The 55061-nt window shown below is 72.8% G+C and carries 58 protein-coding genes (2 of these 58 cut by a window edge); 32 read left to right on the forward strand and 26 right to left on the reverse strand.

All coding sequences use genetic code 11. From position 1 onward, the window contains the following. On the reverse strand, positions 1-420 hold the 5' portion of the coding sequence (locus AC061S_RS14960) for a TetR/AcrR family transcriptional regulator (protein ID WP_478686419.1). It extends 198 nt beyond the left edge of the window; only the first 420 of its 618 coding nucleotides appear in the window; the start codon lies at positions 418-420; the stop codon falls past the left edge of the window. Positions 421-615: 195 nt separating this feature from the next. Here AC061S_RS14960 and AC061S_RS14965 point away from each other — a divergent pair, with 195 nt between their 5' ends. Beyond that, entirely contained in the window at positions 616-2079 is a 1464-nt protein-coding gene (locus tag AC061S_RS14965) for an MFS transporter (RefSeq protein WP_478686420.1), read from the forward strand. 23 nt (positions 2080-2102) lie between these two features. On the opposite strand, the gene AC061S_RS14970 is transcribed toward AC061S_RS14965, so the two are convergent. Beyond that, positions 2103-3215 (reverse strand): SRPBCC domain-containing protein, encoded by a 1113-nt coding sequence (locus tag AC061S_RS14970; RefSeq protein WP_478686421.1) that lies wholly within the window; start codon positions 3213-3215, stop codon positions 2103-2105. Between the two features lie 85 nt (positions 3216-3300). Between AC061S_RS14970 and AC061S_RS14975 the strand changes: the two genes are divergently transcribed. The 4 genes from AC061S_RS14975 to AC061S_RS14990 all read left to right on the forward strand — a co-directional run bounded on the left by AC061S_RS14975 (position 3301) and on the right by AC061S_RS14990 (position 5191). Further along, the gene (locus AC061S_RS14975) at positions 3301-3807 is read left to right on the forward strand and encodes a GNAT family N-acetyltransferase (protein ID WP_478686422.1); all 507 of its coding nucleotides are present in this window, start codon (positions 3301-3303) and stop codon (positions 3805-3807) included. Between the two features lie 199 nt (positions 3808-4006). Further along, a complete protein-coding gene (locus tag AC061S_RS14980; RefSeq protein ID WP_385381719.1) occupies positions 4007-4162 on the forward strand; it encodes a DUF6131 family protein in 156 nt (51 codons plus the stop codon). Positions 4163-4429: 267 nt separating this feature from the next. Continuing rightward, positions 4430-4780, forward strand: a complete 351-nt coding sequence (locus tag AC061S_RS14985) for a hypothetical protein (RefSeq protein ID WP_478686423.1) — start codon at positions 4430-4432, stop codon at positions 4778-4780. A 114-nt stretch (positions 4781-4894) separates the two neighbouring features. After that, complete coding sequence (locus AC061S_RS14990; RefSeq protein ID WP_478686424.1) at positions 4895-5191, forward strand: WhiB family transcriptional regulator; 297 nt, start codon at positions 4895-4897, stop codon at positions 5189-5191. A gap of 76 nt (positions 5192-5267) precedes the next feature. Here the strand turns inward: AC061S_RS14990 and AC061S_RS14995 are convergent, their stop codons facing one another. From AC061S_RS14995 to AC061S_RS15010, 4 genes are all read right to left on the reverse strand, one after another. Beyond that, entirely contained in the window at positions 5268-5612 is a 345-nt protein-coding gene (locus AC061S_RS14995; RefSeq protein WP_478686425.1) for an SH3 domain-containing protein, read from the reverse strand. 215 nt (positions 5613-5827) lie between these two features. Next, the gene (locus AC061S_RS15000; RefSeq protein ID WP_478686426.1) at positions 5828-5971 is read right to left on the reverse strand and encodes a hypothetical protein; all 144 of its coding nucleotides are present in this window, start codon (positions 5969-5971) and stop codon (positions 5828-5830) included. A gap of 116 nt (positions 5972-6087) precedes the next feature. Then, positions 6088-6333 carry a hypothetical protein gene (locus AC061S_RS15005; protein ID WP_478686427.1) on the reverse strand — a complete coding sequence of 82 codons (246 nt, stop codon included), beginning with the start codon at positions 6331-6333 and terminating at the stop codon, positions 6088-6090. Further along, the gene (locus AC061S_RS15010) at positions 6309-6533 is read right to left on the reverse strand and encodes a hypothetical protein (protein ID WP_478686428.1); all 225 of its coding nucleotides are present in this window, start codon (positions 6531-6533) and stop codon (positions 6309-6311) included. Before AC061S_RS15010 ends, AC061S_RS15005 begins: the two co-directional genes overlap by 25 nt. A gap of 162 nt (positions 6534-6695) precedes the next feature. On the opposite strand from AC061S_RS15010, the gene AC061S_RS15015 reads away from it, so the two are divergent. Beyond that, positions 6696-7199 carry a hemerythrin domain-containing protein gene (locus tag AC061S_RS15015; protein ID WP_478686429.1) on the forward strand — a complete coding sequence of 168 codons (504 nt, stop codon included), beginning with the start codon at positions 6696-6698 and terminating at the stop codon, positions 7197-7199. 122 nt (positions 7200-7321) lie between these two features. Here the strand turns inward: AC061S_RS15015 and AC061S_RS15020 are convergent, their stop codons facing one another. Then, positions 7322-7687 (reverse strand): PRC-barrel domain-containing protein, encoded by a 366-nt coding sequence (locus AC061S_RS15020; RefSeq protein WP_478686430.1) that lies wholly within the window; start codon positions 7685-7687, stop codon positions 7322-7324. A 223-nt stretch (positions 7688-7910) separates the two neighbouring features. Between AC061S_RS15020 and AC061S_RS15025 the strand changes: the two genes are divergently transcribed. Beyond that, positions 7911-8627, forward strand: a complete 717-nt coding sequence (locus AC061S_RS15025; RefSeq protein ID WP_478686431.1) for a VanZ family protein — start codon at positions 7911-7913, stop codon at positions 8625-8627. Between the two features lie 9 nt (positions 8628-8636). On the opposite strand, the gene AC061S_RS15030 is transcribed toward AC061S_RS15025, so the two are convergent. Continuing rightward, the gene (locus tag AC061S_RS15030; RefSeq protein ID WP_478686432.1) at positions 8637-9086 is read right to left on the reverse strand and encodes an SRPBCC family protein; all 450 of its coding nucleotides are present in this window, start codon (positions 9084-9086) and stop codon (positions 8637-8639) included. A 220-nt stretch (positions 9087-9306) separates the two neighbouring features. Between AC061S_RS15030 and AC061S_RS15035 the strand changes: the two genes are divergently transcribed. After that, a complete protein-coding gene (locus AC061S_RS15035; RefSeq protein ID WP_478686433.1) occupies positions 9307-10371 on the forward strand; it encodes a mechanosensitive ion channel family protein in 1065 nt (354 codons plus the stop codon). Between the two features lie 60 nt (positions 10372-10431). Here the strand turns inward: AC061S_RS15035 and AC061S_RS15040 are convergent, their stop codons facing one another. The 5 genes from AC061S_RS15040 to AC061S_RS15060 form a co-directional block, all read right to left on the reverse strand. Continuing rightward, the gene (locus tag AC061S_RS15040) at positions 10432-10554 is read right to left on the reverse strand and encodes a hypothetical protein (RefSeq protein WP_478686434.1); all 123 of its coding nucleotides are present in this window, start codon (positions 10552-10554) and stop codon (positions 10432-10434) included. A gap of 220 nt (positions 10555-10774) precedes the next feature. Beyond that, positions 10775-11206 (reverse strand): ATP-binding protein, encoded by a 432-nt coding sequence (locus AC061S_RS15045; protein ID WP_478686435.1) that lies wholly within the window; start codon positions 11204-11206, stop codon positions 10775-10777. A 183-nt stretch (positions 11207-11389) separates the two neighbouring features. Next, positions 11390-12346: an anti-sigma factor RsbA family regulatory protein gene (locus tag AC061S_RS15050; protein ID WP_478686436.1), complete on the reverse strand. Its 957-nt coding sequence runs from the start codon at positions 12344-12346 to the stop codon at positions 11390-11392. Further along, entirely contained in the window at positions 12343-12693 is a 351-nt protein-coding gene (locus tag AC061S_RS15055; RefSeq protein WP_478686437.1) for an STAS domain-containing protein, read from the reverse strand. The genes AC061S_RS15050 and AC061S_RS15055 overlap by 4 nt, the downstream gene beginning before the upstream one ends. 9 nt (positions 12694-12702) lie before the next feature. Continuing rightward, positions 12703-13629 (reverse strand): SigB/SigF/SigG family RNA polymerase sigma factor, encoded by a 927-nt coding sequence (locus AC061S_RS15060; RefSeq protein ID WP_478686438.1) that lies wholly within the window; start codon positions 13627-13629, stop codon positions 12703-12705. Between the two features lie 388 nt (positions 13630-14017). Between AC061S_RS15060 and AC061S_RS15065 the strand changes: the two genes are divergently transcribed. After that, positions 14018-14362, forward strand: a complete 345-nt coding sequence (locus tag AC061S_RS15065; RefSeq protein WP_478686439.1) for an STAS domain-containing protein — start codon at positions 14018-14020, stop codon at positions 14360-14362. A 31-nt stretch (positions 14363-14393) separates the two neighbouring features. On the opposite strand, the gene AC061S_RS15070 is transcribed toward AC061S_RS15065, so the two are convergent. Further along, positions 14394-14945, reverse strand: coding sequence for an ATP-binding protein (locus tag AC061S_RS15070; protein WP_478686440.1), 552 nt, complete (start codon positions 14943-14945; stop codon positions 14394-14396). Positions 14946-15285: 340 nt separating this feature from the next. Between AC061S_RS15070 and AC061S_RS15075 the strand changes: the two genes are divergently transcribed. After that, positions 15286-19305, forward strand: a complete 4020-nt coding sequence (locus tag AC061S_RS15075; protein WP_478686441.1) for a HAMP domain-containing protein — start codon at positions 15286-15288, stop codon at positions 19303-19305. After that, a complete protein-coding gene (locus AC061S_RS15080) occupies positions 19302-21737 on the forward strand; it encodes a SpoIIE family protein phosphatase (protein WP_478686442.1) in 2436 nt (811 codons plus the stop codon). Before AC061S_RS15075 ends, AC061S_RS15080 begins: the two co-directional genes overlap by 4 nt. A gap of 16 nt (positions 21738-21753) precedes the next feature. Here the strand turns inward: AC061S_RS15080 and AC061S_RS15085 are convergent, their stop codons facing one another. Then, positions 21754-22392, reverse strand: a complete 639-nt coding sequence (locus AC061S_RS15085; RefSeq protein WP_478686443.1) for a peptidylprolyl isomerase — start codon at positions 22390-22392, stop codon at positions 21754-21756. A 221-nt stretch (positions 22393-22613) separates the two neighbouring features. Here AC061S_RS15085 and AC061S_RS15090 point away from each other — a divergent pair, with 221 nt between their 5' ends. The 6 genes from AC061S_RS15090 (at position 22614) to AC061S_RS15115 (ending at position 28390) form a co-directional block, all read left to right on the forward strand. Then, a complete protein-coding gene (locus AC061S_RS15090) occupies positions 22614-23411 on the forward strand; it encodes an N-formylglutamate amidohydrolase (protein ID WP_478686444.1) in 798 nt (265 codons plus the stop codon). 207 nt (positions 23412-23618) lie between these two features. Then, positions 23619-24323, forward strand: a complete 705-nt coding sequence (locus tag AC061S_RS15095; protein ID WP_478686445.1) for a dioxygenase family protein — start codon at positions 23619-23621, stop codon at positions 24321-24323. A 247-nt stretch (positions 24324-24570) separates the two neighbouring features. Then, a complete protein-coding gene (locus AC061S_RS15100) occupies positions 24571-25596 on the forward strand; it encodes an FAD-dependent monooxygenase (RefSeq protein WP_478686446.1) in 1026 nt (341 codons plus the stop codon). A 42-nt stretch (positions 25597-25638) separates the two neighbouring features. Further along, entirely contained in the window at positions 25639-26349 is a 711-nt protein-coding gene (locus tag AC061S_RS15105; RefSeq protein WP_478686447.1) for a glycoside hydrolase family 16 protein, read from the forward strand. Positions 26350-26466: 117 nt separating this feature from the next. Then, entirely contained in the window at positions 26467-27531 is a 1065-nt protein-coding gene (locus tag AC061S_RS15110) for a WD40/YVTN/BNR-like repeat-containing protein (RefSeq protein ID WP_478686448.1), read from the forward strand. A 136-nt stretch (positions 27532-27667) separates the two neighbouring features. Continuing rightward, positions 27668-28390, forward strand: a complete 723-nt coding sequence (locus AC061S_RS15115) for an SAM-dependent methyltransferase (RefSeq protein ID WP_478686515.1) — start codon at positions 27668-27670, stop codon at positions 28388-28390. 19 nt (positions 28391-28409) lie between these two features. Here AC061S_RS15115 and AC061S_RS15120 read toward each other — a convergent pair whose 3' ends face one another. From AC061S_RS15120 to bla, 4 genes are all read right to left on the reverse strand, one after another. Then, entirely contained in the window at positions 28410-29096 is a 687-nt protein-coding gene (locus tag AC061S_RS15120) for a DUF4230 domain-containing protein (RefSeq protein WP_478686449.1), read from the reverse strand. A gap of 93 nt (positions 29097-29189) precedes the next feature. Beyond that, positions 29190-30119, reverse strand: coding sequence for a DUF7916 family protein (locus AC061S_RS15125; RefSeq protein WP_478686450.1), 930 nt, complete (start codon positions 30117-30119; stop codon positions 29190-29192). Between the two features lie 189 nt (positions 30120-30308). Further along, a complete protein-coding gene (locus AC061S_RS15130) occupies positions 30309-30821 on the reverse strand; it encodes a hypothetical protein (RefSeq protein ID WP_478686451.1) in 513 nt (170 codons plus the stop codon). Between the two features lie 124 nt (positions 30822-30945). Next, positions 30946-31893 (reverse strand): class A beta-lactamase, encoded by a 948-nt coding sequence (bla, locus tag AC061S_RS15135; RefSeq protein WP_478686452.1) that lies wholly within the window; start codon positions 31891-31893, stop codon positions 30946-30948. A gap of 507 nt (positions 31894-32400) precedes the next feature. Here bla and AC061S_RS15140 point away from each other — a divergent pair. Next, positions 32401-32805: an aggregation-promoting factor C-terminal-like domain-containing protein gene (locus AC061S_RS15140; RefSeq protein ID WP_478686453.1), complete on the forward strand. Its 405-nt coding sequence runs from the start codon at positions 32401-32403 to the stop codon at positions 32803-32805. A 138-nt stretch (positions 32806-32943) separates the two neighbouring features. Here the strand turns inward: AC061S_RS15140 and AC061S_RS15145 are convergent, their stop codons facing one another. The 3 genes from AC061S_RS15145 to AC061S_RS15155 form a co-directional block, all read right to left on the reverse strand. Next, positions 32944-35859, reverse strand: coding sequence for a helix-turn-helix transcriptional regulator (locus tag AC061S_RS15145; protein WP_478686454.1), 2916 nt, complete (start codon positions 35857-35859; stop codon positions 32944-32946). Positions 35860-35954: 95 nt separating this feature from the next. Then, complete coding sequence (bdeA, locus tag AC061S_RS15150; protein WP_478686516.1) at positions 35955-36812, reverse strand: bis(hydroxyethyl) terephthalate hydrolase; 858 nt, start codon at positions 36810-36812, stop codon at positions 35955-35957. 329 nt (positions 36813-37141) lie between these two features. Further along, positions 37142-38329, reverse strand: a complete 1188-nt coding sequence (locus tag AC061S_RS15155; RefSeq protein WP_478686455.1) for a PucR family transcriptional regulator — start codon at positions 38327-38329, stop codon at positions 37142-37144. A gap of 145 nt (positions 38330-38474) precedes the next feature. On the opposite strand from AC061S_RS15155, the gene AC061S_RS15160 reads away from it, so the two are divergent. From AC061S_RS15160 to AC061S_RS15190, 7 genes are all read left to right on the forward strand, one after another. Then, positions 38475-39314, forward strand: coding sequence for an ABC transporter ATP-binding protein (locus AC061S_RS15160; RefSeq protein ID WP_478686517.1), 840 nt, complete (start codon positions 38475-38477; stop codon positions 39312-39314). Positions 39315-39442: 128 nt separating this feature from the next. Further along, positions 39443-40171 (forward strand): ABC transporter ATP-binding protein, encoded by a 729-nt coding sequence (locus tag AC061S_RS15165; protein ID WP_478686518.1) that lies wholly within the window; start codon positions 39443-39445, stop codon positions 40169-40171. Next, on the forward strand, positions 40168-41058 hold the full coding sequence (locus AC061S_RS15170; protein ID WP_478686456.1) for a branched-chain amino acid ABC transporter permease: 891 nt from the start codon (positions 40168-40170) through the stop codon (positions 41056-41058). The genes AC061S_RS15165 and AC061S_RS15170 overlap by 4 nt, the downstream gene beginning before the upstream one ends. After that, positions 41051-42187, forward strand: coding sequence for a branched-chain amino acid ABC transporter permease (locus AC061S_RS15175; protein WP_478686457.1), 1137 nt, complete (start codon positions 41051-41053; stop codon positions 42185-42187). Before AC061S_RS15170 ends, AC061S_RS15175 begins: the two co-directional genes overlap by 8 nt. Beyond that, positions 42184-43455, forward strand: a complete 1272-nt coding sequence (locus tag AC061S_RS15180) for an ABC transporter substrate-binding protein (protein ID WP_478686458.1) — start codon at positions 42184-42186, stop codon at positions 43453-43455. The genes AC061S_RS15175 and AC061S_RS15180 overlap by 4 nt, the downstream gene beginning before the upstream one ends. A 203-nt stretch (positions 43456-43658) precedes the next feature. Then, on the forward strand, positions 43659-44228 hold the full coding sequence (locus AC061S_RS15185; RefSeq protein WP_478686459.1) for an RNA polymerase sigma factor: 570 nt from the start codon (positions 43659-43661) through the stop codon (positions 44226-44228). After that, the gene (locus AC061S_RS15190) at positions 44225-44884 is read left to right on the forward strand and encodes a hypothetical protein (protein ID WP_478686460.1); all 660 of its coding nucleotides are present in this window, start codon (positions 44225-44227) and stop codon (positions 44882-44884) included. Before AC061S_RS15185 ends, AC061S_RS15190 begins: the two co-directional genes overlap by 4 nt. Before the next feature lie 57 nt (positions 44885-44941). Here AC061S_RS15190 and AC061S_RS15195 read toward each other — a convergent pair whose 3' ends face one another. Beyond that, positions 44942-45730, reverse strand: a complete 789-nt coding sequence (locus AC061S_RS15195; protein ID WP_478686461.1) for a GNAT family N-acetyltransferase — start codon at positions 45728-45730, stop codon at positions 44942-44944. Positions 45731-45845: 115 nt separating this feature from the next. Continuing rightward, positions 45846-46049 (reverse strand): cold-shock protein, encoded by a 204-nt coding sequence (locus tag AC061S_RS15200; protein ID WP_243336897.1) that lies wholly within the window; start codon positions 46047-46049, stop codon positions 45846-45848. A gap of 239 nt (positions 46050-46288) precedes the next feature. On the opposite strand from AC061S_RS15200, the gene AC061S_RS15205 reads away from it, so the two are divergent. Next, positions 46289-46681 (forward strand): TOBE domain-containing protein, encoded by a 393-nt coding sequence (locus tag AC061S_RS15205; protein WP_478686462.1) that lies wholly within the window; start codon positions 46289-46291, stop codon positions 46679-46681. Between the two features lie 18 nt (positions 46682-46699). Beyond that, positions 46700-47485, forward strand: coding sequence for a TSUP family transporter (locus tag AC061S_RS15210; protein WP_478686463.1), 786 nt, complete (start codon positions 46700-46702; stop codon positions 47483-47485). A 19-nt stretch (positions 47486-47504) separates the two neighbouring features. On the opposite strand, the gene AC061S_RS15215 is transcribed toward AC061S_RS15210, so the two are convergent. Beyond that, positions 47505-48104 (reverse strand): HAAS signaling domain-containing protein, encoded by a 600-nt coding sequence (locus AC061S_RS15215; protein ID WP_478686464.1) that lies wholly within the window; start codon positions 48102-48104, stop codon positions 47505-47507. Next, positions 48101-48475 (reverse strand): PadR family transcriptional regulator, encoded by a 375-nt coding sequence (locus AC061S_RS15220; protein WP_478686465.1) that lies wholly within the window; start codon positions 48473-48475, stop codon positions 48101-48103. Before AC061S_RS15220 ends, AC061S_RS15215 begins: the two co-directional genes overlap by 4 nt. Before the next feature lie 216 nt (positions 48476-48691). Between AC061S_RS15220 and AC061S_RS15225 the strand changes: the two genes are divergently transcribed. The 5 genes from AC061S_RS15225 to AC061S_RS15245 all read left to right on the forward strand — a co-directional run. Further along, positions 48692-49714 (forward strand): AraC-like ligand-binding domain-containing protein, encoded by a 1023-nt coding sequence (locus tag AC061S_RS15225; RefSeq protein WP_478686466.1) that lies wholly within the window; start codon positions 48692-48694, stop codon positions 49712-49714. Positions 49715-49801: 87 nt separating this feature from the next. Next, entirely contained in the window at positions 49802-50431 is a 630-nt protein-coding gene (locus tag AC061S_RS15230; protein ID WP_478686467.1) for a class I SAM-dependent methyltransferase, read from the forward strand. 275 nt (positions 50432-50706) lie between these two features. Continuing rightward, the gene (locus AC061S_RS15235; protein WP_478686468.1) at positions 50707-52191 is read left to right on the forward strand and encodes a hypothetical protein; all 1485 of its coding nucleotides are present in this window, start codon (positions 50707-50709) and stop codon (positions 52189-52191) included. Between the two features lie 313 nt (positions 52192-52504). Next, positions 52505-54634, forward strand: coding sequence for a glucose PTS transporter subunit IIA (locus AC061S_RS15240; protein ID WP_478686469.1), 2130 nt, complete (start codon positions 52505-52507; stop codon positions 54632-54634). Between the two features lie 150 nt (positions 54635-54784). Next, positions 54785-55061, forward strand: partial view of a PRD domain-containing protein gene (locus AC061S_RS15245; RefSeq protein WP_478686470.1) — the beginning only. Its footprint extends 575 nt past the window's final position; 277 of the gene's 852 nt are visible here — the first part of the coding sequence; it begins with the start codon at positions 54785-54787; its stop codon lies off the right edge, out of view.

Below are 55061 nucleotides of genomic sequence, written 5' to 3' on the forward strand. Positions count from 1 at the left end.
GGCCCGCTGACCCCGCGTCACCAGCGGGTCGAGCGCGTCGAAGAACCGGGCGCTGGTCTCCGCGGAGAGGACGCCGGCGTTCCGGGCGGCGGTCAGCACGTGGTGCTCGTCGGCCGCCGAGGTCAGAGCGGCCTCGAGTACGACGGCCAGGCCGCGGCGGGGGTCCTCGTCGGCCAGGCCGCGGTCGATGGCGGGGAGGACGTCCTGCGTGAACTGCTGGTCGAGCACGGCCCGGAGCAGGGCGGCCTTGTCGGGGAAGCGGCGGAAGAGCGTGGCGATCCCCACGCCTGCACGCCGCGCGATCTCGTCGAGCGGCGCCTCGGGTCCCAGCTCGGCGTACACCTCGCGTGCCGCTCTGACGATCTTCTCGATGTTGCGCACGGCGTCGGCGCGCAGGGGTTTGGGGCTTTCGGTCGGCACGCTGCCGAGAATACAACTGATAGTCGACGATCGGATCCGGTTGACACGTCGCGCACCGCAAACTGATAGTTGGCTACTGATTGTGGTGTGCGCAGACCCCGCACCCGCGCATCGCCGGGCAGACCTTCTCCGTAGCTCGTGCGTCCCGTGCCGCCCGGCCGGCCGGGCGGGCGGCCCATGCCTCTAGGACCCTTCATGCGACAGCCGCCCACGGCCACCCCCCGCACCGGCAAGGTGATCGCGACGCTCGCACTCGCGGGCATCGCCGCAGCCGTCATGCAGACGCTGGTCACGCCGCTGCTGGCCGACCTGCCGAACATCCTGCACACCTCCCACTCCAACTCCGCCTGGGTCGTCACCGCCACCCTCCTGGTCGCGGGCGTGTGCGTACCGATCAGCGGGCGCCTGGGCGACATGCTCGGCAAGCGCCGCATGCTCCTGGCCTGTTGCCTGCCGCTGATCATCGGATCGGTGGTGTGCGCGCTGGCGGGCGGCGTCGTCCAGATGATCGTCGGGCGCGGCCTGCAAGGCGTCGGCATGGGAATGATCCCGCTGGGCATCGCCCTGCTGCGCGACATCCTCCCCGCCGAGAAGCTCAGTTCCTCCATCGCCCTCGTGAGCGCCTCCATGGGCATAGGCGGCGGCATCGGCCTCCCGGTCTCCGCGGCCGTCGCCCAGTACGCGAGCTGGCGCTTCCTGTTCTGGGGTTCCGCGGCGCTCGCCGGCTGCGTGGCCGTCATGATCGTGGCCTTCGTCCCGGACGGCCCGGCCGCGGCCAAGGGCCAACGCTTCGACGCGGTCGGCGCGCTGGGCCTCGCGGCGGGCCTGGTGTGCCTGCTGCTGTTCGTGTCCAAGGGCGCCGACTGGGGCTGGGGATCAGCCGCCGCGCTCGGACTGATCACCACCGCCGTGGTGGTCCTGACGGCTTGGGCGTGGTTCGAATGGCGCACCACCGACCCGCTGGTCGACCTGCGCACCACGGTCCGCCCGCGCGTCCTGCTGACCAACCTCGCCTCGGTCTCCATCGGCTTCGGCATGTACGCCGGCATGCTGGTCGTCCCGCAACTGCTCCAGTTCCCCGCGGCCACCGGCTACGGCCTGGGCCAGTCCATGCTGGCGGCCGGCCTGTGGATGCTCCCCGGCGGGCTGATGATGATGGCCGTCTCCCCCCTCGGGGGCAAGCTCACCAACGCGCACGGCCCGAAGGTCACCCTCGTGTGCGGAGCGCTCGTCCTGGCCGCGGGCTACGGCGTGGCGCTCCTCTGCTCCGGAACGGCCGCCGGGCTGATGGCCGCCGTCATGGTCATCAACAGCGGTGTCGCCCTCGCCTACGGAGCCATGCCCGCTCTGATCATGAGCGCGGTACCCCTGACCGAAACCGGCGCCGCCAACGGCTTCAACGCCCTCATGCGCTCCCTGGGCACCTCCGTCGGCGCCGCCGTCGTCGGTGTGGTGCTGGCCCAGATGACCACCACGGCCGGCGGGGTCACCTTCACCTCCGAGGCGGGCTTCCGTACCGGCCTGCTGATGGGCGGCGGCTTCGCCCTGCTGTCCGGGGCCATCGCCGCTCTGATCCCCGCCCTCCGACCGGAGCGGCCCGCACCGCGCGACCCGTCGGACCCCACGACCGAAACGGCCCCCACCTCGGTGAGCAAGTAGCGCCGCCGCTCGGGGCGTCCAGGTCAGCGGGCCGCTTCGACGTACGACGCCAGGTGGGCCAGCGAGGAGGCGATGCCCGCCTCGTGGTCCGCCTGGTCGATGCCCGGCGGTACGTCCGTGGCGGTGACGGTCACCTCCGTGCCCTCCCCGGCGGCGGCGAGGTGCCAGGTCATCGTCATGGTGCCGGCGTACGACGGGTCGTCGGACTCGAACACGGCCTGCTGCACCACGCGCTCCGGCGGCACCAGCCCGGTGAACCGGACATCGACGATGTCGGTCGCGTCGGAGGTCTTGCCGGGGCTGTCGGCGGGATCGAGGTAGGTGAGGACCATCCGGAAGCCGCCGCCGGGCCTCGGGTCCCACCGCTCGATCCGCCCGCCCATGCCGTCCGGCGGGAGCCAGGCCTCCAGGGCCTCGCGGTCGAGGAGGGCGGCGTAGACGGCCGCCGGCGGCGCCGCGACCGTCCGGGCGCCGCAGTCGGTCCGGCCGGCGGACGGCGGGTTCCCCGACCGGTCCCGGTGCGTCGCCGGCGCATCCTCGGCACGGGCCTCCAGGGTGCGCAGGTGAGCGGTCACGGCCGCCGTGGTGCGCGGCTCGTCGCGGCTCGCCAGGAGGTCCAGCAGGGCCCCGCGCAGGACCGAGAGCAGCAGGGTGCGCTCGGCGAGTCCCTCGGGCGTGTCGCGGCGGGCCGGCTGCTGGGCGGCGGCGAAGACCTCCAGCCAGTCGGCGATCGTCCGCTCCGCGAAGCCCGCCCAGGGTCCCGCGCCGCCGCTCAGTGAGCGCGAGTAGCCCTCGACCCAGAGGGTGAGGACCTTGCGGTGTCCCGGGTCGGCCAGCCAGCTCCACACCAGCTCGCCCGTGCGGGCGAGCCCGTGCTCGGGCCTGGCCCGGTGCACGGCTTCGAGCATCCCCGTCTCGTCCTGCCGGGCCCGCGCGAGCAGCGCCTGCACCAGGGCGTCCTTGCTGCCGAACAGGAAGAGGAGGACGCGCGGGCTGCTGCCGATCGCCTCGGCCAGGGGCCGCAGGGACATGTCCGCCAGCCCGTGGTCGAGCACGTGGGCGTAGGCCAGCTCCAGGAGCTGCTGCTTGCGGGCGGAATCGGCGCGGGAGGAGTCGTCGCGGGCGGAGGGGGGCATCCGGACATTATGCTTTACTGAAACAGTTGTTTCAGTAGTTCGACGGTCGGCGATTCAGTGGCTCAGTGGCAGAGAGAGGGTCCCCATGAACGAGGTCCGCGCGGTGATCCGGCCGCTGGGGGAGCCGGGAGATCTCGGCTGGGTGGTCATGGCCCACGGCGAGCAGTACGCGAAGGAATTCGGCTGGGACGGCAGCTTCGAGGCCCTGGTCGCACGGATCGTCGCGGACTACGCGGCGGGCCACGATCCCACCCGCGAGGCGGCCTGGATCGCCGAACTGGACGGCCACCGGGTCGGCAGCGTGTTCTGCGTGGCCGACGGCGAGGGCGAGCAGGGCACCGCCAAACTGCGGATACTCCTCGTGGACCCCGCCGCCCGCGGCCACCGGCTGGGCTCGCGCCTGGTGGCCCGGTGCGTGGACTTCGCCCGTGAGGCGGGGTACGAGCGGATCCGGCTGTGGACGAACGACACCCTGGCGGCCGCACGCGGGATCTACCTGGCCGCCGGCTTCCGGCTCGTGGAGGAGGAGCCGCACCACAGCTTCGGCGTCGATCTGATCGGCCAGGTCTACGAGCTCGACCTGTCGGCCTGACCGGCAGGATCCGACGGGACGGCCCGGGCGCTACCGCCGCTCCGGCCCGAGGCCGACGGCGACCACCGAACGTCGAAGGCACGGAAACCGCCCGGGAGCACGGACACAGATAAGGACGGCGCCCGAGGGTAGACGCGAGCCGAGGCACCGCTGCGGAGCGACCGTTCCGCTGCTTTCCCGACGCGCGAGTGAGGACATCATGCTTTTCGCCGGACTCATCCTCCTGCTCATCGGATTCCTGACCGGAATCTCCGTTCTGTGGACCATCGGCGTCATCCTGCTCGTGGTGGGGGCGGTGCTGTGGCTCATGGGGTCGGTCGGGCACGCGGTCGGCGGCCGCCGTCATTACTGGTAGGCGGTGGCGGCACCGCCGGAGCGCTGTCGTCTGGTGGTCCGCCCCCCCGCGGGGGCGGACCACCACCCCCGTTACCGCGCAACTCGGCGGGGGCGGGGCGGCCCCGGCGGGGGGGGGGTGGGGGGGGGGCCCCCCCGGGGGGGGGGGGGCACCACCAGCCCGTTTCCGGAGCAACTCGGCTGTGTCATCGGCCCGTTGCCGGGTATCCGCGCAGCACGCCCGCCAGGCAGGCGGGCAGGCGGAGGACTCGAAGGAATGGGAATCCCGATGACGACGACCGGACTGCACGGAAACAAGTCCCTCCCCAGCACACAGGCGCTCCGCCGGCAGGCCGCCCGGACCGGGAGGGAACTCGGCCGGACGGTGGAGGCGCTGGTCTCCAGGGCGGGCGCCTCGGCGCGGGTCCACGAGACCGCCGGGAGGCTGCGGGAGACGGCCGCATCGCACGTCGGCCGCCTCGTGGACGACGAGAAGTTCGGCTCCGCACGGGGCAGGGCCGTGCGTGCCGTGACCACGGCACGGAGCCACCGGACCGCGTTGGCCACGGCCGCCGGCGTACTGGCCGCGGCCCTGCTCGCCCGGCGGAGCCGCCGGGCACGACGCGGACAGGCTGTTTGAACCGAGCGTTCCGGGCCAGACGAGAAGCGATCGAGCATCCGAATCAGGTCCGGATCCGACGGGAATCCGTATCGAATCCGGGCCGTCTCCGATGGAGGTTCTGAGGTGGGAAATGTGTCGCGTCTGCCTGGCCGTGCCGAGCACCACTGGTTGTGGCAGGAGGACGCCGCCTGCCGGGAACTGGGCTCGCGCCTCTTCTTCTACCCCACGGGCGAGCAGCGCCCGGACCGGGAGGCGCGGGACGCGGCGGCGAAGGAAGTGTGCGCGCTGTGCCCCGTGCAGCGCGACTGCCTGCGGCACGCGCTGGAGGTGGGAGAGCCGTTCGGCGTCTGGGGCGGGCTCACCGCGCACGAGAGGCGCCAACTCCGTACAGCGGGAGGGGAGAGGTCCGCGCTGTCTTCCACGGCTTGAGCCTCGGCGCCAGTGAAGGGAACGGCCCCCGAACACCGGGGGCCGTTCCCTTTGCCGCTTTCCGCAGGTCGAGCTCTCAGCAGGGGCGGACCGGCTGGAGGTTGTGGACGTAGCGGGCCGATACCCAGCCCTTCGAGCCGTGCAGGCGGTACCACACCGGGTTGCCGTCCACCCAGCCTCCGCGCTTCTGGCACACGAGGCGCACCCGCTGGTGCGGATGCAGCTTCTTCACCACGTCCGAGTACACGGTCGGCTTCTCGCGGACGTTGAGCGGCGCGCGGGACTCGACCACGCCCACGGGGCCGGACGTGACCTGTGCCTGCCCGACGGCGGGACCGGCGGCAGCCCAACCGGCCGTGCTCAGCGGCCCGATCAGCACTCCGGCCGCCAAGGCGTACGTCAGCAATGCCTTCTTCACCATCGGTTCCACTCTCCCTGTGTCGCCTGGGCGCGGGCCGGCAGCCCGTGCGGCCGACCGCCCGACCGACTATCCACCGCCCGGGCGGCGGATGACCGACGGCCCGGACGGAACACGCCCTCCGTTGCTCCGGATGGCCCAGGGCCCTTCGCCGCGGCCGCCGTCCCGGCCACCCACGGCGAAGGGCCCGAGCGCCGACACCGGGCCGGCCTGGGGGCTCAGGCGGCGAGCAGCCGGTCGACCAGTGCGCGATAGGCGCGCAGGGCGTGCCGCAGATCCTCGGTGGCCCCCTGTTCACCGCGGTGCCACTGCTCCTCCAGCCCGTCCCGGTGTGCGGAGAGGGTGTCCGCGAACCTGAGCATGACCTCCGACACGAGGGTGTCCGCCGACCCGGACCGCTTCCCGCGGATCGTCCGCCGTGAGCACGGACTCGGACGCCGCCCCCCGTCCCGCCTCGTCCTCGTGGTTCTTCTCCATGTCATCGGCTCCTCTGGTCGGATAGCAGCTCCTCGAACAGGGTGCGGTAGTGCACCATCGCCCCGCGGAGCTGCTCCGTCGTCGCCTCACCCGCACCGCCGCGCACCTTGGCCGCGTGGGCGGCCCGGTAGCGCTCCAGCGTGTGGCCGTGCTCCACGGAGAGGTCCCGCACCCGCTCCCGGTACCCCCCGGTGGGATAGCCTCGCTCACCCATCAGCCGGGTCAGCAGCTCGTCGGCCTCGGCCACGGAGCGTTCGGGCCGTCCACGAACCGCTGCTGGACACCGGTCCACTCGTCCGCGTACTCCTGCCGGCGCTCGGGCGGCAGGTCCTTGCCGAACCGCTCGCGCAGGTGGCGTCGTCTGGCCAGTGCCCACAGCAGTGCGATGAGCGCGATGACGACGACCGCCGCCACGACGATGACGGCCGTCAGCGAGTTGGTTGACATCTCAGGCCTCCGTTCGGGGGCTGTAGGTCCCAGTCGGCGCGGCTGCCCTGTCGGGCGGCGGGCAAACCCGCACCGGTGCCGCCGTGGGCCCGAGGTTTGAACCCACCGGTATCGAGCAGGCGCCCATGCGAAACGAGCCCGGAAGCAGAGGAGGGACGTGGCATGGCCGCGGACGCACACGAGAACCAGGACGTCGTCGCCTTGATCCTCAAGGACCACCGCAGGATGGAGGACCTCTTCCGCCGGATGCGCAGCGTGGAGGCCGACCGGGCGGACGCGCTCGCGAAGCTGTCCGCACTCCTCGTCGCGCACGGCGAGGCCGAGGAGGCCGAGGTGTACGGCGCGCTGAAGCGGTTCAAGGACGTCGACAACGAGGAGGTCGACCACGGGACCGAGGAGCACGCCGAGGGCAACGAGGCCCTCCTGGCGCTGCTGGAGGTGTCCGAGGTGGGTTCCGACGACTGGGACGGGCGCCTGGAGGACCTGGTCAAGGCGGTCTCCCACCACTTCGACGAGGAGGAGCGCACCATCCTCAACGGAGCCCGGGAGAACGTCCCGGACGAGCGGAGGGCCGAGCTGGGGGCGGCGTTCCTGCGGGAACGTGAGCGACGGCTCACCGCCGACTGCGGCAGCGTCGAGAACGTGCGCGCACTCGTACGGGGATGAAGGCGACGGCGGCGGGCCGGTGACGGGGGTCTGGGCTGGCCGGCTCCCCGTGCCCCGCGCCGCGTGCCGCGAGCACGGACCGGGCCCGGACTCCTCGAGTCCGGGCCCGGTCGCGACTGCGGTCAGATGATGCGGCCGCCGAAGCCGCCGACGGAGTAGTAGGCCCCGAGCTCCTCCCGGTAGCCGACGTCGTCGAGGTGCTTCTCGCGGTGGAACTCCGGAGCGTTCTTGATCTGCTCCTTGGTGCCGTCCACGTAGATCTTCTCCTGGTTCACGTCGACGATGATCACGGTGCTCGCCGGCAGCAGGACCTCCTTGCCGAAGATCCAGATCCCGGTGTCCACGACCAGGTAGGCGTCACCGGCCTCGTCGGAGTGCTTGTCGACCTTGCCGATGCTGCCGTCGGTCGCCTCGACCGTGTACCCGACCAGATCGCTACCGGTCAGGTGGCCGGCGGTCGACCTGTAGCTCCACACATGCTCAGTCACGCGAAAACAACTCCTTCGCCAGACAGGGGGCGGCGAGGCGGTGCCCGCCGTCCCTCTCCTTCGATGTCGTACGCGGCGCTGTCCGCGCCCCGCCCGAACTCGCCTGCCCCGGCTTCGGTCCTTCATTCGTCGTCCGTGCGTGGTCGGTACTGCCGCACCCTCCGGCCGTCGGGGGACGGGGCGCGGGCGCGTACCGGACCCTTCGCAGGGCAGAAGAGCCGCCATGACATGGAGACACGCGCCGCGGCGCGGTGAGAGCCCCGACAGCGGGACCGCGGCGGCCGTCCGGCGACGACGCCGTCCGGCGCACCCGGCCATCCGGGCGCTGGCCGTGGTGGCGGCCTTCGTCGGGACCGTCCTGTTCAGCGTGGTCCTGGGACGGCTCACGCTGGAACCGTCCGCCGCCTCGGTGGCCCTGGTGCACAGCAACGTCCGGCCCGGACATTCGATCAGCGCCTATCTGGAAGGGGCGTCGACCGTCGAGGCGGTGCGCCAGTTGGGCGGAAACCTGCTGCTGGGCCTGCCGTTCGGGGTGCTCCTGCCCGTCCTCATGCCGGCGGCCCGAGGGCTGCTGCGGGTCGCCGGCATGACGGTCTGTCTGATGACGCTGGTGGAGCTGATCCAGGGCGCCCTCGTCACGGGACGCGTCTTCGACATCGACGACGTCATCCTCAACACGACCGGAGCCCTGCTCGGATACCTGCTGATCGGCCGCCGCCTGGGGCGGGCCGTGCATCCGCCCCGCAGGCACTGGTGGCACCGCCGGCCCCGGCGAGGCACACCCGTACCCTCGCCGAGGCCGGAACCGAGGCCGGAACCGAGGCCGGAACCGAAGCCGAAACCGAAGCCGGCTCCGAGGCAGGCTCCGAAGCGGAAACGGAGGCCGAACTCGGAGCCGAGTCGCGCAGGTTGGCGGAAGGCCTTCCACCGCGACAGGTGACCCGCGCGGTCAGACCTCGCCGCGCCAGGCGCCGGTCTCGATCCCGCGCGACTCGATGAACAACTTGAACCGCAGCAGGTCACCAGCGACCTGGCGTTTGACGAAGCCGAGCTTGTCGGCCGCCGCCTCTGCCAGGCCGTCGGGGGCCCAGTTCAGGTGGAGGACGACCTTCGTGGTGGTCGCGTCGATCGGCTGGAAGGTGACGAGCCCGGCCTGGCGGGCCTCCCCACCGACCGTCATCCACGCGACGCGCCGGTCCGGGAGCTGCTCGGTGATCTGCGCGTCGAACTCGCGCTGCACCCCGTTCACGTTCGTCACCCAGTGGGTGAGCGTGTCCGTGCGCTGGACGATCCGTTCGACCCCCTCCATGAAGACGGGGAAGTCCTCGAACTGCGTCCACTGGTTGTAGGCCGTGCGTACGGGGACGTTGACCTCGACGTACTCCTCGACGTGCGACATGCGCCACCCCTTCCGGGTCGTCAGCGGCCCGCACCGGTGTGCGGGCCCTCCGTCAGAACGTCTCGGGGCGCGGCTACCCGCGGCCCGGAGCCCCATGCGCGGGCCGGAGCGGCCCCGTTGCCGCGCCGACCGGGACCGGCGAGGGCGGCTTCCCCGTGTCAGGTCCCCGCCGTGGGGAAGGCGCGCGGGAGTCCGTGCCGCTTCCACCCACTGGGGAGACATGAACACCGCCCTTCGCCTCCTGACCGTCCTGGGGGGCTCGATCCTGCTCACCGCCGTGGCCGGCTGGGCCGTCGACCGACTGCTCCGCCGCGCCGCCGCACGCCACCCCGAGACGCCCTTGTGGCACCTGCTGCGCCGCTGCCGCCACGCCCTGCAGATCGTCCTGCTCGCCGCGCTGTTCAAGGGCGCCTACCGGCAGACGGGGTGGCCGCCGCTGGACAACTCCGCGGCCGCGGGCCGGATTCTCATCCTCGCGTTGATCGGCGCCGGGGCCTGGCTGATCGTTGTCGTGGCCTCCGCCGTCGTCGAGTCGGGGTACGCCCGTTACGCCACCGGCACCCGCGACCCGGCCCGGGTACGCCGGGTCCGTACCCAGGTGACGCTGATCACGAGGGTCGTCACGGTCATCGTGGCCGTGATCGCGGTCGCCGCGATGCTCCTCACCTTCCCGAGCTTCCGCGCGCTCGGCACCTCCGTGCTCGCCTCTGCCGGAATCATCGGAATCGTGGCGGGCGTGGCGGCCCAGTCCACCCTGGGGAACCTCTTCGCGGGCTTCCAGATAGCCTTCGGCGACCTGGTGCGCATCGGAGACACGGTCGTGGTCGCCGGCGAGTGGGGGGTGGTCGAGGACGTCACCCTCACCTTCCTCGCCGTGCACACCTGGGACGAACGCCGCATCACCATGCCCGTCTCGTACTTCACGACCCGGCCCTTCGAGAACTGGTCGCGCGGCGGCGTCCAGATGACCGGCACGGTCTTCCTCCACTGCGACCACAGCGCGCCCGTGGGCCTCCTGCGGGACGAGCTCCACGAGATCCTGCGCGACCGCCCGGAGTGGGACGGCCGCGGCTGGGACCTCGCCGTGACGGAGACGACGCCCTCCACCATCGTGGTGCGGGCCATCGTCACGGCCAAGGACGCCGACGACCTGTGGACGCTGCGCTGCGCCGTACGCGAGCGGCTGATCGCCTGGCTGGCGGAGAAGCACCCCGGCGCCCTGCCCCGCATCCTGCTGGACCGGGCTCCGGGAGCGCAGGACACGCCGGACGAGCACGGCCTCTGACGGAACTCCCCGCCGGGCCGGGCCCGTACGGTACGCGGCTCCCGGCGGCGGCGCGCGTTCCTACCGGTGCCGGGCGAGGGTGTGTACGAGGACGATCAGCGTGAACGCGATGACGAGCAGGTGCACCCAGGAGGGCCCGATCGCCGGGGCCAGGGCCAGGGAGGTGAGCTGATGAGAGGTCATGAGGCGCTCCTGCCCCCGGCGGCCGGAAAGACGCCCTCCCTCGCGGGACGGCCGACGGGCAGTTCCGGCGCCGCAGTTCCGGCGCCGCAGCTCCGGCGCCGCAGCTCCGGCGCCGCAGCTCCGGCGCCGCAGCTCCGGCGCCGCAGGCCCGGCGGCGCAGGCCCGGCGCGCAGACCCATCGAGTGGATCCATCGCGCAGACCCGGCGGCCCCCGGCCCGGTCAGCGGGCCGCTGGCCTGCCGGACACCAGACGGGCGGCCTCGATCTCGGCCCAGACGGCCTTGCCGTGTTCGTGGGCGTGCGCGCCCCAGCGGTCGGACAGCCGCTCCACGATGTGCAGCCCGTGGCCGCCCGGCATGCCGCGCCGCGGGGCCGGGTGCAGGAGGGGCAGGGCCGTCGTGCCGTCGCACACCTCGATGCGCAGCGTTTCCCCGGCCGTGAGGACGAGCTCCCGGCAGCCGTCCGCGTGCAGGGAGGCGTTGGTCAGCAGCTCGGACACGAGGAGCAGGGCGTCCTCGGCGGTCTCGGTTCCGTCCCAGCCCCAGTCGCGCAGGGCCCGGCGCGTGAAGTCGCGTCCCTTGGCCACCGCGCCGCCGACGCCCGTCAGGGCGAGGCGGCGCCGCTGCCCGCCACCGGGAAGGCCGGCGCTCACTGGATCTCCCGTTTCCGGTCCGATGGTCTCCACCGTGCTCTCGCACCCCCGTGCCGATGCCGCTCTGTTCGCTGCTCCCGGGACCGCCCGGCCAGGTCGTGGCCGGTGTCCCGGACTGTCCGTATGCCCCCGAGCGGCCCGAGGACACCCGAGCCCGACCCCGAGTGTAGGTGACCTCCGATGTCAGGGCGTTGCCATGTGGAGCCGCAGCGTGAAGCCGTCGTCCACGGCCCGGACCTCGACCAGATCGCAGAGCTGATGGATCATCCACAGGCCCCGGCCGCCGTTGGGCGAGGCCAGGGAGGGGCGACGGCGCCCCGCGAGGGGGTCGGCCAGGCGGCCCGCGTCGTGGATCTCGGCGACGACTCCCGCACCGGCGCCGACGGTGGCCCACAGGCGGAGGGTGCCCTTCCCGCCCCCGTGGGACAGGGAGTTGGCCGCGGCCTCGCTGACGGCCAGGACCAGGTCCCCGCGCCGCGCCGGGGTCAGGCCGGTCCCGCGGGCCCAGGCCTCGGCGTACTGGCGCACCTCGGCCAGTCCTCCGTGGGAGTACGCGAACAGGGGCGCCTCGCCCTCGGGTTCGGGCAGCGGCCGGTCGCAGTCCGCCGAGACCCTCACGGCGTCGGTGTACGCCGGGCTCGCCGACTCCCGTCCTCCCTCGATCAGCGTGGGGTGCGTGCGCCGGGCGTCGGCCAGCACGTCGGGCGCCAGCCCCCGTACGTCGTACGGGCACAGCACGGTGGCGGGCCGGCCGGCGAAGGCCGTGTTGATGAGGGCCTCGTGCCGGGTGGCCTCCAGGACCTCGGCGGGGGAGCGGCCGGGCCAGATCGGCTCGCCGACGATCCGGGCCGCCCGGCTCACGTGCAGGTCGGCGAAATCCTGCAAGCCGGCCAGGATGCGGCCGGGGTTGCGGCCCAGCTCCGTCATGTCCGTCCAGGTGACGCCCGCGGCGCTTGCGCCGAGGCTCTCGCGCAGGGCGTCCAGGCGCGGGCCCGGTACGGCGACGAGGACCGGTTCACCGGCTGCCAGGGCGGCGCTCACGAACTCGCCCACGCGGGCCACGTACGCGTCGAGGTCCTGGTAGAAGAGGGCGGGATGGACGAAGGCCCCGGGCCCGACGGGCTCAGGAACAGTGATCATGCTGCGACCTCCAGCGCGGCGCATTCGTCCGGGAACATCTCCACGACCTTGCGGAGCGAATACGGCGGGTCGTGGAGCAACAGGCGCCGACCCTGCCCGCTGAGGGCGGCCGACGCCTTTACGAGGGCGGCGACCGCGGCCGTGTCGAGGAACACCACGGCGGACAGGTCGAGGTGGACGACGGGGCCGGGAATCGCGGTCACGGCGCCGAGCGCGGCGGACAGGCGCTGCCGGGTGTCGAGGTCACAGCTACCGCTCAGGCGCGCGCCCGGACGGTCCTGCCACGGCCGGGCGGTCAGCGGGGCCGAAGCGCCCGCTGCCGCCCCCGCGCCGGATGGGTAGTTCATGGTCCTTTCCTACACCGCGAGCATGCCGGTGCGCAGCCGTGCCAGGGTCCGGGACAGGATGCGGGAGACCTGCATCTGGGAGACGCCGAGCACGGCCCCGATCTCCGCCTGGGTCTTCTCCTGGCCGAAGCGCATCCGCAGGATGAGCCGGTCGCGTTCGTCCAGTTGCTCCAGCAGGGGTGCGAGGGTGTGGAACTCCTCGAAGAGTTCCATGCCGGGATCGACGGCGCCGTGGCGCTCCGTCATCGGCCGGGCGCTCCGGCCCGCCGCGGACGGCGCTTCCCCGTCTGCGGCGGCGGCGTCGAGGGAACTGCTCGTGTAGCCGTTCGCGGCCACCAGCCCCTCGATGACCTCGTCCTCGGACAGCTCCAGGTGCTGGGCGACCTCCTTGACCGTCGGCGCCCTGCCCAGGACGTCGCTCAGGGCGTCCTGGGCCTTGGCGAGTTCCGTACGCAGTTCCTGCAGGCGGCGCGGTACGTGCACGGCCCAGGTGGTGTCGCGGAAGTAGCGCTTGATCTCACCGGTGATGTACGGGAGGGCGAGGGTGGAGAACTCGACCTCGCGCTCCGTGTCGTAACGGTCGATGGCCTTGATCAGACCGATGGTTCCCACCTGGATGACGTCGTCCATGTCGAGACCGCCGCCGAGCACACGGGCCCGGAAGCGCCGCGCGGCGAACTGGACGAGGGACAGGTTCATCTCGATGAGGGTGTTGCGCGTGTACTGGTACTCGCGCGTCCCCTCCTCCAGCGTGCGCAGCCTCGCGAAGAAGAGCCGCGAGAGCTCCCGGGCGTCACCGGGTGCCATCTCCCGCGCGTTCTCCACCCGGAACAGGTCCGTGTCCTGCGTGGGCGCTCCCGCGGACTCCCGGTCACACGCGGGTACTTGAGCGTCTGCTGCACGAATTGGGCCTACAACGGTGGCCGAGCGGTACATGGTGGCCGCTCCCTCCCGATCGACTGACGGCTGCCGGGGGCGCTTCTGCCCCGCCTGGCGGGGTCTACACACTTCGAGGGCATCGGTTCTTCCGCTGGGTCTTGGGTACCGCTGCGGGACGGGCACCGGGCGTACGGCGTGGAGTTCCGCGAACCGGCCGCGTTCGCCGAGGACTTCGGGGCCTTCGCGGTCGCTGCCTGCGGCGGGCCGGACGTCGTCCGGGCGAGGGCCGCGGCGGAGACCTGCCGGATCCGCTCCCGATGCGGCCCCGCCGCTCCTCCGACGGGCGCGGGGCAGCGGAGCCGGGGGCAGCGGGCGCGGGCGCCGGAGCGGCGAGCAGGCATACTCCCTTGGAAGGACGTACGACCGACGATCCGGGGAGGCGGACATGACCGGAGCAGGGGACGGATACGGGCAGGGCGTGGTCGGGGACGGCTACCCGGCCGGTGCCGGCTGGGTGGTGGTGGCCCGGGGCGAGCTCGACCAGGACACGCTGGTTCCTTTGGAGGAGGCCCTCACGGAAGCTGCCGGCCGGCATCCGCTGGTGGTTCTGGACGCCGGTTCCATCACCTTCGGAGACTCCTCCTTCCTGAACCTGCTCCTGCGGCTGCACCACCTCACGACCCTGCGGATCGCCGCTCCCGGCGAGCAGTTGCGCCGGCTCTTCGCGGTGACCGGGGCCGATACGGTCCTGTCCCTGCACGCGAGCGTCGAAGCCGCCGTCGAGGCGTGAACCAACCGGGGTTTCCCGGCCATTGCCCCAGTCAACCGGTGTCCGGACCCCAGGCAGGCGGGTGTTGCGGTGACGGCTCTTGCGTGCGCGGGTGCCGCGCAGAGGACTCGTGCGCATACGGATCCCGCGCATCCGGCTCCCGCTCGTGCGGCTCCCGCACATGCGGGTCCGGTCCGCGGCCGGGCCGGAAGCACGCGGTGATCGCCTTGCCGCCGTGGCACGCGTGGACGTCCAGCGAATCGGCCAGCGCGGTGACGATCCCCAGCCCCCGGCCCGACGTGGCACCCGCGTCGGCAGCGGGATCCCGGCACCGTGGCAGCCGCGGATCGGCGTCCGCGACGCTCACGTGCAGGCAGCAGCCGTCCCAGGTCAGCACCAGGTGAGCGGTGCCGGCCGTGTGCAGGTGCGCGTTGGTGACGAGTTCCGAGACGCAGATCAGCACGGAGTACCCGGTGTCGGCCGCCGAGCCGCTCCACGGCAGCGACGCCAGGTGGCCCGCCGTCCACTCGCGCGCCGCCCGGACGCCCTCCGCGACGGGAAACGAACGGGCCCAGCCCACAGCCTTGACCGCCACCGCCTTCACCCCGTTTCCTCCGTTGTGTGCGAGTCTCACCGGTTCGTCTACCCGGAACCCGCCGGAGCACCCCGAGGCGCCCCGGGGCTTCCAAAGCGTGGTGCGCCGGGGTGTGTTCGGGCCGGGCGGGGCGGTCCTCCCGCGGACCTCCCCTTCCCGCAGGCAGGATGCGCCGTCCCCGGTGTGATCGACCGTGCCTTATGGTCCCTTCGGCGGCGCTAGCCTTCACCGGACCGGTGGTGCGGCGAAGACGGATCCCCACGGAGCCGGGCGCTTCGGCGCGCCCCGAAACCGGGGTCCTTCTTGTCCGTTCGTCGGAGTGTCGGTTTCGAGTGTGAGGTTGGGGCGGATGGCCGAGCGGGCGGGCACGGGTTCGGCGGGCGGGGTGCCCCCGCTCCCGGCTGAGGGCGGGATCGGCGAGGCGGAGCTGCGCAGGCTGCTGGCCGGGCTGACCGCCGTACGCGACGGGGATTTCCGTACCCGGCTGCCCGATGCGGCGGACGGGCTCCTCGGGGAGATCGCCACCGTCTTCAACGGGATGGTCAACCAGTTGTCCCTGTTCACCTCCGAGGTGACGAGGGTGGCCCGCGAGGTGGGCACCGAGGGGACGCTCGGCGGCCAGGCCGACGTACCCGGGGTCGGCGGCGCCTGGCTGGACCTCACGGATTCGGTCAACTTCATGGCCGGGAACCTGACCGCCCAGGTGCGCTCCATCGCCCAGGTCGCCACCGCCGTGGCCAAGGGCGACCTCTCGCAGAAGATCACCGTCACCGCCCGGGGGGAGATCCTGGAGCTGAAGGAGACCATCAACACGATGGTCGACCAGCTCTCCGGCTTCGCCGGCGAGGTGACCCGGGTGGCCCGCGAGGTCGGGACCGAGGGCCGGCTCGGCGGCCAGGCGGACGTCCAGGGCGTCTCCGGTACGTGGAAGGACCTGACGGAGTCGGTCAACGTCATGGCCGACAACCTGACCGCCCAGGTGCGCTCCATCGCCGAGGTCACCACCGCCGTGGCCCAGGGCGATCTGACCCAGAAGATCCGGGTGGACGCCCGGGGGGAGATCCTGGAGCTGAAGGAGACCATCAACACGATGGTCGACCAGCTCTCCGCGTTCGCCGACGAGGTCACCCGGGTGGCCCGCGAGGTCGGCACCGAGGGCAACCTGGGCGGCCAGGCCACGGTCCGGGGCGTCTCCGGCACCTGGAAGGACCTCACCGACAACGTCAACGTCATGGCCTACAACCTGACCGGCCAGGTGCGCTCCATCGCCCAGGTGGCCACCGCCGTCGCCCGCGGCGACCTCTCGCAGAAGATCATGGTGGAGGCGAAGGGCGAGGTCGCCGCGCTGGCCGGGGTCATCAACACGATGGTCGACACCCTGTCCGCCTTCGCCGACGAGGTGACCCGGGTGGCCCGCGAGGTGGGCACGGAGGGCCGGCTCGGCGGCCAGGCACAGGTGCCCAACGTGGCGGGCACCTGGAAGGACCTCACCGACAACGTCAACTCCATGGCCAACAACCTCACCGGCCAGGTCCGCAACATCGCCCTCGTCACGACGGCCGTCGCCAACGGCGATCTGTCCAAGAAGATCGACGTGGACGCGCGCGGGGAGATCCTGGAGCTGAAGACCACCATCAACACGATGGTCGACCAGCTCTCCGCCTTCGCCGCCGAGGTCACCCGCGTCGCCCGCGAAGTGGGCAGCGAGGGGCGCCTCGGCGGCCAGGCGGAGGTCGAGGGCGTCTCCGGGACCTGGAAGCGCCTGACGGAGAACGTCAATGAGCTGGCCGGCAACCTGACCCGCCAGGTCCGGGCCATCGCCGAGGTGGCCAGCGCGGTCGCCGAGGGCGACCTGACCCGCTCGATCACGGTCGACGCCTCGGGCGAGGTGGCCGAACTCAAGGACAACATCAACTCCATGGTCGGCTCGCTCCGCGAGAGCACCCGGGCCAACCAGGAGCAGGACTGGCTGAAATCGAACCTGGCCCGCATCTCCGGCCTGATGCAGGGCCACCGGGACCTCGCCGCCGTCGCCGAACTCGTCATGGACGAACTGACGCCGCTCGTCGCCGCCCAGTACGGAGCCTTCTACCTGGCCGAGGACCGCCCCGGCGGCACCGTGCTCACCCTCGTCGGCTCCTACGGGCGTTCCACCGCCGCGGCGGAGGGCGCCGTCTTCGCCCTCGGAGAGTCCCTCGTCGGACAGGCGGCCCGCAGCCGCCGGATCATCGCCACCGACCAGGTTCCCGGCGGCTACGTGATCTCCTCCGGGCTGGGCCACACCACCCCGGGCAGCCTGATCATCCTGCCGATCGTGGTCGACGACCAGATCCTCGGCGTCATCGAGCTCGCCTCCTTCACCGCCTTCAACCCCGTGCACCGCGACTTCCTCGCCCAGTTGATGGAGGCGATCGGCGCCAACGTCAACACGATCGTCGCCAACGCCCGCACCGACGAACTCCTCGGCGAGTCCCAGCGGCTGACCGGCGAGCTCCAGGCCCGCTCGGAGGAACTCCAGGTCCAGCAGGAGGAACTCCAGCGCTCCAACGCGGAGCTGGAGGAGAAGGCGGCCCTCCTCGCCAGCCAGAACAGCGACATCGAGGCGAAGAACCTGGAGATCGAGCAGGCCCGACAGGAGCTGGAGACCCGCGCGCAACAGCTGTCTCTGGCTTCCACCTACAAGTCCGAGTTCCTGGCCAACATGAGCCACGAGCTGCGCACCCCGCTCAACAGCCTCCTGATCCTCGCCCAGCTGCTCGCCCAGAACCCCGCCCGCAACCTCACCCCCAAGCAGGTCGAGTACGCCGGCATCATCCACTCGGCCGGCTCGGACCTCCTCCAGCTGATCAACGACATCCTCGACCTGTCCAAGGTCGAGGCCGGGAAGATGGACATCAACCCCGAGCGGGTCCACCTGCCCCAGCTCCTGGAGTACGTCGACGCCACCTTCCGGCCGATGACCACGCAGAAGAGCCTCGACTTCACCGTCACCACGGCCCCCGACGCCCCCGACGACCTGCTCACCGACGACTCGCGGCTGCGCCAGATCCTGCGCAACCTCCTCTCGAACGCCGTGAAGTTCACCGAGCGCGGACGCGTCGAACTCCGCATCGAGCCGGCCGCGGCCCCCGAGATCCCCGCCGGACTCTCCCGGCGCGGCCCGATGCTGGCCTTCCGGGTGCGCGACACGGGCATCGGCATCCCCGAACAGCAGCTGGAGTCGGTCTTCGGGGCCTTCCAGCAGGCCGACGGCACCACGAGCCGCAAGTACGGGGGCACCGGCCTCGGGCTCTCCATCAGCCGCGAGATCGCCCAGCTCCTCGGCGGGGCCGTCACCGCGGAGAGCACCCCCGGCCAGGGCAGCACCTTCACCCTCTACCTGCCGGTCAGCCGCGCGGACTACGAGGACGCCTCCTACCCCGAGGCCGCCTTGGCGCTCCCGCCCGGGGCCTCGTACCGATCGGTGGGGCAGAGCCGTCCGGGCAAGCCCGTACTCCCGGATCAGCGGCGGCCCCGCCGCCTGCTGGTGATCGAGGAGCGGACGAACGGCCTGCTCTCCCTCGTCGCCGAGAGCGCCGACCGGGACTTCGCCCCAGGCCACCGGACGGCGGGGGAGCGGGGCGGCATCCACGTGGTCAACGCCACGAGCTCCCGCGAGGCCGCCGCCGCCCTGGCGGCGCACTCCTTCCACTGCGTCGTCCTGGAACTGGACCTGCCCGACGGGGAAGCGCTCCGCTTCCTCGACGCCCTCGACGGAGACCCGGCCCTCGCCTCCCTCCCGGTCCTCGCCCACAACAACCCCCGGGTGCGGACCGGCCAGGAGGCAGCCCTGCGCCGGCGGTCCGCGTCCCGCCGCGTGGAACTGCTCTCCAGCCTGGACGAGCTGCGCGAGCGCATCGCGCTCCACCTGTCCGCCGAACAGCCGGGGGACGTCCTGCCCCTGGTGCACGGCGACGCGCGCCGCCGGCACGCCGAGCACGTACTCGAAGGCGACCTGGCCGGACGCACCGTGCTCGTCGTCGACGACGACGCACGCAACCTCTTCGCCCTGAGCGGGGTCCTGGAACTGCACGGCATGCGGGTGCTCCACGCCGAGGACGGCCGCAAGGGCATCGACGCCCTCGTCCGCAACACCGGCGTCGACATCGTCCTGATGGACGTGATGATGCCCGAACTGGACGGCTACGCCGCCACCGCCGAGATCCGGCGGATGCCGCAGTACGTGGGCCTGCCCATCATCGCGGTCACGGCCAAGGCGATGCCCGGGGACCGGGAGAAGAGCCTCGCCGCGGGCGCCAGCGACTACGTGACCAAGCCGGTGGACGCCGACGACCTCATCGCCCGCATCCGGCGCTGGCTCACCCGGTGACCGAGGACACGCGCCGGTACGAAGACGCCCGCCGGCCGGGATCACCGGACGGCGACCGGCCTACGGGCGGCGTCGTCCCGCAGCAGGCTCCGACACCCCTGGGGCGCCTCGTCGCCACCGTGGAACGGCTGCGCCGCGAGGTGCTGGAGGCCCAAGTGGCCGCCGACGGACGGGCCTTGGTCGAGTTGGCCAAGGGCATCCTGATCGGGCAGCTGAACTGCACCCCGGCCGCGGCGGCCCGCCAGCTCGACGTACTGTGCCGCGAGAGCGGGATGTCCCCCCTCGAACTCGCCGCCGACATCGTCAACCAGGCCTCCCGCGACCACGTCAGCGAGATCGCAGCCGAGTTCGTCGCACGGACGGGCACGGGGACGGAGGGCTCCGACCCGCCCGAGCAGCGGTCCACGGTGTCGGTGCGGCTGCGCACCGCCGAGAGCGGGGTGCTCGCCGTCGCCGCCGACACCCAGGCGGTCGCCGAGTCCCTCCTGACGAACGCCCTGGGCCCCCTGGGAGCGGTGGCGGTGGCCGTGTGGACCGCGGTGCCCGACGGTTCGCTTGCCCTCGCCGGCCACGCCGGCTTCCCGCCAAGGGAAGCCGCCCGCTGGCGCCACGTCCCCCCGGGCGTCTCCACCGTCGCCCGCCTCGCGCTGGCGGAACGCCGGCTGGTCACCCTCACCGACCTCGACCGGGAGGGGCTCCCCTCCATCGGCCGCGCCGAGTGGCCCGGCGGCGGGCGGATGGCGGTGCCCACGGGGACCGGCGGACGGATCCAGGGCGTCCTGGAGATCTGCTGGCCGCGGCCCCTGGAGCCCCAGTCACCCCAGATCGAGCGGCAGGTCGAGGCCCTCGCCGAACTGTGCGCCCGCACCATGGACGCCGCACCCCCGCGCGACCCCGCGGCCGCCGACGCGGTCCTCCCGGACGTCGCCGAGCTCATCGACCTCGCCGAGGGACTCCAGGACCCGGCCGTGGTCCTCACCCCGGTCCTCGACGCCGAGGGCAGGCTCGCCGACTTCCGGATCCGGCACACCGGCAGCCGCTTCGTCGACCCGGTGGGACGGCCGCGCGGCGACGTCAACGGCGCGCTGCTGCTGGAGGCCTACCCCCTGGCCGCCGGCGAGAGCGGGCTGTTCGACATCATCGAGCGCGTGCACGCGACGGGCGAGCCCTTCCGCGCCGAACGCATGAGCCTGACCGCGCTCGTCGACCAGATCCCCGTCACCTCGGTAGCCGACATCAGCGTCAGCCGCCACGGCTCCGCCGTCCTGCTGATCTGGCGCATCCAGGACGAGACGGCCCGGCTGGCCAACCTCCTCCAGCACGCCCAACGCCTGGGCCGGATCGGAGGCTTCGAGGAGAACCTCGTCACCGGGGACACCACCTGGAACGCGCAGCTCTACGATCTCCACGGACTCCCGCCCACCGCGTCCCCGGTCCGGCTGCGCGAACTCCCCGGCTACGCGCACCCCGACGACTCCGCGGCCCTCGGGCGCTTCCTGCGCGCGGTCCTCCGCCACCGCCGCCCCGCCTCCGTCAACCTGCGCCTGCGCAGACCCGACGGAATCACCCGCCACATCCGGGTCGTCGCCGAGCCCGTCCTCGACGCCGACCAGCGGCTGCACGCCGTGCGAGGCGCCTACCAGGACATCTCCGCCCAGCACTGGACCGAGGTGGCCCTGGCCGCGACCCGGGACCAACTCGCCCACACCGAGGCCGAGTCCGCCGAGCGCAACCGGCTGGCCCTGCAGCTCCAGCACGCCATCATGCCCCCCACCCCACCGGCCATCGAGGCGCCCGGCCTGCGGGTCGCCGTCCGCTACCGGCCCGCGGAGATCGAGGCGCTCGTCGGCGGAGACTGGTACGACACCGTGGTGCTGCCCTCCGGTCTGGTCATGCTGTCGGTGGGCGACGTCGCCGGGCACGGCATCGAGGCGGCCACCGGCATGGTCGTCCTGCGCAACGCCCTCCGCGGCCTCGCCGTCACCGGCGCGGGCCCCGCCCAGCTGCTGTCCTGGCTCAACACGGTCACCCATCACCTCGCCAAGCATGTGACGGCCACCGCCGTCTGCGGCCTCTTCGACCCGCGCACCAGGGTGATGCGCTGGGCCCGCGCCGGGCACCTGCCCCCCGTACTCGTCCGGCGCGGGGAGGCGGAGGCCTTCCCGCTCATCGAGGGGCTGCTCCTCGGAGCCCTGCCCGAAGTCGCCTACGTCGAGCGGGAGGTGCGGCTCGAACCGGACGACACCCTGCTGATGTACACGGACGGGCTGGTGGAGCGCCGGGACTCCTCGGTGCAGGAGTCGCTCGGCCACCTGGTGCACGTGGCGGCCGCAGCTGCCGGGGATCTGGACGGCCAGCTGGACCGCCTCCTCGCCGAGAGCCGCTCCGACACGGACGACGACACCTGCGTGATCGGCATCCGGGTCCGCTGACGGCCCGGCCGGCCGGCTACCGGGCGGTGATCCGAACGGAGTCGACCGTCACCTCCTGCTTGGGCGCTCCGTCCTCCCGGCCGTCCTTGGTCCCCTTCCGCGCGATCTCGCCCAGCACGTGCGCGTTCCGGGTGACCTTGCCGAACGGGGTGTAGTGCGGGGGCAGCCGGGTGTCCTCGTACACGAGGAAGAACTGGCTGCCGTTGGTTCCCGGCCCCGCGTTCGCCATGGCGACCGTACCGGCCGGATAGACGGCGCCCGCCAGGTTCTCGTCCCCGAACCGGTAGCCGGGCCCGCCGGAGCCGGTTCCGGTCGGGTCCCCGCATTGCAGGACGAAGATGCCTGCGGTGGTGAGCCGGTGGCACGTGGTCCCGTCGAAGTACTTCCGGCCGGCCAGGTACGCGAAGGAGTGCGTGGTGCACGGCGCCTTCGCCGTATCGGCTTCGAAGACGACGACGCCGTGGTTGGTGCGGAGCGTGGCCGCGTACGGCCGGAGACGGCTGACATCCCCGGACGGAGTCCCCACGTTCCTGGCCGCCTTCCCGTCCGGCGTGTACGCACAGGCGGAGGCGGCCGAGGCCGGCCCCGTGGGCCCGCTGAGCAGCCCGGCGGCGAGTGCGGCGCCGGCGGCCACCCGGAGAACGTTCGAGAGCATGGGGGATCCAATCCAAGAGCAGGGACCGGATCTTGATATCGGTGTCCCGCTCCGCCCCGGGGAGAAACGCCGTGCGGGTCCTTCGATCAGCGGACCGAGCAGCAGGCGTCCACAGGCTTGGCTCGGCGCCCGCGGGGGAGGATACGGCCCGTCATGCCCGCACGGGCGCCCGTCGTCGAGCGCGGCGCCGTCCGGACGAGGAACCAACCGGGGAACCACACATGAACCATCGGCCCGATTCCTTCGAGATCCATCCCGGCGCCGGCGCGTCGCCGGTGATCCTGCACGTGCCGCACTCCTCGCGCGTCATACCGTCGTCCGTCCGCCGCGGAATCCAGCTGTCCGACCAGGCCCTCGAACGGGAGCTCGACCACATCACCGACTCCCACACCGCCGAGATCGCCGCGGCGGCCGCGGCCGGCTCCGCCGTCACGCCGTGGCGGTTCGTCAACGGGCTGTCCCGGCTGGTCATCGACCCCGAGCGGTTCCCCGACGAGCGCGAGGAGATGCTCGCCGTGGGCATGGGGGCGGTGTACACCCACTCCACCCACCGGGAGCGCCTGCGCCCGGAGGGATTCGACGCCCGGCCCCTGCTCGACCGCTACTTCCACCCGTACGCGGACGCGATGACGCGGGCGGTGGAGGACCGGCTGGCGGCTGCCGGACGGGCCGTGATCATCGACGTGCACTCGTACCCGACGGAGCCCCTCCCGTACGAACTCCACGGAGACGGCCGCCGCCCGCCGGTCTGCCTGGGCATGGACCCCTTCCACACCCCGGCCGCCCTCCTCGCCGCCGCCGAGAAGGCGTTCGCGGGCTTCGGCGGCACCGGCCTCGACAGCCCCTTCGCCGGCACGTACGTGCCGCTGAAGTACTACGGCGAGGACGCCCGGGTCGCAGCTCTGATGGTCGAGATCCGCCGCGACACGTACATGTCGGAGCCCGGCGGCCCGGCCGGCCCCGGCCTCGCCGCACTGGCGGAGGCCCTGACGCACCTCGTGGACGGCCTGCTCCCGTAACCGGGCACGTACGGGTTTCCCGCGGGCACCGGAGGCGGCCGTGCCGGAGAAGGGCGTGCCGGAGACGGGCGTGCCGGGCGGGCCGGGCGGTGGATCGCGGGGCCCGCGGGCGTGTCGGTCCTGGTCCGGGCCCTTGCCGTCCGGCACGGTGGGCGCGGCCGGTGGCCGTCCGCCATGACGGCCCCAGAAGCGCGCGAAGGGGTGCGTATGACGGAGCACGCCAACTCCCGGACCAGCCGCCGCACACTCCTGCTGGCCGCCGGATCGGCCGGAGCCGCCGCACTGGCGGCGGCCTGCTCAGGTCCGGCCGCTACTCGGGGCGCGGCAGGCAGGCCCCAAGCCCCCGCGTCCCCGACCACGACGGGAGCGTCCACCCCGGCGTGCGTGCTGACCACGGAGTCGGGCGAGGGTCCGTACTACCTCGACCTGGACCGGGTCCGGTCCGACATCACGGAGGGCCGGGCCGGCGTACCGTTCCGACTGGACCTGACGGTGGTCCGGGTGTCGGCCGGCTGCCAACCGGTCGCCGGCGCCGCGGTCGATATCTGGCACGCGGACCCCTCGGGTACGTACTCCACGGGCAAGGACACCTACCTGCGCGGCACCCAGCTCACGGACGCCGCCGGGCGCTGCACCTTCCGCACCATCGTGCCGGGCTGGTACCGGGGCCTGGCGCCGCACATCCACTTCAAGGTGCGTCCCGACCAGCACACCGAGACGTCCTCGCAGTTCTTCTTCCCGGAGGAACTCCTCGCGCGCGTGTACAAGCTCCAGCCCTACGCCCGCCGCCCGGCACCGGCCCACCCCAACACCCGCGACAGCCACTACCGGGAGTCGGGCGCGGCGATGACCCTGACCCCGGCGCCGGACGCGGCCGGCTACCGGGCGGCGTACACCGTGGGCATCAGCTGACATCCGGCGGCGGCGGCCCCTGCCGCCGGGACCGACGCCGACCGGGTGCTACACGAGGAAGTCGCGGAGGACGGTGACCATCTCCTCCGGCGCTTCGAAGGCCAGAAGTGGCCCGAGTCGAAGAGGTGCACGCTGCTCCCCTTCGGGAGTCTCGCAAGGACCTCGGGGTCGGTGTAGAACTCGCGGGGCTGCAGCGGGTCGCCCGCTCCCTGCAGGAGCAGGACAGGCCACTGCCACGCGCTGGTTCGTGGTCGATGTCCGATGTCCCGTCCCGCTGCCCGCCTGGGACGGCGTGCACCAGGTGTGCGACCCCGAGCGCCCCGCCTCCTACATGCGCATCGGCGAGGACCGCTACCGGTGGGAGTTCCGCCTCACCGACCGGGAAGCCGAAGCGGCCATGGCGGACTGTTCCCGCACCCTGCGGCTCCTCGCGCCGTGGACCGGGTCCATCCCCGAGCACCACCTCGAAGTGGTCCGCCGGGCCCGCTACACCTTCCGCGCGCAGGTCGCCGACCGCTGGCGCCGGGACCGTGTCTTCCTTCTCGGAGACGCCACCCGCCTCACCCCGCCCTTCATCGGCCAAGGACTCGGTGCGGGCCTGCGCGACGCCCACAACCTGGCCTGGAAACTCGCGAGCGTCCTCCGGGGACACAGCTCCGAAGCCCTCCTCGACACGTACGAGAGTGAACGCCGCCCGCACGCGATCCACCTGGTCCGCACCGCGGTCCTCATCGGCCGGGCCATGACCAGCGGGCACCCCGCCGCCCGGATCTCACGCCGGGCAGGTCTCGCGATCGGCCGGCACACGAGCCTGTCGACCCGAGCGGCGCTGACCACCCTCAGCCCCGCCCTGCGTGGCGGAGCACTCGCCGGCCGAACCCCCATCCCCCCACGGAGCCCACGCCCGGGCGAACTCGCGCCCCAACCCCCGGTCCGCACCCGCGACGGACGTCCCGCGCGCCTCGACGACCTGCTCGGCGGGGGTTTCGCGCTGCTCACCTGCCGTCCCCTCACCCCCGGCGAGGACCGTCTCGCGCATTCCGTACCACGGGCGCCCTCGGCGCCTGGCTCCGCGGTGGCACGGCCTTGCTCCGCCCGGACCGGGTGGTGCGCGCCTCTCAACATGGCAGGAGGGAGTCGCTCGTGGAGTCGGCGCACGGCTGGGCCGACGTCCTGGCACCGGCGGGCCCCGTGCGGGCGGACGGCAAGGCGGACGGCAGGGCGGCCGACACCCGATGGGAACGCAGTGTGTCGGTCTCATCGCAATGAGTGATGTTCCAGGTGTGCCGGGACGCCTGGCGGGCAGTTATCCGGCATGCTCTCGGACCTGATCGAACGGCTGCGGCACCTGCCCCGCCCACGCCGGACTCCCGTCTTCACCGCCGACTTCGCCTCTCCCTCCCAATGGATCGCCGGCCGCTCGTGGGCGTATCCCGACGGCGGCCCGGTCAACCCGGGCGACAACAAGCTGGACCACCTCACCGACGACCCCGCCTACAGCCGCGGCGGGGTCTTCCGGGCGACTCCGCGCCCCGACGGCAACTGGGACAGCGGGCTGCTCACCACCGAGGGCAGCGACGAGGGGTTCCAGGTGCGCACCGGCGACGTGCTGGAGGCCCGGGTCAAGCTGCCGGTGCAACTCGGGGCCTGGCCCGCCATCTGGACCTGGCGCGACGGCGGACAGGAGATCGACGTCTTCGAGTACCACCCCGACAACCCGGACCTCCTCGAACTCTCCAACCACGTCCGGGAGGCGCACCGCTACCACCGCGACCCGGCGGTCCGGCCCGGAGGGTGGATCGACCTGAAGGTCGAGTTCGGGAGGGGCTCGGTCGTCTGGTGGGTCAACGGCGACCGGGTCTTCAGCGACGGCAGGGGAGTGGGCCGCGGCTGGTCCGCCTACCTCATCGTCAACCTCTCGGTCTGCGCGGGCAGGTACCACCCGGCGCCGGAGCCCGGGGTGACGGAGCTGTCCTACGAGGTTGCGCAGTTGCGGGTGTACCGGACGCGTCACGGGCTGCTCTGAGGCGACGACGCGGCGACGGCGGCCGGATTTGGAGGGAAGCCGGTGGCCGGGACGCGCCCTGGACGCCGAATCCGGGGTGCGTTAGCTTCCGGCGCCATGAGGCTTCTGGGAGTTGGCATGTGCGCGGCGGCTCTGTTGCTGGGGGTGGTGGCCGCCCCGGCGCAGGCCACAGACGCGTCGCGGGACCTCCGGGGTGCGCGCTGGACGCTGAAGGAGACCGGCAAGGACGCCCGCTTCCGCGGACTGGCGGCGGTGAGCCGGTCCACGGCCTGGGTCGCCGGATCGAAGGGGACCGTGCTGCGCACCTCGGACGGCGGGCGCAGTTGGCGCGACGTCTCGCCGCCGGGGGCCGTCGCGGAGGGACTGGAGCTGCGGGACATCGAGGCCTTCGACGGGCGGCGCGCCGTGGCCCTGTCCATCGGTGAGGGCGAGGCCTCCAGGGTGCTGCGCACCGAGGACGGAGGCGCCACATGGACGGAGACCTTCCGTAACTCCGACCCGCGGGCCTTCTACGACTGCCTCACCTTCTTCGACTCCCGGCACGGGCTCGCGATGAGCGACCCGGTGGACGGCAAGTTCCGCATCCTGTCCACGGACGACGGCGGCCGGAGCTGGCGGGTGCTGGCGAACACCGGGATGCCGGACGCGCTGCCGGGTGAGGCGGGCTTCGCCGCGAGCGGCCAGTGCCTGGTGTCCGCAGGGCCGCGCGACGTCTGGCTGGCCACCGGTGGGGGCCCGGTCGCGCGGGTGCTGCACTCCGCGGACCGCGGCCTGACCTGGCAGGCCGCCGACTCCACGCTCCGCGCGGGCGACCCGGCGCGCGGGGTCTTCGCCCTCGCCTTCCGGGACCGTACGAGGGGTCTGGCGGTCGGCGGTGACTACCGCACCGGGCAGGCCTCCCCGCAGGCCGCGGCGGTGTCCTCGGACGCGGGCCGCACCTGGAGCCCGGCGTCGACCCCGCCGCCGGCCTACCGTTCGGGCGCGGCCTGGTTCCCGTACGGCGCCGGCACGGCCCTGGCGGTGGGCCCGACGGGCACGGACGTGACCGGGGACGGCGGCCGGACCTGGCGGGCGCTGGATTCGGGGTCGTTCGACACGGTCGCCTGCACGCCGGATGCCGGCTGCTGGGCGTCGGGGGAGAAGGGGCGGGTCGGGCGCCTGGAGGGCGTGCGCGGGGGCTGACCGGCGTCACCTGCCGCGGTGTGGAGCGGTCAAGTCCCTTGATCCGGCGGCCGCTTCGGCGGTCCGGTCCGTGATCGAAATCGAGGTGCGCGCGGTCTACGGGGGCTGGCAAGCTGCGCCGGTGAACCGTGAATAGATCTCCAGGATCGCCCATGCCGACCACCCGATAAAATCTCCGCTCGACGACGAGTCGGTACGCAGACTTCTGGAGCGGGCCCTCCCGCGCGGCGACGAGCGGGTGCTCGATCTCGGGTGCGGCAGCGGGGAATGGCTCCTGCGCGCTCTGGCCGGCCGCCTGGACCTGCGGGCCGAGGGCGTCGACATCTCCGAGGACGCTCTGGCGCAGGCCGACCAGGGGGCGGGCCGCCTCGGCGTCCGGGAGCGCCTGGCCCTCCACCGACAGGAGGCCGCGGACTTCGTCTCCGCGCAGCCGTTCGACCTGGTGCTCAGCGTCGGCGCCACGCATGCCTTCGGCGGTCTGCTGCCCACCCTCGCCGCCGCACGCAAGCACCTGGCTCCGGGCGGCCGGGTCCTGATCGGCGAGGGATTCTGGGACTGCCCGCCGTCCCCGGAGGCCGTCGAGATGTTCGGGGAGCTGGCCGACCTGGCGACCACCGTGGACCGTGTCGTCGCCGACGGGTGGACTCCCGTACACGGGCACGTCAGCACCCGCCGCGAGCTGGACGATTACGAATGGGCCTGCTGGGGGTCACTGGCCTCGTGGGCCCTGGACCACCCCGCCGATCCGGACAGCGCGGACGTGCTGGCGACGGCCACCACCCGCCGCTCCGAATGGCTCCGCACCTACCGGGACGGCTGGGGCTTCGTCTCCCTGGTCCTGTGCCAGACGCCGAGCTGAAGGACGTGCTTCAGCGGCGTCACACGTAGTCGACCGTGACCTCCTGGAAGCCCAAGGAGCGGAGCAGGCCCTCCAGCATCGTCGTGGTGTTCTTCTCCGTGCGCTCGACGAGGCCGCTGTCGCGGGCCGCTTCCGTGATGTGCTGAACGGCCAGGCGCTGTACGGCCTGTTCGCCGGCCGGATCGTCGGTGAACAGGTCGCCCAGCCGGTCCAGCAGTCCGCGCTGCTTGGACACGGCGTACGAGCGGTCCAGGTCGAGCGCCGCCGTACCGAGGACGGCGTGGGGCAGGCGGAGCGAGACCTCGGTGCGCTCCTCGTTCACGGTGACGGCCTGGGCGCCGAGCGCGCCCAGATCCACGGAGCCGCTCACGGAACCCGCTCCGACGTAGAGGGTCCGGGTCCCCCGGACGGAGTCCGGCAGGAAGGCCGCGTCCTTCTCCAGGTCCACCACGACCTGGAAGTTGCCGGCGGCGCCCTCGTAACGGTGCATGTCCTGGATCGACTTGAGCAGGACCGGCCCCGAGCGGTCCACGGTCTCCTCCCCGAACAGGCCGCCGAAGGAGGGCAGAAGACCGAAACGGCCGGCCAGCACCAAGGCCACCGCCAGCACGGCCAGCCCGCCGAGGGCCCGCCCCCACCACGGCGGCCGCCGCGGCTCCCTCCGCGGAGCGGGTACACGCTCCGCGTCGTGCTCCGAGTTGTCCATGCGCTGCGGATGCCCGCCCCGCGCGCTCCCACTCCCCGAAGCACGCAGGGGCAACGGCCGCAGGCCTGCTCGGCCGCAGAACCGCCGCCCGGGCTACCAGGCGCCGCCCGATGCGCCCTGGGTGTGGGCGGATCGGCCGGGGGCGAAGGACATCCGGTTCCAGGTGTGGCGGCGGCCCCGGATGGCCACCGAGTAGGCGTACATGACCTCGGGGTCGCACATGCCGGGGAGGTAGGAGTCGCCGAAGTGGTGGGCGTCGAAGCCGGCTTCCTTTGCGTTCAGGGCGAGTTGCGGCACCACGTTCGCGTGGGAGCCCTCCTGGCTGGTGCCGATGGCGCCCATGACGATCGCACCCGCGTCCTGGACCGCCGCGACGGCCGTCGCGGCCAGCTCGCGGGTCATGCCGGGCAGGGTGCCCGGCAGCGGCGCGACCACGCCGTCTGCGCCGGCGTCGACGAGGGCGGTCAGCCGCGCGGGGGTGACGCGTTCGGGGCAGCCCGCGTGGTGCATCTTGCCCGACCACAGGGCCGCGTCGTCGCCGAGCCCCTTGCGCAGCTCCTCGGTGACCCGCGCCATGCCGTCATAGGTGCCGCCCGTCCCGGGATTCGCGGTGATGCACAGCAGGGCGGCGCCCATGTCGACGAGGCGCCGGGCGTGCTCGGAGGTGGCGCGGCGGATCTCCGGGACGTCGCCGGGCTCCAGGTTCACGCCCACGGGGCGACCGATCAGGCGGGCGAGATCGGTGAAGGACGCGAAGGTACCGAGACCGGGCATGACGAGCCGCTCCCCGTCCCAGGCCCGCTCGATGAGGTTGAGGATGACGATGTCGGCGCCGAAGGCGGCCACCAGCTCGGCGTTGTGCACGCCGCGCCCGTCGGGGTGCGGGGAGAGCGCGGCGCGCTCGGCGAAGACCTCGGCCACCATGGTGCGGCCCTCGGCGGCGGCCACCGCCCGGGTCAGCTCGCGCCCGCGCAGGGCGGAGAGCGCGTCGCGGTCTAGGTCGAGGATACGCGGAGTGGTCATGGCTACGACCCTAGCCACCGGGCGCCCCGGCTCCCGGCCGCCGTTGGTCCCCCGTCGGGGGCCCTTGGCCCCTGCCCGCTCGTCTCCGCCTACGCGTCCTCCCGCCCCTGACGGGCCGGACCCGCCGACGCCGAGCACGCGGACACCCCCGCCCGCGGCGAACGCCACCGCCAGAGGGGAGCGAAGCCGTCAGCGCCGCTCCCACGTCGTGAGCGCCTCGTCCGCCGCGTCGCGGACCTCCGGGACGGGGTGCGCCCCCAGCTCCCGCAACACGCGCAGGGCGGGGCCGAGTCCACTGCCGGTCGACACCGCCCGGCTCGCATGGTCCTCCGCCAGGGCCACCGCGTAGAGGCCCGCGAAGAGCCCGTCCCGGGGCGGAACCGAGCCGTTCCGGCGCCGCGCGAACCACCGCGTACCCGAGGCCCCGACCGCCGGCGCCGCGTCGCGCGCCTCCGCCGGCTCGGCCGGGGAGACCCAGGGCGAGCAGCGGGCCATCGCCACCGCCGTGCGGGCCGCGAGCAGCGGCCGGCCGCGTACCGCCCGCGCCTGCGCCCGCAGCTCCCGCTCGGGTGCCGCAGCGGCCGGGTCCCACAGCGGGTCCCACAGCGCCTTCCGAGCCGTGACCGCCCACCGCAGGCTCGCCTCCTGCTCCGCGATCAGCGCGACGCCTCCACGGCCGCCCGCCGCCCGCCACACGGCCACGTGGCTCTGAGGCTCGGTAGAGCTCCGGATGACGGAGCGGTGAGAGAGGTGAGAGAGGGGAAGCGAGCGGGGCTTCCACCCCGCCAGGTGGCCACCGGGCGGGGCGGAAGCGGCCGGCTGCCGGTCAGCCACCGATCAGGTTCCGTTCACACGGCCGTGGCCAGGAGCGCGGCAGTCCGGGCGATGAGGGGGGGGTGTCCGCCGGGGCGCCGGGGTGGGATTTCGTCGTCAGGACGGCGATGACCAGGGGTGGCCGGCCGGGGGGCCAGGCGATGGCCACGTCGTTGTTGGTGCCGTACGCGCCCCCGCCGGTCTTGTCCGCGACGGTCCAGTCCGCCGGCAGACCGGCCCGCAGCCGCTCTCCGCCCGTCGTGTTGCCCAGCAGCCAGCCGGTGAGCCGCCGCCGGTCCGCCGGATCGAGTGCGGTGCCGAGGACGAGGCGCTCGTAGGTCCGCCCGATGGCGTACGGGGTGGTGGTGTCGGTGACCCGCCGGGGTTCGGCGCTGTTCAGCTCCGGTTCCCACCGGTCCAGACGGGTCCTCCAGTCTCCCGTCGAGCGGGCGAAGCGGGTGACGGCGGCCGGGCCGCCCAGCTCGCGCAGGAGGAGGTTGGCGGCGGCGTTGTCGCTGAAGCGGATCGTTGCGTCGCTCAGCGCGGCGATCGTCATGCCGTCGGCGAGGTCCTCCGGCCGGCCGGTGATCGGGGCGTACCCGGAGGAGACGGCCTCCCGCGCGGTGTAGCGGACGCGCTTGGCCAGGAACTCCCCGTCCCGGTCGAGGTCGCGCAGTACGGCGGCCACGGCCAGGGTCTTGAAGACCGAGCAGATGGGGAAGCGCTCCTGGGCCCGGTACCGCACGGTGCGGCCGGTGGCGGTGTCGTGGGCGTAGACGCCCAGGCGGGCGGAGTGCTCCCGTTCCAGTTCCGCCAGCCGTAGCGTGACCTCGCCGCTGCCGGCGGGGGGCGCGGACGCGGCGAAGGCGCTCCCGCCCGCAGGCAGCGAGGCCGCCAGTGCCGCTCCGGCCCCCAGCGCGAGCAGGGTGCGTCGGGACGGGCTCTTTTCTGTGGTGTGCACGGTCGTCCTCTTCCTCTCCGGACCAAGATCTCAACCCTTCACCACGCATGCCCCGCCGCGCCGAGGGTGACGCGGAAAGCGGCGTTCGACGTGCCGGTGGCCTTCGATCCGGGGGCCGGAACGACCCATCCACCTTCCCCCGAAAGGGGTACGAGTGGCCACGGAGGGTGAGATCCGGGGCTCCCGGCGGTGACCCGCCCCACAGGACCTTGGTCACATACCAAGCGGGATAGTAGTCCTTAAACGCCCCTTACCCACCCCCTCACACCGGCTCCCACCTGCACCGATAGCCACCCGGCCGGGAGGGGGCCGTTCCGCCCCGGCTGCGAGGACCACTAGTAAGAGGGGTCGTTGCCAGGCGCCCCGGACCCCCGTAGAACTGGATGAGTCGCAGGGCGGACGGAGATCCCCCGGATCCCCGCTCCCGCCGACGAACCCCTCTCCTCCACGTGAGTGGCTCCGGCATGCCTGCTGCGACCGCCCTTGTCCCCGTCGAAAGGCCAGTCCGTGTCCAACACCGTCATCCGCCGCATCGCCGCTTCGAAGAAGACCCTCGCGGGTACCGTCCTCGCCCTGGGCGTCGCCGGTTCCATGCTGGCCGCGGTTCCCGCGCAGGCCGCCCCGATGAGTGCCAAGGCGATCGCCCAGCAGATGATCAAGGACCCGGCGCAGTTCGCGGCGTTCAACAACATCGTGTCCCGCGAGAGCGGCTGGAACCACACCGCCACGAACTCTTCCTCGGGCGCCTACGGCCTGGTCCAGGCCCTGCCGGCCTCGAAGATGGCCTCGGCGGGCTCGGACTGGAAGACCAACCCGGCCACCCAGATCAAGTGGGGCCTGGACTACATGAACTCCCGCTACGGCAGCCCCGAAGGCGCCTGGACCTTCTGGCAGAACCACCACTGGTACTAAACCACCAGCGGATCGCGGGGACACGAAAACGCTCGGCCGGACCTTCCGGCCGAGCGTTTTGCGTGCGTGCGTGCGTACGTACGTTGCGTACGTGCTTACGTGCGTACGCGGGCTCCGAGCCGGCCGCGTACTGACCCCTCAGCGCTGTGCGCCCTCCCTCTCGGCCCGGTCCACCAGCCGTGAGAGCTCCGTACGGGAACGCACGCCGAGCAGGGCGAAGACGTTGCGCAGGTGGTGGTCCACGGTGCGCGGGCTGACGGAGAGGCTCAGTGCCACCTCCCGGTTGGTGGCACCCTCGGCGACGCAGCGCGCGATGCGCAACTGCTGCGGCGTCAGGAGGGACAGCCCACCCGTCGGTACGGGGGCGGGCGCGTCACCGGTGGCCCGCAGTTCGGCACGGGTCTGCTCGGCCCAGGCCGGGGCCCCGCAGCGCTCGAAGGAGACCAGCGCGTCCCGCAGCCGGTTCTTCGCCTCCGCCGGACGGCGCCTGCGGCGCAGCCACTTCCCGTACAGCAACTGGGTGCGGGCCCGCTCGAAGTCGCCGTGCACCGTCTCGTGCCAGGTCAGTGCCAGGGCGTAGAACGCGTCGGCGCTGTCGTCCGGCGGGGCCACCAGGGCCCGGCACCGGGCCAACTGCGCCGGCGCCTGCGGGTCGGTGCCCTGAGCGGCCCAGAGGGCGAACTCCTCGACGGCCGCCCGCGCTTCCGCCGAAGCCCCGGACAGAACGGCGGCTTCGACGAAGCAGGGCAGGGCGAGCATGCGGACGGCGAAGTGGCCGCGCCCGGGCCCAGGCCGGGTCAGCGGGCCGAGCCGGGCGGCGGCCTCGAAGGGGCGCCCGCGGCACAGGTCCGCGCGTGCCGAGGCCCATTCGGCCAGGGTGACGGCCTGCAGGAGCCCGTGTGGGCGTGCGATCTCCACGGCGGCGCCGGCGTGCGCGGCGACGGCTGCCGCGTCGTCCTCGACCGAGGCGACCAGGGCCAGGATCGCGTGCTGCCCGGCGGCCACGTTGCGCTGGCCGGCCCGGTGGGCGGCGCGGAGGCCTTCCTGCGCGTGGGCCCGGGCCCGTGCGTGCTGGCCGGCCCGCAGTTCGGCGTAGGCGAGGTGTTCGAGGATCCGCGGGGTGAGGGAGGCCAGGCCCAGCGACCGGGATACGGCCAGGGCCCGCGCGTTGGCCCGGCACGCCGCCGCGATGTCGCCGAGCACCAGCGCGGCGACCCCGGCCCGCAGCAGGCGGGTGGGGTCGTCGTCGTCCCGCGCACGGTCGAGCACCCGGCGCAGCGGCGACTCCGCCTCGGCCAGGTGTCCGCAGAGCGCCGTGCGCAGTCCCGCCCGGTAGTCGCGCCTCGGATCCTGCGGCGGTGAAGGGGGCGTAGGGATGGAAGGGGGCGTAGGGGTGGAAGGGGACGGGGCCCGGGGTCCCGGCCGTACGGACGGCACGTGCCGGACCCGCGCGTACGGGTCGGCCGGCGGCGCCGGTGCGCGGGCGACGGCGGGGTCCCGTTGCGGAGCCGCGAGCGGGGAGGGAAGCGGTGCCTCGGCGAGGGCGGCGAGGCAGGCCTCGGCGTCGCCCGCGGCCCACGCCGCGTCCATGGCCTCCATCCTGGCTTCCAGGGCGGCCTCCGCGTCGGACGGGTCGAGGCGCTCCGCGGCCATGAGCAGAGCCTGGTAGGCGTCGGCAACCGGCCCGTCCCGCAGGGCGAGGCTGCCCCGGACCAGTTCCGTGCGGCCGTGCACCGTGTCGGGGGACGCGCCCTCCCGGGTGGCCGCCAGCAGCCGGTGCGCCCTGCGGGGATGTCCCGCCAGGCGGGCGTAGTCCGCCGCGGCGGTCAGGTGTGCGGTACGGGCATCCTCGTGGGCGGTGAGTTCCGCGGCCCTGGCCAGGGCGGCCGAGCGCTCCATGCCGGACGTGGGCGTGCCGGGAGCGGCCGCCGCGACGAGGCCGGCTGCGAGCGCGGCGTCGGGCCCGTGCGCGGCCAGGGCGAGGTGGAGCAGGTGGCGCAGCCGGTGGCGGTCGGCGTCGATGACCGAGGCGAGCAGGGCGTGAGCGGCCCGGCGCTGCGACGACGGAGCGCCGGTGTAGACGGTCCGCCGGAACAGGGAGCCCGCGAAGGTGATGCGGTCCCCGGCGTGGTGCACCAGCCTCGCCGCCTCGGCGGGATCCAGCGCGGCCGCGCCCAGCCCGGCCTCGCGGGCGGCGCGCAGGACCAGGGAGGCGTCCGCGCCCGCCGCGTCGGGGTCGGGCTCGTGCGCGGCCGCCGCCAGGAGCAGGAGCTGTCGTGTGGAGGACGGCAGTGGGGTGAGGCGGCTGCCGAAGGTGGCCCACAGGGCGCCGCCGTCCACGAGCGGGCGGGGAAGGGGCCGATGACCACCGAGCTGACCCGGCGTCAGGCGCTGGGCGAGGGCGGTCAGAACGGCGGGGTTCCCCTCTGCCTCGGACAGCAACTCCGCCCGTACGGCGGGGTCCAAGCCCCCGCCGGTGAGGTCACGCAGGAGGGCGGTCGCCGCACGGTCGTCGAGGGGGCCGAGGCGGATCACGGGCACCCCCGTGAACTCCCGCTCCTCCGCGCGGTGTTCGGCCGCCGAGAGCAGGAGCCCGATCGGGTGCGCCGGGTCGGGGTGCCGCGCGGCCGCGCCGAGGACGGCCCGCGAGGGCGCGTCCCACAGGTGTACGTCGTCCACGCAGACGAGCAGCGGCTCTCTGTCCGGGAGGTGCTGCCGCAGCAGTTCCAGCATCTCGGCCGGCCGGTCCGTTCCGCACGCGGCCCGCGGTGGAGCATCGCCCCGCCCCGCGGCCGCCGCACGCAGCAGCGCGGCCATGCCGTCGTAGGGGCCGGGGTCCTGGGGGAGTGGGCGGGGGAACAGGACGGTCCCGGGCCTGAACTCCCGGGCGGCCGCGGCCAGTACGGAGCTCCGACCCAGTCCGGGCTCCGCCACGAGCAGCAGGGCCCCGCCGTGCCGGGCCGCGAGTCGGCCCGACAGGGCTGCCGTAGCTTCCAGTTCGGTCGTCCGGCCGTATATCCGGCAAGGACTCTCCACGGTCGTCTGTCCGGTCACGCCGGTGAGGTTACTGCCGTGTAAACAGCGGCGGAACCCCGGACGCGGCCGGTGGTGGGGGCCCGAGTGCGCCTCCGCCACCGGCCGGGGGCCGATCAGGAGGTGTGGGGGCAGGTGTCCCGGTACTCCTCGATGGTCGGGCCGGGGCTCGGCAGCGGGCAGAGGAACTGCTCGTAGCGGGTGTCGTCGTCCACGAACCGCTTCAGCCAGGCGACGCTGTACTTGGCGATGGTGGTGTCCGAGGTGTTCGGAGTGAAGTGCGAGGCGTTGTTCAGCTCCAGGTACGCCTTGTCGAGCGAGCTCGGCATGCTCGCGTAGAAGGGCTCGGAGTGCGTGGCGACCGGGGCGATCGTGTCGCCGTCGGCCCCGACGACCAGGGTCGGCGTCTGGATCTCCGGCCAGGACTTGTCGGTGTTCCAGCCGGTGAGCGCGATCGCCGCCTGCAGCGAAGGCCGGTTCTTGGCGGCCTCCAGCGTGCCGCCGCCGCCCATGGAGTGCCCCATCACCCCGAGCCGGCTGCTGTCGATCCGGCTGCGGACGGTACTGCGCTGCGTCAAGTAGTCCAGTGCGAAGAGCAGTTGGCGCCCCCTGCTGTCGGGCTGGTCGAGGGTGGTGAGCGTGTCGATGGTCAGGACGACGAAGCCCTGGGAAGCCAGTCGCGGGCCGAGCCAGGCGATGGACGACTGGCTGGCGGTGTAGCCGGGTGAGATCGCCACGGCGCCGAAGGTTCCGTCCGCGGTGGACGTGGGGTAGTAGACGGTCCCGCCGCCGAAGCCGCTGACCAGCAGGGAGGACACGCTGGTCTGCGATACCGCGTAGGAGCCGCGGGCGGCCTCGATGCTAGACGTGGTCGGTGCGGGTCCCCGCTCGTACGGATTGACCGCGGCCTGTGCTCCGGAGGCGGTGAACGTGGCGAGCGCGCCGACGGTCACGAACGCCGCCAGGGCGGCCACGAGCGTACGGAGCCGCGTCCCCCCGGCGCCGGCGGGTCCGGCCGAGCGGTGCTCCGTACCGGCACCCCCCTCGCCGGAGTGGGCCCGCCGGGTGTTCTCGGTGTGTTGCTGCTGCACGACGGAGTCGTCCTCTCGGTCGTGGCGGAGCCGCCCCGGAGGTCGGCCCGTCCCCGGCTCCGTGCCGAGGGCCGTGCCGCCCGCCGTGTGTCCCGCCGCTTTCGCTGGCCGGACCACTGTCACGGCGTACCCCGCGGTCGCACATCGGCGGAACCACCGGTCTCGCCGACGGACGGGCGCGCGGCGACGGGCCGGTGGTGAGCGTCGTCGGGTCAGCCGCCCGACAGCCGGTACGCGTCGCGCGCCAGGGTCAGCGCGATCAGGTCCCGGGGACGGGACAGGGACTTCGACGTCAGGTGCTCCAGGCGGCGCAGCCGGTTGAAGACCGTGTTGCGGTGGCAGTACAGGCGGCTCGCCGCGCGGCCCGCCGAACCCTCCGCCGCCAGCCATGCGTCGAGGGTCTCCAGCAGCATCGCCCGGTCCGCCGGGTCCAGCTCCAGCAGGGGGCCGAGCACCGCCTGGACCAGCTCGGCCGACAGCTCGGGCTGGCGCACCACCAGGGCCGTGGGCAGCCGGTCGGTCAGCCGCACCAGCACCCGTTCGTCCTGCCCGCAGGTCCGCAGCGCCGTCTCCGCCAGCCGCCGGGCCCGGCCCAGTTCGGCCAGTCCGTCCACCACGGGGCTGATTCCGCCCGGCCCGGGGCAGCGGTCCGCGAGCTCCGCCGCCAGATCGGCGGGCGAGGAGTCGCCCAGCGCCACCACGGCCAGCTCCCGCTCCGTGCGCATCCGCCAGAACAGCCGCATGCCGCCCGCCGCCACCACCCGGTGCACCGATTCGCCCCGGTCGGCCGGCAGCACCACCACCGCGTACCGCCCCTGCTCCGGCAGGTCCAGGGCGAGGGCCACCTGCGCGGCCAGGGCCGGCGCGGTGTCCCCCTCCAGCAGGGCGTCCAGCAGGGCCTGTGCCCGCTCGTCGCTGCGCCGGCGCATCTCCACCTCCGCGGTGCGGTACGCCTCGGCGGTCGCGGCCGCCTGCTGCTCGATCCCCGCCCACATGGCCCCGGCCGCGCGGGCCAGGACGGGCAGCGCCTCCGGATCCTTCTCGGTGACGATGTCCAGCAGCGCGTCCCAGGTGAGCCGGCCCGCCCTGCGGTACGCGTAGAGCAGCAGGTCCAGCGGCAGCCCCTGCTCGGCCCGCCGACGGCCCAGCTCCTCCGCGTACGCGAGGTCCTTGCGCGGGCCGGACCGGGGTGCGGCGAAGGCCTCGATCCCGTAGTGCATGGCCTCGCTGACCTGTTGCCAGTGCTCGTCCCGCGGGACGGCCAGGTCGAACAGCGGCGAGTGCTTCGCCAGATCCCTGATGAGCTGGTCGGTGAGTCCGGGAATGTCGGCGATCAGTACGTCCGCCGCCGACACCAGGACCGACCACTCCTGTTCCGTGCGCGTTCTGCGTCCACCCATGGCCGCTGAGGATGTCACCCCGCCTCCGCCACCGTAAGGGGCGTGCGCGACAGGTCTGTGCGCGTGCACAGCACGCCCCTGTCCGGGCTGGTCATCGGCAGCGATTCCGCATCGGGCCGTGGACGCCCGCCCCGGCCTGGTGCTGATGTGTGCGCCAGCACAAGGCCGCCCAGAGGAAGGAGAGGACGTGGGTTCGCTACAAGTGCGTGCGCTGTCCATCGGCTACGGGCCGGTCCGGGCACTGCGCTCCGTATCGCTCGACGTGCCCGCCGGCGCGGTGGTCGTCGTACTAGGCGGGAACGGCGCCGGGAAGTCGACGCTGCTGCGCGCGGTGTCCCGGACGCTCGGATTCCACCGGGGCGCCGTCACGAGCGGGAGCATCGCCTTCGACGGCCGGCCGCTGGACGGGCTCACCCCGGACCGGGTCGTCGCCGCCGGGGTGGTGCAAGTACCCGAGGGACGCAAGGTGTTCACCCGGATGACCGTCGCGGACAACCTGCGCGCCGGGGCCCTGGGCGGCCGCGCGGGATCCCGCGCCGATACGGCCCGCTCCCTGGCCCGGGTGCACGAGCTGTTTCCCGTACTGGCCCAGCGGGCGCGGCAGCGGGCCGGCCTGCTGTCCGGTGGAGAACAGCAGATGCTGGCCCTGGGCCGGGCCCTGATGGCCCGCCCGCGCCTGCTGCTGCTCGACGAACCGACCCTCGGGCTCGCGCCCAAGATGGCCGCCACCATCGCCGAGACCATCACCGAGATCAACGCCTCGGGCGCCTCGGTCCTCCTCGTCGAGCAGAACGCCGCCCTGGCGCTGAGGCTCTCCTCGCACGCCTACGTCCTGGAGGTCGGCGAGGTGACCCTCGACGGTCCGGCCGCCGAGCTGGCCGCCTCGGACGAGGTACGGCGCCGCTACCTCGGCATCACCGACGAGGCCGCCCCGGCGGCGGAGTCCGCCGGGGCGCGGCGGGAACTGCGCAGGTGGTCCGCGTGAGCGCGCCCGCGTCCCAGCCGTCCCAGCCATCCCAGGCGTCCCAGCCGTCGCAGTCCCCGCACTCCTCGCCCGCTCACGCGGCGCCCCCTCCGCTCACCGTCACGGACGTCACCGTCCGCTTCTCCGGCCTGACCGCGCTCGACTCGGTCTCCTTCACGGTGGACCCCGGCAGCGTCCACGCCGTCATCGGACCCAACGGAGCGGGCAAGTCCACCTGCTTCAACGTGCTGTCCGGGGTCTACCGGGCCACCGGCGGAAGCGTCCGCTTCGGCGCCGCCGAGCTCACCGGCCTCGCCCCGCACGCCGTGGCGGCCCTCGGCATCGCCCGCACCTTCCAGAACCTGGCGCTGCCCCCGCACACCACCGTCGCCGACAGCCTCCTGCTGGGGCGCCACCGGCTGATGCGCACCGGATTCCTGGCCGCCGGGCTGCGGCTGCCCGCCGCCGCGCGCGAGGACCGCCGGCACCGCGAACGGGTTCGGGAGATCGCCGAGTTCGTCGGGCTGGAGGGCGACCTCGCGGCGCCCGCCGGCTCGCTCCCGTACGGCAAGCAGAAACTCGTCGAACTGGCCCGGGCCCTGTGCATGGAGCCCCGGCTGCTGCTCCTCGACGAACCCGTCGCCGGCATGACCGCCGACGAGAGGCAGCGCACGGCCGCCGTCATCGCGGGCGTCCGGGACGGCCTCGGCATTTCGATCGTGCTGGTGGAACACGACATGGGGGTGGTGATGCGGCTCGCGGACGCGGTGACCGTACTCGACTTCGGCAGGCGCATCGGCGGCGGGACTCCCGCACAGGTGCAGAACGATCCCGCGGTGGTCCGCGCGTACCTGGGAGAGGAGGAGCCGGCCGCATGACCACGTTCCTCGAACTGCTCCTCGGCGGGCTCTCCATGGGCTCCGTCTACGCGCTGATCGCCCTCGGCTTCGTGGTCATCTTCAAAGCCACCGAAGTGGTCAACTTCGCCCACGCCTCGCTGCTGCTGGCCGGCGGGTACGTCACCGCGACCCTGCACGAGGAGCTCGGATTCTGGGGCGCGCTGCTGGCCGGCGCCCTCTCGGCGGCCGCCGTCGGGGCGGCGATCGAATTCCTGGTGATGCGGCGCTACCGGGGCCAGGACCAGAGCGTGCTGGCCATCGTCACCATCGGCGTCGACATCCTCCTCATCACCGACCTCACCCGGCGCCTCGGCACCGACGTCCTCTCGCTCGGCGATCCCTGGGGGGACCGCGTGGTCCACCTCGGCGCGGTCACGGTGCCCCAGACCCGGATCGCCGCCATCCTCGCCGCCGGCCTGCTGATCACGGTGTTCCTGCTCGTGTTCCGGCACACCTCCTGGGGCGTGGCCATGCGCGCCGCCGCCGAGCAGCCGGAGACGGCCGCGCTGATGGGCGTACGGCTGGGCCGGGTCTCGCTCGCCGCCTGGGCCGTGGCCGGGTCGCTGGCCGCCGTCGCCGCGCTCTTCCTCACCGTCTTCCCCACGCCCGGCCTGGAGCGGGCCACGTCCCTCGCCGCCCTGAAGGCCTTCCCGGCCGCGATCCTCGGCGGTCTCGACTCCACCTCCGGCGCCCTGGCCGGCGGCCTGATCGTGGGAGTCACCGAGGCGCTGGCCACCGGGTACCAGGGCCAGCTGACCTTCCTCGGCCGGGGCATCGGCGACCTGGCCCCGTACCTGGTGATGGTCGCGGTCCTGCTGATCCGTCCCGCCGGACTCTTCGGCACGAAGGAGCTCGCCCGTGTCTGACACCCGCAGCCCCGTGCTGCGACCCGAGGCCGCCGTCCCGGTCGGGGCCACCCGGCCGCGGCTGCTCAGCGCCCGGAACGCGGCGGCCGCAGCCGCCGTCCTGGTGCTCCTCGCCCTGCCGTTCTACCTCGACCGGTTCTGGCTGCAGGCCGGGCTGTTCGCCATCGCCGCCGCCATCGGGGCCATCGGGCTCAACCTGCTCACCGGAGCCACCGGTCAGCTGTCGATGGGCCACGCCTTCTTCCTCGCCGTCGGCGCGTACGGGTACTGCGCGCTCGCCGGGGACGGCAGCACGGCGGGCAGCCACACACTGGTCGGACTCGGCCTGCCGAGCTGGCTCGCCGCGGTCCTGGCCGTCGCCCTCGCCGGAGCGGCGGGCGGCATCTTCAGCCCCATCGCCGGCCGCCTGCGCGGCGCGTACCTCGGCATCGCCACGCTCGCGCTGATCTTCATCGGCCAGCACGTGCTGTTCAACGCCACCAGCGTCACCGGCGGCTTCAACGGGCGGGAGGTGGAGCCGCTGTCCCTCTTCGGCTTCACCTTCGACGACACCGAGACCGTCATCGCCGCCGTCCCCTTCCAGTCCGCCGAGAAGCTCTGGTACGTCGCCCTCGCCGCCCTCCTCTGCGGCGCCCTGTTCGCGCGCGGCGTCCTGCGGGGCCGGCCCGGCCGGGCCATGAACGCCCTGCGCGACCACAGCATTGCCGCCGGGGTGATGGGAGTGCCGGTCGCCCGGTACCGGGCAGCCGTCTTCGTGCTGTCGTCCATGTACGCGGGGCTCGCCGGCGTCCTGCTCGCCCTGGTCTTCCAGCGCACCGTGCCCGACTACTTCGGCATGGTGCTGTCCCTGGAGTACCTCGCCATGATCGTGATCGGCGGCCTCGGCACCGTATCGGGCGCCGTCGTGGGCGCCGTCTTCGTCTCCCTCCTGCCCCAACTCCTCACCCGCTACAGCGACGCACTCCCGCTCGTGTCCGCCCCCGGAACGGGCGGGGTCTCGCCGGGCGAGGCCTCCCGCTACCTGTACGGAGCGGCCGTCGTCGTGGCCGTCCTGTTCCTGCCCGGCGGTCTCACCGGCATCACCCGGATCGTCCGCACCCGCACCACACCCTCGAAGGAGCGAACGTGAACAGAAGAAGGCACGCTGCCGCGGTCCTGGCGGCCGCACTCGTCCTGACCGGCGCCGCCGGGTGCAGTGGCAAGGCCAAGCCCGCCGCGGGCGAGGGCGGGGCCAAGCCCGCCGCGGGCGGGGTCAAGGCCGGAGCCGGGGTGAGCGACAAGAGCATCAAGCTCGGCGCGCTCACCGACATGACCGGCGTCTACGCCTCCCTCGGCAAGAGCGTCACCCAGGCCCAGCAGCTGTGGGTCAAGCAGACCAACGCGGCGGGCGGCATCTGCGGCCGCACCATCGAGCTGACGGTGCGCGACCACGGCTACGACCCGCAGAAGGCCCTCGCCGCCTACACCGAGCTGGAGCCCTCGGTGCTGGGCTTCGCCCAGTTCATCGGCTCCCCGTTCGTCGCCGCCGTCAAGCAGCGGATCGACGGTCAGGACAAGGGGCTGGTCATCCCGCAGGCCTGGTCCGCCTCGCTGCTCGGCAGCCCGTACATCCGTACGGTGGGTGCGACGTACGACGTCGAGACGATCAACGCCGTCGGCTTCCTCCTCGACCAGAAGCGGATCGCCTCGGGCGACAAGATCGGGCACGTCTACTTCGAGGGCGACTACGGCGAGAACGCGCTGACCGGTGCCAAGGCCATCGCCGCGGAGGCCGGCCTCACCGTCGTCGAGCAGAAGATCAAGCCGACCGACAACGACATGACGGCCCAGGTCGCCGCGCTGAAGCAGGCCGGGGTCAAGGCCGTCGTCGTCAGCGCCGGCCCCCGCCAGGCCGCCTCGCTCGTCGGGGTCGCCGCGGCGGGCGGCTGGGGCGTGCCGATCGTGGGCAACAACTCGGCCTTCGCACCGCAGCTCCTGGCCACCCCGGCGGGCGCGGCCCTGCAGAAGGACTACTACGTCGCCTCCTCCGCCCTGCCGATCGGCTCGCCCGAGGCGGGCCCGGCCGCCCTGGCCGCCGCCTACAAGGCGGAGTACCCGGACTCCGGCCTGGACAACGGCGTGGTGGCCGGCTTCACCGCCGGAGCCCTGTTCGGGGAGGTCCTGAAGAAGGCCTGCGCCGACAAGGACCTGACGCGCGAGGGCGTCCGGGCCGCACTGCTGAGTCTGAAGTCCTACGAGAACGGCTTCGGCATCACCCACGACTTCTCGGACCCGAAGGCCCCTTCCACCCGGCAGAGCGTGATCCTGAAGCCCGACGCGACGGTCCCGGGCGGCATGAAGGTGGTGAAGGAGGCCACCGCGGCGCCCGCCGCGACGAAGTTCACGCCCGCTCCCTGAGCTGAGCAGCGGGCAGTAGACGCACGGTGCCGCCCCGACCCGTGTCGGGGCGGCACCGGCGTGATCCTCACAGGGGCGGCCCCGCCCGCCCGGTCCGGGTACTTCCGGGAGGTTCGGCATCTCCCGATGAAACGTTTGACGCGGTTCCGGCCAAGTACTGGATGAGGGGGCCGTCCGGGTTCCCCGTGCAGGGGAGGAACCGGGTGCTCAGCCCACGACACGAGACCGGCCCGCCGGGTCTCAACACACCAGAGGGGTTCGGGGCGTTCTACGAGGAACACTTCGACGCCGTCCTCGGATTCGTCACCCGCCGGGTCTCCGACCCGCACCGGGCGGCCGACCTGACCGCGGACATCTTCCTCGCCGCCATGGCCTCGGCCGCCGGATACCGGCCCGGCAGGGGGGCTCCGATCGCCTGGCTGTTCGCGATAGCCCGCACCATCCCGTCGGGCGCCCGCGGGCCGGCGCGCGAAGGCGGAGCACCGGCGCGGCTCAGCGGCCGCGGGCTCCTCGACGCCGAGGACCTCGCCGCGCTCGAGGAACGCATCGACGCCCAGTGCGCCTTCAGACAACTGGCCGAGTGCCACGCCGTCCTGCCCGAGCCGCTGCGCGCCGTCCTCGACCTCGTCGTGGTCGACGAACTCACCCTGGCCGAGGCCGCGCAGGTTCTCGGCGTCACCCGGGCGACGATCCGTGTCCGCCTGCACCGCGCCCGGCGCGCCTTGGGCGCCCAGGGCCCCGTCATCGAAAGTCAGTTGGAGGTATCCCGATGAGCGACAGGCCCAGTGGGTTCGAGGAGCGCCTCAAGGCGGCGCTCATGGCCCGCCTCCCGGAGGTGCCGCCCGCGCCTCCCACCCGATCCCTCGCCCGGCGGTACGGCATTCCGGTCGCCGTGGGCGTCGCGACGGCGGCGGTCGTCGCTGTGATGGCCCTGCCCGGCGGTACCCACAACGGCTCCCGGCCCGCCAGCGGCGCCACCGGGTCACCGGCTCCTTCGGCCACGGACGCGCCCGAGATCAAGCGGGACGCCGACGGCTCGCTCCGGTTCGATCTGCCCGAGAACCACCAGGTCCCCGGGCTCGTGGCGCGACTGAAGGCTCTCGGAGTGCAAGTCGCCGTGGTCCCGTCGCGGCCGCGGTCCCAGTGCTCCGAGCTGGGAGGCGGTTACCGGGGTCCGCAGGCCGACCCCGAGGCCGAGATCATGCAGAGCGGCAGCGGCAGCGGCAGCGGCTTCGGCTTGAAGGTCGACGCGAAGACGGTCCCGCCGGGCTACACGCTCACGTTCCGGTGGTCGGACTACCACCCGCTGGGTGAGCGGGGGATCGGCTTCGGAGTGATCGAGACGTCCAAAGTGCCGTCCTGCTCGATCGACTACTCCGAGGGACTGGAGGAACTGCTGAAATCCCGCTCTGCCAGCCCGGCACCGTAGCGACGGAGACCGACCCCGGTGCACACCGGGGTCGGACGACGGCGACCCGCCGGTTCCTTACGGGCGCGCCGTGAAGGCCGCTTCGGTGAACTCCGTGACCTCGGTGAAGCCGAGCCGGCGGTAGAGGCGGACGGCGGTGGCATTGTCCGCACGGACGTTCAGCCCGATGTGGTCCACGGTCTGTGCCAGCCGCCGGCACAGTTCGGCCACACAGGCGCCGCCGGCGCCCTGTCCGCGTACCCGCGGATGCGTGGTGACGTTCCCGATCGCGGCGACCCGGTACGCGGCCGAGTGGACGTGTACGCCCGCCACGGCGACGAGCTGCCCTTCCTGCCGGATACCCACGTACTGCCCGGTGTCGAGCATGCGGTGGTCGAACCAGTTCCCCGGGTACGCCTGCTCGAACAGCTCGAGCAGCTCCGGAAGATCGTCCCGGCTCAGCGGGACGGGCCGCCACGGTCCGGCGGGGTACCGGTCGGCCATGCCGGGCTCGGTCAGCGCCATCCGAAGGAGGGTGCCGTGTGACTGCACGGCGTACGCGGATTCCAGTACCTTCGCGGCGTTTCCGGTCAGGTGCCCGAGGAAGCGCCGGGGGAGTACGGGCAGCAGTGCCTCGGCCAGCTCCTCCAGGGCGGCGGCTTGCCCGGGGCGGGTGAAGCCCAGAAGCGTCGGAACGTCGCCGACGGCGTACAGCAGGGCAACCGGCCCGTCCTGAGACAGGGTGTACCAGCTGGTGTGGGGCCACGGCAGGTCGTCGAGGTCGCCGAGTTCCATCAGGTTCATGACCGGATCCCGTTCGAAGCGGGCGGCCAGGGCTGATCGGTCGTGAAGGCTGTGCAGGATCACCCGCACAGAGTAATGCGGGGTCCGACCCGGTCCGACGGCGAGGTGGGCTACGGAGGGCTGGCGGACGCAGCGACGCCCCGCACCGAAAGGGTGCGGGGCGTCAGGCTGCTGCGGCTCAGAGGGGACGGATGTCCTCGGCCTGCGGGCCCTTCTGGCCCTGGGTGACCTGGAACTCGACCTTCTGGCCCTCCTGGAGCTCACGGAAGCCCTGGGCGTTGATGTTGGAGTAGTGGGCGAAGACGTCGGGGCCGCCGCCGTCCTGCTCGATGAAGCCGAAGCCCTTTTCCGAGTTGAACCACTTCACAGTTCCGGTGGCCATCTTTGCTCCCTGTCGGGGACGAGGGTCCTCGCTGGTGAGGACCCTTGGGTGTGGGTTGCTTTGCCCTGGTCCTCCGACGCTTGGTGAAGCGGTACTTCGGACACACGACTGCCGATCACGAGGCATGATCTACCCACTTGCACGAGGAGGGCAAACCGATGATCGGTTTGCCCCGGAACCGGGTGTATCCCCGACGGCGGTCGACGAGCCCATGACCCGCTGCCTCTAGGGTGGTGCTCATGGAGTCGTACACGATGGGGCAGGCCGCCGAGCTGCTGGGCGTGAGCGTGGACACGGTGCGACGGTGGGCGGACGCGGACCGCTTCCCGACCCACCGGCAGGGCAACCGGCGCATCGTGGAGGGGCCCGACCTGGCCGCCTTCTGCGTGGAGGTCGCACATGAGCGCGCCGATGACGAGGACGCCCCGTACACCTCGGCGCGCAACGCGTTCCCGGGGATCGTGACCGCGATCAAGCTGGGCGGCGTCTCGGCTCAGGTGGAGGTCCAGGCGGGCCCGCACCGGGTGGTGTCGCTGCTGACCCGGGAGGCAGTCGAAGAACTCGGCCTGGAGCCGGGCGTGACGGTCACCGCCCGGGTGAAATCGACCAGCGTGCACGTCGAACGCGGCTGAACGGTCTTGGAAGGGTGGGTGGGCCTGGCCGGTCTGGCCGGTCTGGCCGGCGGCCTGCTGATCGCGGTGATCACCGCACCGGTCGGCGTCTCCGGGGCGGTGTTCCTGTTGCCCGTTCAGCTGAGCGTGTTCGCGGTCCCGAGCCCGGCGGTCACACCGACCAACCTGCTCTACAACGTCGTCGCAGGCCCCGGCGCGCTCCTGCGCCACCACCGCACCGGCACTCTGCACGGGCCGTTGGTACGCCGACTGGTCCTCGGCACCCTGCCCGGCGTGGTCATCGGCGCCGTCATCCGGGTGTTCGCGATCCCGGGCCCGGCCGTCTTCAAGGCCCTGGTGGCCGGCTTCCTGCTCCCCCTCGGACTGTGGCTGATCACCCGCACGCTCCTGCCGTCCCGCCGGTCCGGGCCGGCCCCTGGCGGACTGTCGCCGCGCTCGGTGACCGGCCTGGCCCTGGCCGTCGGCGTGGTCGGCGGGATCTACGGCATCGGCGGCGGCTCCCTCCTCGGCCCGATCCTCGTCGGCCGCGGCACGCCCGTCGCCCAAGTCGCCCCGGCGGCCCTGGCCGCCACCTTCGCCACCTCCGTGGCCGGCGCCGCCACCTTCACCCTGCTGGCGCTCTCCGGGCCCGGCGGCATCGCGCCGGACTGGTTCCTCGGCCTGGCCTGCGGCACCGGCGGACTCATCGGCGGCTACCTCGGCGCCCGCCTCCAGCCCCACCTGCCCGAGAAGGCCCTCCGGCTCCTCCTGGGCGCCCTGGCCACCGGCGTCGGCACCCTGTACGCCGCTCAGGCCCTCACCTGACCGCGCCGCAACCGACGCCTCAGGCGCGGCGGACCCGCCAGAGCCAGGCTGCCGTGCCGGCCAGCAGGGCGAGCGCCGCCAGGTTGGCCAGGTTGGCCGGGGTGTCGCCCGCCGGGGCGGCGCTGGACCACTTCCAGATGCTGATGGCGACGGTCGGCAGGACGGCGGTGAGCAGGACGCCGGTGGTCTTCTGGACCGAGGTCCAGTGCACCGACGTGCAGAGGAGCACAGCGCCGACGACGCGGAACAAGGTGCTGCAGAACCCCGCGGCGGGGGCGTAGGGGAAGACCGCGGCGACGAGGAAGGGGAGGGTGAGCATCAGGAGCGGGACCAGGGGGTGCACCTTGCCGCGCCGGACGGATGCGCCGGCGCCGCTCCCAGCCGAGGTCCCGGCGACCACGGTGCCCGCTTCGGCCAGTGCCGTCGCCGCGATGGTACGGGGGTCCCCCAGCTCCGCCAGGACCTCGTCGATCGCGACGTGGGGACGCTCGGCGCGCGTCACCTCGACGTGTTCGGCGAGGTCGGCGAGGAGTTCCCGGCGCCGGTCGGCGGGCAACGCCGAGGCCTCGCGCTCGACGGCGGAGAGGTAGTCGCGTACGGGGTCGGCCGAGGTCTTCATGCGGGGTCTCCGGTGGAGTGGTGCGGGGTGGCGAGGAAGTCGTCGACGGCGTTGCGGAAGCCGGGCCAGACGCGGGTGAACTCGTCGAGTGCGGCGCGGCCGCTGTCGGTGAGCGCGTAGTAGCGGCGGGGCGGTCCGGAGGCGGACTCCTGCCAGGTGGTGGTGACCAGGTCGTCGCGGCGCAGCCGGGAGAGCAGCGGGTAGACCGTCCCCTGGCTGGTGGCCAAGGTGCCGGAATCCTCCAGGGCGTGGAGGATTTCCACGCCGTAGCGGGGGCGGTCCCGCATCAGGGCGAGTACGCAGTACTCCAGGACGCCTTTGCGCAGCTGGGCGGCTGCCCGGGCCTGCTTGGTCGAATCACCTGGTTCCATGCGATGCAAGATACCTGGTGAGGCAACCAGATGGGCAAGGGGGGTGCGCACGACGTCGCAACGGACGAACGCGCGCGAGGCCACCGGCTCACCGAACCGGGACGGCCGCGGATCGTCACCGGAATCACGTGGCTGATACTTGATCGCGTGACGGTGGGGTGAAGCACGGTTGCGGGGCAACGGGCAAGGGACTGGCTCCCTGCCAGGTCAGAGGGTGTGGGTGAGCGCATGGGCTTGTCGGTGGCGTCGGAAGCCGTCGTAGCGCGTGAGGACAGGTTCGATTGGTTCTGCGAGACGGTGTCCACCGATGTGATGCCCGTCATGCTCAGCACCCGGCATGCGGACGACTTCCGCGCGAAGATCACGGACCTGGACCTCGGCGCGGTGCGGCTGTCCTCCCTGGCGTGCTCACCGGTGCTCTCGCGCCGTTCCATGGCCCACATCCGGCGTGGTGATCCCGAGCACTTGCAGCTGGCCCTCGTCACACAAGGGAACTTCAGGATCTCTCAGCGGGGCAGCGATTCGGTGGTCGCGGGGGGACTCGTCCTCACGGACACGTCACGGCCGAGTGAAGGGGCCTGCGCAGGCGGGCAGATCGAGGCGATCGTGCTGCAAATTCCCCGCCCGGCCCTGGCGCTGCGCCCGAACCGGGTGGACCGTCTCCTCGCGCGGAGCCTGCCCGCAGACACGGGGTCAGGGGCAATCCTTGCCGACTTCCTGAAAGCGCTGCTCACACACGGTCCGCGCTGCGGCCCGGACGAGCTGCGCGGGATGGGGTCCATCGCCCTCGACTTGGCCACCGCGTGTCTCGCGCAGCAGCTCGGCGACCTCGGCGAGGCGCCTGCCGAGGTGCGGGCGCAGGAGACCCTGCAGCGGATCCACCGCTTCATCGAGCACAACCTCGGCGACCCGGGCCTGACTCCTCAAGTGATCGCCGATCGGCACAACATGTCCCTGCGAGGTCTCTACGCGCTTTTCGCCGACGATCGCTTGGGCATCGCGGCACGCATCCGCGAAAGCCGGTTGGGGCGGGCCCATGCCGACCTCGCGGGCGGGGAGCTGGGCGGTCAGCCCGTTCAAGCGATCGCGGCTCGCTGGGGATTCTCCAGCGCCACCGCGTTCAGCAGGGCATTTCGTGAAGCCTACGGAATCACCCCTACCGAACACCGGGCGTCGTCTCCGACCACCCCGGGGCGCGCTCTCCCGGGCTCGTGGGAGCCTGCGGAGTCCTCGGCGTGACGGTCGGCCGAGCCCGCCCGCCGCGGGGTGCCGAGCGGCTGGAGGCCGCGGGGCGGGCCATCCTGCGCGGATGTTAGCTTCCTTCCCATGGCGGACCATCGAGACGAGACCAGGGCGGCCTACGACGGCGTCGTCGAGCTGTACGCGTCGATGTTCGCCGATCGGCTGGAGACGCAGCCCTTCGCGCGAGCCATGATCACCACCTTCGCCGAGCTGGTGCGGGGGACGGGCAACCCGCGAGCGGCCGACGTCGGGTGCGGACCCGGACATCTGACGGCCATGCTGCACGACCTGGGACTGGACGCCGTCGGGCTCGACCTCTCCCCGGGCATGATCGGCCATGCCCGCCGGGCCCACCCGGCGCTACGGTTCGACGAGGCGCGGATGGAGGCCCTACCCGTCGGGGACCGCGTGCTCGGTGGCGTACTGGCCCACTATTCGATGATCCATACCCCGCCCGAGGAACTGCCCGCGCTGCTCGCCGAGCAGGTGCGCGTCCTGGCACCGGGTGGCCTTCTCCTGGTCTCGCTCTTCGGGACCGACGGACCGGACCCGGTCCGCTTCGACCACAAGGTGACGCCCGCCTACAGCTGGCCGGTGGACCGGTTCGCCGAGTTGCTGGCCGGTGCCGGCCTCGTCACCTTCGCCAGGCTGATCCACGACCCGGCCTCCGAACGGGGCTTCCTCGACGCCCACTTGCTGGCCCGCCGCCCCTAGACGCTGCCCGGTCCCCGACCCGAAGGAGCGAACGGTGGAGCAGGACCGGCCCGATGCGGCGGCATGGTCGGATGCGCTCAAACTCTACGAGTGGCTCTGTACGTTCGTCGCCGTCTCTCCCGGTGAGTACGACGACTGGTGGGTCGATGTGGGGGCGATCATGCGTTTGGAGACCCGGGATCCCCGGGGTGGGAGTCCATCGACCTGTACGAGGGATCACCAGCTTCCGCGGACCATCGGCCGTCGCGCGGCACGGGGTTGGTAGATTCGCGATCATGGGGAGAAACGCCTGGGTGGCCAGGTTCTTGGGTGGGGGAGCGCTGCTGTTCGCGGTGCTGGCCGGGTGGACGCTGTTGCTCCGAGCGGGCATCTCGGTGTACCGGCCGGACGTGGTCGTACTGGGGGCGGTCGCTCTGGCGCTGGCCGCCGGGTGGGTGTGGTCGGGTTCCCGGCCGATCCCGGTCGCGCCGCCGAGGCAGGTCGAGCCGGTGCCGGCGCCACCCGCGAAGCTGCCCTGGAAGCGGCCGTTCCGGGACTGTCTGCCCCTGCTGCTGCTCGTCGCGGTGGGCCTGCCCGCCGTGGCCGTGGCCACTGAGCTGATGACCCGCCCGGACGGCGACGACCTGAGGCGGATCGCGGCGATACAGCAGGCCGGCGCCCAGGTGACCCAGGGCACCATCGTCGAGGTCCACCGGGTGAAGGCGCAGACGAGCAAGAACTTGGTGGCCACCGCCGACGTCACGGTCGAGGTGCCCCTGCACGGACCTGCGGGCGGCAGCACGGACACCAGGCGCCTCGAAGTGATGAACGGGCATGTCGAACTCGACGAGTTCGAGGTGGGCGCCGTCCTCGACCACGCCGATGCGCTGAGCAGCCTCCCGGGCGAAATCGTCCCGGTGCTGTACGCCCCGACGGCGCCCGGACTCGGCGGCGTCGTCGACACCCCCCACCACGTCGAGCGGTATCTGGAGACGGACTCCCCGCTCGCGTTTTCCCTCCCGCCCGTCGGCATCCAGATCGCCCTCGGTGTCGGGGTGGTCCTGGCCTTCGTCGCGGGGCTGTTCTTCGTCCGGATCCCTCCGGCCGACCCCGCCCTGCGGACCCTCCGTGAGGACGCGGCCGCCCGGGCGGCGCTGCCCGCCGTACGGGCACGGATCGTCGCGGCCCGGCGGAACGACCACACGACGTTCGGAAGCGTGGACGGCACGGTCCGGGTGCGATCGGACCACAAGCTGCGCTTCGCGCTGGAGGACGGTTCCGAGCTGCTGATCGGCAACGGGACCCTCGAACCCGCCGGGCTCGCCCTCCTCGCGGCGCGCATGGGAGAACGGCCGGGCTGGCTGTGCGGTGCCCGGAACTGGCGTCTGATCCGCACCGAGCAGCCGGTCGCCTTCGTCACCGACGAGGGCGAGGTGGCGTGGCTGAAGATGGACCGCGAGGAATTCGAGCGGGTCCTGGCGCCCGCCACTGCGGTACGGCCCGACCCGGAGCGCCCGACGCGGCTCTCCCCGTGGCCCACTGTCGTGGTCCCCGGGGCCCACTGGCCCTGGCTCGGGGGCATGCTCCTGTCCTACGGACTGGTCGTCCTCGTGCTCATGGTGCCGATGTCCTGGCTCGCCGCGTGGCTGACGACCGCACTCGCCGTTGCCGTGGCCGCGGCGGCCTGCGTCCTCCTGGTGCGCCGCCGGGCGGACCTCTCCGACCGGACGGGCCGCTGGGAGGTCCGCGCGACCCGCGACGCGGAACTGGGCCCGGCCTGACGGCTCCGAACGACCTCGGGGCGAAATAGGGAGGTGTGTCCCGTTGTCTCCGGCACGTCGGGCCGGCGTCGTCCTGCGCGGGCACTTCCCGGTGTTAAGGTTTTGTCTGATCGATCTCGATCGCAGGATTGTTACTCCCCGAGGACGCCACCTTCGTCGCCACGCGACGCCAAGGCGACGTACCGCTTGAGGGGAGGCAAGGCCTGGGTGGCGCCGTGTGCGCGACCCGGGCCTTTTTTGTTGCCCGGATCCGGGCGTGAGAGATCGCGGACCGAAGCAGGATGGCAAGAGCCCCAGGATGCAAGGACGCATCATGAACACACCCGTAGCCGGACCCGGCACGCTGGCGGAGCAGATCCTCCGCGGCGTCGGCGGAGCCGAGAACATCGAGAGCCTCACGCACTGCGCGACGAGGCTGCGCTTCCAGCTCCACGACGGGGCGAAGGCCGACGCGACCGCGCTCGATGCCCTCGACGGCGTCATGGCCACCGTGCCGCAGTCCGGTGACCGCCTCCAGATCGTGATCGGCGGAGCCGTCGCACGCGTCTACTCCGAGATCATGAACCTGCCGACGATGAGCGGAGGCGGCTCGCCCCGCCCGAAGTCCGACGCCGACGTCAAGGCCGCGATGCGGGCCAAGAGCCGCGGCCGCTACGCCGTGGTCGACAACTTCTTCGAGTACCTGTCCGACTCGTTCCGCCCGCTCATGGGCGTGCTGCTGGGGTCCTCGCTCATCATCGCGATCGCCTCCGTCCTCGACGCCCTGGGCTTCGTCGACTTCCGCGCCGCGGACAAGTCCGCCACCTGGGTCTTCGTCGACGCCATGTGGCGCTCGGTGCTGTACTTCCTGCCGATCATGGTCGCCTACAACGCGGCCAAGAAGCTGAAGATCGACCCCTGGGTCGGCGCCGCGGTGATGGCCGCGGTGATGACCCCGAACTTCACGGGCATGCTCGACCCGAAGTCCGGTATCCCCGGCATCACCTGCACCACCAACGCGACGCTGGGCACCCAGGAGTGCGTGGCGCACGTCTTCGGGCTGCCGATGCAGCTGAACGACTACGGCGGCCAGGTCTTCGTGCCGCTGCTGATGGTCGCCCTGCTCGCCCTGGTCTACAAGGGCCTGCAGCGCATCTTCCCGGAGGCCGTGCACCTCGTCTTCGTGCCGTTCTTCAGCATGCTGATCATGATCCCGATCACCGCCTTCCTCATCGGCCCGCTGGGCGTCTGGGCCGGAAACGGCCTCGGTGAGGGCCTGTCCTGGCTGAACGGCAACGCCCCGATCGTCTTCGCCATCCTCATCCCGCTGCTCTACCCGTTCCTGGTGCCGCTGGGCCTGCACTGGCCGCTGAACGCGCTCATGCTGGTGAACATCAACACCCTCGGCTACGACTTCATCCAGGGCCCGATGGGCGCCTGGAACTTCGCCTGCTTCGGCGCGACCGCCGGTGTACTGCTGCTCTCGCTCCGTCACCGCGAGAAGGAGATGCGCCAGACCGCCACCGGCGCCCTGGCCGCGGGTCTGCTCGGCGGCATCTCCGAGCCCTCGCTGTACGGCATCCACCTGCGCTTCAAGCGGATCTATCCGCGCATGCTCGTGGGCTGCCTCGTGGGCGGCGTGATCGTGGGCGTCATGGGCGGCGTGGACACCAAGGCCTTCGCCTTCACCTCCCTGCTGACCATCCCGGTCTTCTCCCCGATGACCACCTACGCCATCGCGATCACGGCAGCCTTCTTCGTCTCGATGGCGCTCGTGTACTTCTCCGACTTCCGCACCCCGGAGGACCGCGTCCAGGCCAACGCCGAGCGCGACACCGCCGAGGCGGCCTCCCGCGGGGAGGCAGCGGCAGCCGATGACCGCGAGCTGGTCGCCGTCGGCGCCGCCACGGCCGCCGCGGACGCCTCCGCCGGCTCCGTGACCGCCTCCACCTCCCCGGCCGACGCTCCCACCGCCACCGCCACCGCCACCGCCCCGGCCCCCGCAGGCAAGGGGATCGAGCTCGCCGCGCCCGTCGCGGGCCGCGTGGTCGGCCTCGACGAAGTCGGCGACCCCGTCTTCGCCTCCCGCGCGCTCGGCGAAGGCGTGGGCATCGAGCCGGCCGACGGCCGCATCGTCGCCCCGGTCGACGGAGAGCTGGTCATCGTCGCCGCCACCGGCCACGCCTTCGGCATCCGTACCGCGGACGGGATCGAGGTGCTGATCCACATCGGCATCGACACGGTGAAGATGCGGGGGGAGGGGTTCGACGTCCGCGTCGAGTCCGGCCGGCAGGTCTCCGTCGGCGACCTCCTCGTCGAGGTCGACCTCGACACCGTGCGCGCGGCGGAGCATCCGACCGTCACCCTCATGACCGTCACCAACACCGCCGACCTCGCCTCGGTGCAGCCGCACACCGGGCAGACCGTCGCGGCAGGGGCCCCCGTGGTGACCGTACGGCGGTGAGCTCCCGCCACCAGTCCGACGCGGGCACGCGCCACCTCGTGGGGTGCGTGCCCGCTTCGTACCGGTTTGTGGCGCAGGGTGGCGTACGAGTGACAGACAATGCGGGATCATTGGGCAGAACCGGACCGCGAACGAGAAGGAGAGCAGGCGTTGAAGGCGCTGCGTGTCCTCAATAACAACGTGGTCCTCGCGCGCGACGACAAGGGCCAGGAGGTCATCCTCACCGGGCGCGGCATCGGGTTCAGCTCCCGCCAGGGCAAGCCCGTCGACCCCGCACTGATCGTGCGCGTCTTCGTCCCGGCGGACGGCCGCGACCCCGACCACCTGAGCGAGGTCCTCGCCCTCATCGACGAGGAGGTCCTGCGGGCCGTCGTGATCGCCCTCGACGAAGCAGGCATCGAGGGGCGCGAGTCCACCCGGCCGACCC

This window comes from Streptomyces sp. CA189, from assembly GCF_056428985.1.

What these genes read in the sequence shown, in the direction of transcription:
- AC061S_RS14965 (WP_478686420.1), top strand. Translation starts at nt 616, where the DNA reads ATGCGACAGCCGCCCACGGCCACCCCCCGCACCGGCAAGGTGATCGCG.
- AC061S_RS14970 (WP_478686421.1), bottom strand. Translation starts at nt 3,215, where the DNA reads ATGCCCCCCTCCGCCCGCGACGACTCCTCCCGCGCCGATTCCGCCCGC.
- AC061S_RS14975 (WP_478686422.1), top strand. Translation starts at nt 3,301, where the DNA reads ATGAACGAGGTCCGCGCGGTGATCCGGCCGCTGGGGGAGCCGGGAGAT.
- AC061S_RS14980 (WP_385381719.1), top strand. Translation starts at nt 4,007, where the DNA reads ATGCTTTTCGCCGGACTCATCCTCCTGCTCATCGGATTCCTGACCGGA.
- AC061S_RS14985 (WP_478686423.1), top strand. Translation starts at nt 4,430, where the DNA reads ATGACGACGACCGGACTGCACGGAAACAAGTCCCTCCCCAGCACACAG.
- AC061S_RS14995 (WP_478686425.1), bottom strand. Translation starts at nt 5,612, where the DNA reads ATGGTGAAGAAGGCATTGCTGACGTACGCCTTGGCGGCCGGAGTGCTG.
- AC061S_RS15000 (WP_478686426.1), bottom strand. Translation starts at nt 5,971, where the DNA reads ATGCTCAGGTTCGCGGACACCCTCTCCGCACACCGGGACGGGCTGGAG.
- AC061S_RS15010 (WP_478686428.1), bottom strand. Translation starts at nt 6,533, where the DNA reads ATGTCAACCAACTCGCTGACGGCCGTCATCGTCGTGGCGGCGGTCGTC.
- AC061S_RS15015 (WP_478686429.1), top strand. Translation starts at nt 6,696, where the DNA reads ATGGCCGCGGACGCACACGAGAACCAGGACGTCGTCGCCTTGATCCTC.
- AC061S_RS15025 (WP_478686431.1), top strand. Translation starts at nt 7,911, where the DNA reads ATGACATGGAGACACGCGCCGCGGCGCGGTGAGAGCCCCGACAGCGGG.
- AC061S_RS15030 (WP_478686432.1), bottom strand. Translation starts at nt 9,086, where the DNA reads ATGTCGCACGTCGAGGAGTACGTCGAGGTCAACGTCCCCGTACGCACG.
- AC061S_RS15035 (WP_478686433.1), top strand. Translation starts at nt 9,307, where the DNA reads ATGAACACCGCCCTTCGCCTCCTGACCGTCCTGGGGGGCTCGATCCTG.
- AC061S_RS15040 (WP_478686434.1), bottom strand. Translation starts at nt 10,554, where the DNA reads ATGACCTCTCATCAGCTCACCTCCCTGGCCCTGGCCCCGGCGATCGGG.
- AC061S_RS15050 (WP_478686436.1), bottom strand. Translation starts at nt 12,346, where the DNA reads ATGATCACTGTTCCTGAGCCCGTCGGGCCCGGGGCCTTCGTCCATCCC.
- AC061S_RS15055 (WP_478686437.1), bottom strand. Translation starts at nt 12,693, where the DNA reads ATGAACTACCCATCCGGCGCGGGGGCGGCAGCGGGCGCTTCGGCCCCG.
- AC061S_RS15060 (WP_478686438.1), bottom strand. Translation starts at nt 13,629, where the DNA reads ATGTACCGCTCGGCCACCGTTGTAGGCCCAATTCGTGCAGCAGACGCT.
- AC061S_RS15065 (WP_478686439.1), top strand. Translation starts at nt 14,018, where the DNA reads ATGACCGGAGCAGGGGACGGATACGGGCAGGGCGTGGTCGGGGACGGC.
- AC061S_RS15075 (WP_478686441.1), top strand. Translation starts at nt 15,286, where the DNA reads ATGGCCGAGCGGGCGGGCACGGGTTCGGCGGGCGGGGTGCCCCCGCTC.
- AC061S_RS15085 (WP_478686443.1), bottom strand. Translation starts at nt 22,392, where the DNA reads ATGCTCTCGAACGTTCTCCGGGTGGCCGCCGGCGCCGCACTCGCCGCC.
- AC061S_RS15090 (WP_478686444.1), top strand. Translation starts at nt 22,614, where the DNA reads ATGAACCATCGGCCCGATTCCTTCGAGATCCATCCCGGCGCCGGCGCG.
- AC061S_RS15095 (WP_478686445.1), top strand. Translation starts at nt 23,619, where the DNA reads ATGACGGAGCACGCCAACTCCCGGACCAGCCGCCGCACACTCCTGCTG.
- AC061S_RS15105 (WP_478686447.1), top strand. Translation starts at nt 25,639, where the DNA reads ATGCTCTCGGACCTGATCGAACGGCTGCGGCACCTGCCCCGCCCACGC.
- AC061S_RS15110 (WP_478686448.1), top strand. Translation starts at nt 26,467, where the DNA reads ATGTGCGCGGCGGCTCTGTTGCTGGGGGTGGTGGCCGCCCCGGCGCAG.
- AC061S_RS15120 (WP_478686449.1), bottom strand. Translation starts at nt 29,096, where the DNA reads ATGGACAACTCGGAGCACGACGCGGAGCGTGTACCCGCTCCGCGGAGG.
- AC061S_RS15125 (WP_478686450.1), bottom strand. Translation starts at nt 30,119, where the DNA reads ATGACCACTCCGCGTATCCTCGACCTAGACCGCGACGCGCTCTCCGCC.
- AC061S_RS15155 (WP_478686455.1), bottom strand. Translation starts at nt 38,329, where the DNA reads ATGGGTGGACGCAGAACGCGCACGGAACAGGAGTGGTCGGTCCTGGTG.
- AC061S_RS15160 (WP_478686517.1), top strand. Translation starts at nt 38,475, where the DNA reads ATGTGTGCGCCAGCACAAGGCCGCCCAGAGGAAGGAGAGGACGTGGGT.
- AC061S_RS15170 (WP_478686456.1), top strand. Translation starts at nt 40,168, where the DNA reads ATGACCACGTTCCTCGAACTGCTCCTCGGCGGGCTCTCCATGGGCTCC.
- AC061S_RS15190 (WP_478686460.1), top strand. Translation starts at nt 44,225, where the DNA reads ATGAGCGACAGGCCCAGTGGGTTCGAGGAGCGCCTCAAGGCGGCGCTC.
- AC061S_RS15200 (WP_243336897.1), bottom strand. Translation starts at nt 46,049, where the DNA reads ATGGCCACCGGAACTGTGAAGTGGTTCAACTCGGAAAAGGGCTTCGGC.
- AC061S_RS15205 (WP_478686462.1), top strand. Translation starts at nt 46,289, where the DNA reads ATGGAGTCGTACACGATGGGGCAGGCCGCCGAGCTGCTGGGCGTGAGC.
- AC061S_RS15215 (WP_478686464.1), bottom strand. Translation starts at nt 48,104, where the DNA reads ATGAAGACCTCGGCCGACCCCGTACGCGACTACCTCTCCGCCGTCGAG.
- AC061S_RS15220 (WP_478686465.1), bottom strand. Translation starts at nt 48,475, where the DNA reads ATGGAACCAGGTGATTCGACCAAGCAGGCCCGGGCAGCCGCCCAGCTG.
- AC061S_RS15230 (WP_478686467.1), top strand. Translation starts at nt 49,802, where the DNA reads ATGGCGGACCATCGAGACGAGACCAGGGCGGCCTACGACGGCGTCGTC.
- AC061S_RS15235 (WP_478686468.1), top strand. Translation starts at nt 50,707, where the DNA reads ATGGGGAGAAACGCCTGGGTGGCCAGGTTCTTGGGTGGGGGAGCGCTG.
- AC061S_RS15240 (WP_478686469.1), top strand. Translation starts at nt 52,505, where the DNA reads ATGAACACACCCGTAGCCGGACCCGGCACGCTGGCGGAGCAGATCCTC.